The 57,671-nt window shown below is 47.9% G+C and carries 42 protein-coding genes (2 of these 42 running past the window's edge); 12 read left to right on the top strand and 30 right to left on the bottom strand.

Features of this window, described 5'->3' with window-relative positions; genetic code table 11:
* Nucleotides 1-496: the 3' portion of a carboxylesterase family protein gene (locus tag AC1DYT_RS03665; RefSeq protein ID WP_477468293.1), read on the top strand. 305 nt of this gene lie to the left of the window's left edge; 496 of the gene's 801 nt are visible here — the last part of the coding sequence; its start codon lies beyond the left edge, outside the window; the stop codon is at nucleotides 494-496.
* Between the two features lie 364 nt (nucleotides 497-860).
* On the opposite strand, the gene AC1DYT_RS03660 is transcribed toward AC1DYT_RS03665, so the two are convergent.
* From AC1DYT_RS03660 to AC1DYT_RS03650, 3 genes are all read right to left on the bottom strand, one after another.
* A complete protein-coding gene (locus tag AC1DYT_RS03660; RefSeq protein WP_477468292.1) occupies nucleotides 861-1,487 on the bottom strand; it encodes a response regulator transcription factor in 627 nt (208 codons plus the stop codon).
* Nucleotides 1,488-1,490: 3 nt separating this feature from the next.
* Nucleotides 1,491-2,303 (bottom strand): sensor histidine kinase, encoded by an 813-nt coding sequence (locus AC1DYT_RS03655; RefSeq protein WP_477468291.1) that lies wholly within the window; start codon nucleotides 2,301-2,303, stop codon nucleotides 1,491-1,493.
* Between the two features lie 130 nt (nucleotides 2,304-2,433).
* Nucleotides 2,434-2,682 (bottom strand): hypothetical protein, encoded by a 249-nt coding sequence (locus AC1DYT_RS03650; RefSeq protein WP_477468290.1) that lies wholly within the window; start codon nucleotides 2,680-2,682, stop codon nucleotides 2,434-2,436.
* A 139-nt stretch (nucleotides 2,683-2,821) separates the two neighbouring features.
* Here AC1DYT_RS03650 and AC1DYT_RS03645 point away from each other — a divergent pair, with 139 nt between their 5' ends.
* The 3 genes from AC1DYT_RS03645 (at nucleotide 2,822) to AC1DYT_RS03635 (ending at nucleotide 8,420) form a co-directional block, all read left to right on the top strand.
* Nucleotides 2,822-7,066 carry a T9SS type B sorting domain-containing protein gene (locus AC1DYT_RS03645; protein ID WP_477468289.1) on the top strand — a complete coding sequence of 1,415 codons (4,245 nt, stop codon included), beginning with the start codon at nucleotides 2,822-2,824 and terminating at the stop codon, nucleotides 7,064-7,066.
* Nucleotides 7,067-7,242: 176 nt separating this feature from the next.
* Nucleotides 7,243-7,569 carry a hypothetical protein gene (locus tag AC1DYT_RS03640; protein ID WP_477468288.1) on the top strand — a complete coding sequence of 109 codons (327 nt, stop codon included), beginning with the start codon at nucleotides 7,243-7,245 and terminating at the stop codon, nucleotides 7,567-7,569.
* Between the two features lie 11 nt (nucleotides 7,570-7,580).
* Nucleotides 7,581-8,420 carry a hypothetical protein gene (locus AC1DYT_RS03635; RefSeq protein ID WP_477468287.1) on the top strand — a complete coding sequence of 280 codons (840 nt, stop codon included), beginning with the start codon at nucleotides 7,581-7,583 and terminating at the stop codon, nucleotides 8,418-8,420.
* A gap of 126 nt (nucleotides 8,421-8,546) precedes the next feature.
* Here AC1DYT_RS03635 and AC1DYT_RS03630 read toward each other — a convergent pair whose 3' ends face one another.
* Both AC1DYT_RS03630 and AC1DYT_RS03625 read right to left on the bottom strand, forming a co-directional pair.
* On the bottom strand, nucleotides 8,547-9,305 hold the full coding sequence (locus AC1DYT_RS03630) for a phosphosulfolactate synthase (protein ID WP_477460568.1): 759 nt from the start codon (nucleotides 9,303-9,305) through the stop codon (nucleotides 8,547-8,549).
* A gap of 289 nt (nucleotides 9,306-9,594) precedes the next feature.
* A complete protein-coding gene (locus AC1DYT_RS03625; protein ID WP_477460569.1) occupies nucleotides 9,595-10,998 on the bottom strand; it encodes a tetratricopeptide repeat protein in 1,404 nt (467 codons plus the stop codon).
* Nucleotides 10,999-11,235: 237 nt separating this feature from the next.
* On the opposite strand from AC1DYT_RS03625, the gene amaB reads away from it, so the two are divergent.
* Nucleotides 11,236-12,777, top strand: coding sequence for an L-piperidine-6-carboxylate dehydrogenase (gene amaB, locus AC1DYT_RS03620; protein WP_477468286.1), 1,542 nt, complete (start codon nucleotides 11,236-11,238; stop codon nucleotides 12,775-12,777).
* A 23-nt stretch (nucleotides 12,778-12,800) separates the two neighbouring features.
* A complete protein-coding gene (locus AC1DYT_RS03615) occupies nucleotides 12,801-14,438 on the top strand; it encodes a S8 family serine peptidase (protein WP_477468285.1) in 1,638 nt (545 codons plus the stop codon).
* A gap of 102 nt (nucleotides 14,439-14,540) precedes the next feature.
* Here the strand turns inward: AC1DYT_RS03615 and AC1DYT_RS03610 are convergent, their stop codons facing one another.
* The 8 genes from AC1DYT_RS03610 to AC1DYT_RS03575 form a co-directional block, all read right to left on the bottom strand.
* Entirely contained in the window at nucleotides 14,541-15,326 is a 786-nt protein-coding gene (locus tag AC1DYT_RS03610; protein WP_477468284.1) for a mechanosensitive ion channel family protein, read from the bottom strand.
* Nucleotides 15,327-15,686: 360 nt separating this feature from the next.
* Nucleotides 15,687-17,321 carry a chaperonin GroEL gene (gene groL, locus AC1DYT_RS03605; RefSeq protein WP_477468283.1) on the bottom strand — a complete coding sequence of 545 codons (1,635 nt, stop codon included), beginning with the start codon at nucleotides 17,319-17,321 and terminating at the stop codon, nucleotides 15,687-15,689.
* Between the two features lie 188 nt (nucleotides 17,322-17,509).
* Nucleotides 17,510-17,806 carry a co-chaperone GroES gene (locus AC1DYT_RS03600; protein ID WP_133230047.1) on the bottom strand — a complete coding sequence of 99 codons (297 nt, stop codon included), beginning with the start codon at nucleotides 17,804-17,806 and terminating at the stop codon, nucleotides 17,510-17,512.
* Between the two features lie 223 nt (nucleotides 17,807-18,029).
* Nucleotides 18,030-18,386, bottom strand: coding sequence for a preprotein translocase subunit SecG (gene secG, locus AC1DYT_RS03595; protein ID WP_477468282.1), 357 nt, complete (start codon nucleotides 18,384-18,386; stop codon nucleotides 18,030-18,032).
* Nucleotides 18,387-18,398: 12 nt separating this feature from the next.
* Nucleotides 18,399-20,093, bottom strand: a complete 1,695-nt coding sequence (locus tag AC1DYT_RS03590) for a hypothetical protein (protein ID WP_477468281.1) — start codon at nucleotides 20,091-20,093, stop codon at nucleotides 18,399-18,401.
* A gap of 21 nt (nucleotides 20,094-20,114) precedes the next feature.
* Entirely contained in the window at nucleotides 20,115-20,630 is a 516-nt protein-coding gene (locus AC1DYT_RS03585; RefSeq protein WP_477468280.1) for an LptE family protein, read from the bottom strand.
* Nucleotides 20,631-20,643: 13 nt separating this feature from the next.
* Nucleotides 20,644-21,894, bottom strand: coding sequence for a sigma-54 interaction domain-containing protein (locus AC1DYT_RS03580; RefSeq protein ID WP_477468279.1), 1,251 nt, complete (start codon nucleotides 21,892-21,894; stop codon nucleotides 20,644-20,646).
* Between the two features lie 116 nt (nucleotides 21,895-22,010).
* Entirely contained in the window at nucleotides 22,011-23,534 is a 1,524-nt protein-coding gene (locus AC1DYT_RS03575) for a MiaB/RimO family radical SAM methylthiotransferase (RefSeq protein ID WP_477468278.1), read from the bottom strand.
* Between the two features lie 148 nt (nucleotides 23,535-23,682).
* Here AC1DYT_RS03575 and AC1DYT_RS03570 point away from each other — a divergent pair, with 148 nt between their 5' ends.
* Entirely contained in the window at nucleotides 23,683-25,497 is a 1,815-nt protein-coding gene (locus AC1DYT_RS03570) for an AsmA family protein (protein WP_477468277.1), read from the top strand.
* A 216-nt stretch (nucleotides 25,498-25,713) separates the two neighbouring features.
* Here the strand turns inward: AC1DYT_RS03570 and sov are convergent, their stop codons facing one another.
* The 15 genes from sov to AC1DYT_RS03495 all read right to left on the bottom strand — a co-directional run bounded on the left by sov (nucleotide 25,714) and on the right by AC1DYT_RS03495 (nucleotide 49,105).
* A complete protein-coding gene (gene sov / locus AC1DYT_RS03565; protein ID WP_477468276.1) occupies nucleotides 25,714-32,853 on the bottom strand; it encodes a T9SS outer membrane translocon Sov/SprA in 7,140 nt (2,379 codons plus the stop codon).
* A gap of 23 nt (nucleotides 32,854-32,876) precedes the next feature.
* Nucleotides 32,877-33,461 (bottom strand): Holliday junction branch migration protein RuvA, encoded by a 585-nt coding sequence (gene ruvA / locus AC1DYT_RS03560; RefSeq protein ID WP_477460582.1) that lies wholly within the window; start codon nucleotides 33,459-33,461, stop codon nucleotides 32,877-32,879.
* A 3-nt stretch (nucleotides 33,462-33,464) separates the two neighbouring features.
* Complete coding sequence (locus tag AC1DYT_RS03555; protein ID WP_477468275.1) at nucleotides 33,465-35,771, bottom strand: NADP-dependent malic enzyme; 2,307 nt, start codon at nucleotides 35,769-35,771, stop codon at nucleotides 33,465-33,467.
* 402 nt (nucleotides 35,772-36,173) lie between these two features.
* The gene (locus tag AC1DYT_RS03550; protein WP_477468274.1) at nucleotides 36,174-37,286 is read right to left on the bottom strand and encodes a hypothetical protein; all 1,113 of its coding nucleotides are present in this window, start codon (nucleotides 37,284-37,286) and stop codon (nucleotides 36,174-36,176) included.
* A 69-nt stretch (nucleotides 37,287-37,355) separates the two neighbouring features.
* The gene (locus AC1DYT_RS03545) at nucleotides 37,356-38,636 is read right to left on the bottom strand and encodes a lytic transglycosylase domain-containing protein (RefSeq protein WP_477468273.1); all 1,281 of its coding nucleotides are present in this window, start codon (nucleotides 38,634-38,636) and stop codon (nucleotides 37,356-37,358) included.
* Between the two features lie 237 nt (nucleotides 38,637-38,873).
* Nucleotides 38,874-40,298, bottom strand: coding sequence for an Asp-tRNA(Asn)/Glu-tRNA(Gln) amidotransferase subunit GatA (gatA, locus tag AC1DYT_RS03540; protein WP_477468272.1), 1,425 nt, complete (start codon nucleotides 40,296-40,298; stop codon nucleotides 38,874-38,876).
* Nucleotides 40,299-40,400: 102 nt separating this feature from the next.
* On the bottom strand, nucleotides 40,401-40,571 hold the full coding sequence (locus AC1DYT_RS03535) for a Sec-independent protein translocase subunit TatA/TatB (RefSeq protein ID WP_477468271.1): 171 nt from the start codon (nucleotides 40,569-40,571) through the stop codon (nucleotides 40,401-40,403).
* Between the two features lie 30 nt (nucleotides 40,572-40,601).
* Nucleotides 40,602-41,084 carry a Sec-independent protein translocase subunit TatA/TatB gene (locus tag AC1DYT_RS03530; RefSeq protein WP_477468270.1) on the bottom strand — a complete coding sequence of 161 codons (483 nt, stop codon included), beginning with the start codon at nucleotides 41,082-41,084 and terminating at the stop codon, nucleotides 40,602-40,604.
* A 56-nt stretch (nucleotides 41,085-41,140) separates the two neighbouring features.
* Nucleotides 41,141-42,460 carry a murein hydrolase activator EnvC family protein gene (locus AC1DYT_RS03525; RefSeq protein ID WP_477468269.1) on the bottom strand — a complete coding sequence of 440 codons (1,320 nt, stop codon included), beginning with the start codon at nucleotides 42,458-42,460 and terminating at the stop codon, nucleotides 41,141-41,143.
* Nucleotides 42,461-42,478: 18 nt separating this feature from the next.
* Entirely contained in the window at nucleotides 42,479-43,270 is a 792-nt protein-coding gene (gene lolB1 / locus AC1DYT_RS03520) for a lipoprotein insertase outer membrane protein LolB1 (RefSeq protein ID WP_477468268.1), read from the bottom strand.
* Nucleotides 43,248-44,990 (bottom strand): tetratricopeptide repeat protein, encoded by a 1,743-nt coding sequence (locus AC1DYT_RS03515; RefSeq protein ID WP_477468267.1) that lies wholly within the window; start codon nucleotides 44,988-44,990, stop codon nucleotides 43,248-43,250. Before AC1DYT_RS03515 ends, lolB1 begins: the two co-directional genes overlap by 23 nt.
* 5 nt (nucleotides 44,991-44,995) lie before the next feature.
* Entirely contained in the window at nucleotides 44,996-45,430 is a 435-nt protein-coding gene (gene dut, locus AC1DYT_RS03510) for a dUTP diphosphatase (RefSeq protein ID WP_477468266.1), read from the bottom strand.
* Complete coding sequence (locus tag AC1DYT_RS03505) at nucleotides 45,427-46,929, bottom strand: lipopolysaccharide biosynthesis protein (protein WP_477468265.1); 1,503 nt, start codon at nucleotides 46,927-46,929, stop codon at nucleotides 45,427-45,429. The genes dut and AC1DYT_RS03505 overlap by 4 nt, the downstream gene beginning before the upstream one ends.
* A gap of 26 nt (nucleotides 46,930-46,955) precedes the next feature.
* Complete coding sequence (locus tag AC1DYT_RS03500) at nucleotides 46,956-47,231, bottom strand: acylphosphatase (RefSeq protein WP_477468264.1); 276 nt, start codon at nucleotides 47,229-47,231, stop codon at nucleotides 46,956-46,958.
* Between the two features lie 224 nt (nucleotides 47,232-47,455).
* Complete coding sequence (locus AC1DYT_RS03495; RefSeq protein WP_477468263.1) at nucleotides 47,456-49,105, bottom strand: SUMF1/EgtB/PvdO family nonheme iron enzyme; 1,650 nt, start codon at nucleotides 49,103-49,105, stop codon at nucleotides 47,456-47,458.
* 217 nt (nucleotides 49,106-49,322) lie between these two features.
* Here AC1DYT_RS03495 and porV point away from each other — a divergent pair, with 217 nt between their 5' ends.
* Nucleotides 49,323-50,483 carry a type IX secretion system outer membrane channel protein PorV gene (gene porV / locus AC1DYT_RS03490; RefSeq protein ID WP_477468262.1) on the top strand — a complete coding sequence of 387 codons (1,161 nt, stop codon included), beginning with the start codon at nucleotides 49,323-49,325 and terminating at the stop codon, nucleotides 50,481-50,483.
* 2 nt (nucleotides 50,484-50,485) lie between these two features.
* Nucleotides 50,486-50,977, top strand: a complete 492-nt coding sequence (gene ispF, locus AC1DYT_RS03485; protein WP_477468261.1) for a 2-C-methyl-D-erythritol 2,4-cyclodiphosphate synthase — start codon at nucleotides 50,486-50,488, stop codon at nucleotides 50,975-50,977.
* A gap of 121 nt (nucleotides 50,978-51,098) precedes the next feature.
* Here ispF and mnmL read toward each other — a convergent pair whose 3' ends face one another.
* Complete coding sequence (gene mnmL / locus AC1DYT_RS03480; RefSeq protein ID WP_477468260.1) at nucleotides 51,099-52,061, bottom strand: tRNA modification radical SAM protein MnmL/YtqA; 963 nt, start codon at nucleotides 52,059-52,061, stop codon at nucleotides 51,099-51,101.
* Between the two features lie 129 nt (nucleotides 52,062-52,190).
* Between mnmL and AC1DYT_RS03475 the strand changes: the two genes are divergently transcribed.
* Nucleotides 52,191-52,655 carry a hypothetical protein gene (locus AC1DYT_RS03475; RefSeq protein ID WP_477468259.1) on the top strand — a complete coding sequence of 155 codons (465 nt, stop codon included), beginning with the start codon at nucleotides 52,191-52,193 and terminating at the stop codon, nucleotides 52,653-52,655.
* A gap of 77 nt (nucleotides 52,656-52,732) precedes the next feature.
* Nucleotides 52,733-53,125, top strand: a complete 393-nt coding sequence (locus AC1DYT_RS03470) for a DoxX family membrane protein (RefSeq protein WP_477468258.1) — start codon at nucleotides 52,733-52,735, stop codon at nucleotides 53,123-53,125.
* Nucleotides 53,126-53,272: 147 nt separating this feature from the next.
* Here AC1DYT_RS03470 and AC1DYT_RS03465 read toward each other — a convergent pair whose 3' ends face one another.
* Nucleotides 53,273-53,614, bottom strand: a complete 342-nt coding sequence (locus AC1DYT_RS03465) for a hypothetical protein (RefSeq protein WP_477468257.1) — start codon at nucleotides 53,612-53,614, stop codon at nucleotides 53,273-53,275.
* Nucleotides 53,615-53,779: 165 nt separating this feature from the next.
* Between AC1DYT_RS03465 and AC1DYT_RS03460 the strand changes: the two genes are divergently transcribed.
* Nucleotides 53,780-57,671, top strand: partial view of a methylmalonyl-CoA mutase family protein gene (locus AC1DYT_RS03460; protein WP_477468256.1) — the 5' portion only. The gene runs 365 nt beyond the window's last position; only the first 3,892 of its 4,257 coding nucleotides appear in the window; it begins with the start codon at nucleotides 53,780-53,782; the stop codon falls past the right edge of the window.

Here is a 57,671-nt window from a genome sequence, read left to right as displayed (position 1 = left end):
GCAATGCCCCAAAAGCAGTTTCTGGAGCAATGTAAAGGCAGATACAACCGCAACGGGCAAATGGCAGTTCCATTTTCAGGAAGGGGGCGAACCTACCGCAGCCATGAGCGCGCTGCTGGCCCTGGTAGACCAAATGCTGGAGAAGCCATACATCAATAAAAAGCAGGTGTACATTGGCGGCCTGTCTATGGGTGGCATGGGTACCTTCGAGATATTGCGGCGCAAACCCAAAACGTTCGCAGCCGCCTTTGCCATCTGCGGGGGCGATAACACCAACAACGCCAAGATATACGCCAAAAAAGTACCGATGTGGATATTCCACGGCGCGAAAGATAACGTGGTGCCGCCGGATCACTCGGAGGTAATGGTAGCAGCACTTAAAGAAGCCGGCGCAACCCCTAAATACACCGTGTACCCCAACGATGGCCACAACAGCTGGGATGATGCCTTCGCCGAGCCGGATCTGATACCCTGGCTATTCTCGCACAGTAAATAAAAGTTGCTGCATCCGGAAGGCTGGAAATTCCTGGAAATTCATAGCTGAAACAGTTGCGATTTATTGGAAAAAGCTGGAAATTTTTTTCGGTCAAAAAATGTAGTTTTTGGGTAAAAACGCCATTGCATGCAAATTTGGCCGTTTTGAGTTCCGCAGGAAAAATCGCGAAAATCACCCAAAAAAACTAAGAAAAACACCGAAAAACCTCCGAAAAACTCGGGTTTTTTACGGTTTTTTGATGGCTTAAGCCTGAGGCAAGGGCATTTTAGCGGCAAGTATCTGCTCCTTCGGCAGGCCTGATCGTATGGAAATTTTCCAACATTTCTATAAAAATAAAACTGGAAAATCATGGCGGGCATTTGCCCTAGATAATCTTGCGTTCGTACGCGTATTTAAGCAGGCCCACCACGGTTTGGGTATTGGTTTTGCGCAGGATGTTCTTGCGGTGGGTTTCTACCGTGCGCTCGCTAATGAAGAGTAGGTCGGCAATTTTCTTGTTGCCAAAATCCTGCTCTATCATCCTGATTATCTCTATCTCCCTATCCGTAAGCCGCGATTCCTCCTGGTTACGCTTGAAAGATTTCATCAGCTGCAGAGTAATATCCGGCCCGAAATAGTTTTGCCCGGCTGCCACTTTACCCAGCGCCTCAACCAGTTCCTGCTTGCCGGTGTTCTTGAGGATGTAGCCGCTTACGCCTGCATCTATCATCTCGGCCACCACCTGGCTCTCGCTGAACATGGAGAGCGCCAGCACCTTTACCTGCGGGTATTTCTTTTTCACCAGGCGGGTAAATTCTATGCCGCTCATCTCGGGCATGCTCACATCGGTAAGCAAAATATCGGGGGTAAGTTCAGCAAACCTATCCAATGCGCGCGGCGCGCTGGTGCTCTCGCCTATTACGTCAAAGCCTGGTATGGTACTGATGATGAGTTTCAACCCGTCGATAACCATCTGGTGGTCGTCTACAATAAAAATACTTTTAGCGCTCATAATTTATGGTAAAGGTATCAAAATTGCCACCAGTGTCCCCATCCCCGGCGACGATGATATATCTACGGTCCCTTTTAAATACGCAACCCTTGTAAGGATATTCTTGATGCCAATGCCGCCGATTTCTCCGCGACGGTTGCTGTCGAATCCTACCCCGTTATCTTCAATGGTTACCGATAACTCGTGTCCGTCCATCATTACCTGTATATCCAGTTGCGTTGCCTTTGCGTGCTTTAGCACATTGTTTACCGTTTCCTGTATCACCCGGTAAAGCACCATCTCTACGCTGTTATCCAGCCTGTTGTCCAATCCTGCAATTTGCAGTACAATCTTCAGCCGCTGCGAATCTATCTTATCCACAAAATCGCGCAGGGCCGTTGCCAGGCCCATCTTCAATAGCACATCGGGCATCATCTGGTGGGCAATGACGCGTACCTCGTTACAGCCTTCATCAACCATGGCCATTATTTTGGCGGCAAGGGCCAGGCTGGCCGGGTCGGTAAGCTTTATGAGCTCCAGCAGGGTATCCAAATTCATGCGCGTTGCCGATAGCAGCTGCCCCACGCCATCGTGCAGATTGCCAGCTATCCGCCGTCGCTCATTCTCTTCGGCATCGATAATGCCTTTGGTAGCCATCTCTTGCTGCTTTATTATCCCTTCCTGCAAAATGGCCGTTTGTTTTAGCTGGCGGCGGTTATAAAGCAGGTAGCCCAGTGCAACGGAAAAGATAAATATAGCGCAAACCAAGCCGATTGCACTAACGCGGTTTCCCGTTAATACCAGTGGTAAATATAATGTAGATATTGCGATATACATGGCTTAAGCTGCAAACTGCGGTGGCACCGGCATCCTCAAATGCTTTTTTTTGATAATCCACCCCAGTAGCATAAAGCTAAAGCCCGGAAAGTTTAATAGCTATACCGTATTGCAGGTATTTATTCGCGCGTTAATTCACCACCGGTTCATCGCCACTGGCTTCCTCACTATTGGTTATGTTGCGGTCGGCATTGAGGGCGGTGGATGGTTCATCCTCGCTCCGGGTAGTTTCGAGACCCTCCATATCGGCCACGGCATCATCGGTATTGACGATCTTGTTGGACTCTTCGTTATTGGTGATTACGTCCTGTTCGGCAGCATCTACTTTCGGGTCGCTGGTTGGGTGCTGTATTGGGGGTTTATCTTTGGGTTCGCTCATGGTTGCAGTTCATTTTAAAGATAACAGGTGGAGGGTGGGGTTGTTTGGCACCCGGCTAAACACTGTTTCCTCCAAAAAAGCCACTGATTTTACGCCGATAATGTTTATTATTGTGATGCTTTATAGCTATATACCCCTAATGAAACATCCTAAGCCTGCTAAATACAGCCACCTCTTCCTGCTGAAAGCATTTTTATTTGGGCTTATTGTATTGCTGCCGCACCTGGCCTCGGCGCAAACAGACAATGAATTTTGGTTTGTAGTGCCCAATGTTTACGATGCCAACCGCGATTTCAATAAACCTATTGCGCTTCGTATCACTACAGCTGCGTCGCAGGCCACGGTAACGATTTCCATGCCCGCCGACCCATCATTTATACCCATTATAAAGGATATTGGCCCAAATGCTACCGCCAGCGTAGACCTTACCCCCTGGATAAACCAATTGCAAAACGCACCCGCAAATACTACTCTAAATAAAGGCTTGCTTATTAAATCAACCGCCGATATAACAGCCTATTACGAAGTGGTGAGCGGCTTTTGCAATTGCAACCCCGAGATATTTTCGCTGAAAGGAAAAAATGCGCTCGGCACGGAATTTTTTATCTCGTCTCAGTACACGTACGATGAATCTACCGCCTACAGCGCAGCTACCAACTCTTTCGATATCGTGGCAACTAAGGATAATACCCATGTCACCATCAACCCTAAACAAAACATCGTAGGACATAACGCCGGTATCCCTTTCACCATTACGCTGAACGCCGGGCAAACTTTTTCGGCCGTAGCAACAAGCGGCGCGGCAAGCGGGCACCTGCATGGCTCGTATATATCATCAGATAATCTCATTGCCATAACCCTGAAAGATGACTTGGTGCAGGTATCCAGCTGTGCCGATCTTATTGGTGACCAGGCCGTACCAACCGACGTACTGGGCACAGAGTACATCGTTACCAGAGGATTCTTAGTACCCAACGATAATATTTATGTGATGGCGGTTGAAGATGGTACATCCATTTACATTGATGGTGGTACCGGCCCATCGGCAACGTTATCTAAAGGGCAATCGACCATATTCAATTTAACCGGCAACAGCACTTACATACGATCCGACAAGAAAATATACGTTTACCATTTAACAGGCAATGGCTGCGAAGTGGGTTCGGCAGTAATCCCCAAATTGAATTGCACGGGCTCCAAATCGGTAAGTATCGTGCGGAGCAAAGATGAGTTGTTTGCTGTTTTGATAACCACCAAAAACGGCCTTCAGAATAGCTTTAGCGTCAACGGCGACAATTCGCTGATCAAAGCCAGCGATTTTTTTGTTGTCCCGGGCACAGGCGGCGCTTATGTTACCTCCCGGATTGACCTCAGCAACGCAGTTAGCTCCGGCAGCGCGCTTAATTTTTCTAATTCCGCCGGGAATTTTTCGCTGGGCTTTATCAATGGCGGCACGAACAGCGGGACACTTTACGGTTTCTTTTCGGATTTTAAATCGAGCAACGTAAAAAATAGCGAGGTAGAAACCTGCCCTTCGTCGCCGGTACAATTAACGGCCTACGGCGGTGTCAGCTACAAATGGTCGCCTGCCACTGGGCTTGATAATCCGAACATCGCTAACCCAAAGGCATCGCCTGCGGTAAGTACTGATTACACCGTTGAGATAACGAGCGCCGATGGCTGCGTGGATGTTGCCAACGTGCATGTGGAAGTGAGCAGCAGCGTAACGCCTTCAGTTTCCATTGCAGCATCAGCAACTAACGTCTGCGCAGGTACTTTGGTAACATTTACAGCAACGCCGGTAAACGGCGGCGGTTCGCCCGCTTATCAATGGCGGGTAAATGGCGTAAACGCGGGCACCAACAGTGCCAGCTTCAGCAGCAGCACCCTTGCCGATAATGACAAGGTAACCTGCGTGCTGACGAGCAGCGCGCCATGCGCCAACCCGGCCAGCGTTACCAGCAACGCCATTACCATGACGGTTAACAGCACTGCGCCACCAACAATCAGTATCACAGCTTTAGACAACAATATCTGCCCGGGTATATTTGTCCACTTCACCGCAACGGTCACTAACGTAGGAGCAAACCCCTATTATCAATGGCAGGTTAACGGCATAAACGCAGGCGACCCCAACAGCCGCACTTTTGGCAGTGCCGGATTTGTTAATGGCGATAAAGTAACCTGTATCATTACTGTAACCGGCGTATGCTCGGCACCGCAAACCGTTACCAGCAACGTCGTTACTATGGTTGTAAACCAAAGCCCGCCTGTTTCGGTGAGTATAGCGGCTTCTCAAATTACTATTTGTACCGGCAGCAGCGTAACCTTTACGGCAACACCGGTAAACGGCGGTAACAACCCCGTTTATCAATGGCAGGTAAACGGCGTAAACGCGGGCACTAACAGCAACACTTTCAACAGCAGCACGCTGGCCAATGGCGATAATGTTACATGTATGCTTACCGGCGATGTCCCTTGCCCCACGCAAGCCACAAGCAATGCGGTTACCATGGTGGTAAACCCTTACTTAAGCCCCTCGGTAAGCATCGTAGCATCTGCAAACAACATTTGCCCGGGAGATAATATCACCTTTACAGCAACGGCTTTGAACAGCGGGGCCAACCCGGCCTACCAATGGAAGGTAAACGGCAGTAATGTGGGCAGCAACAGCGCCACATTTGCCAGCACCGCTCTGGCTAACAACGATGTAGTAACCTGCATAGTAACCAGCAATGCCCCATGCAGCGCTGCCCCAACCGCCGGTAGCAATAGCATCAGTATCATCGTAAACACGCCGGTGAGCCCTTCGGTAACCATTTCGGCCTCGGGGAACAATATCTGTGCGGGCACCTCGGTTACCTTTACGGCCACACCAACCAACGGCGGCACTACGCCCATATACCAATGGCTGGTAAATGGCGCAAATACAGGCAGTAACAGCAGCACCTTCGTGAGCAGCACGCTGGCCAATAACGATGTGGTAAGCTGCCGCATAACCAGCAACGCCAAATGTGCCCTGCCTGTAACCGCAAGCAGCAATAGCATAACCATGCTTGTAAACCCTACCCTTCCGGCATCGGTTAGCATATCAGCTTCGCAAAGCACCATTTGCACCGGCGCTAACGTTACTTTTACGGCAACGCCGGTAAACGGCGGCAGCACTCCGGCTTACCAATGGAAGGTAAACGGCATTAATGCCGGCAATAATAGCAGCACTTTCAGCAGCAGCGCGCTGGCCAATGGCGATAAGGTAAGCTGCTTATTGACAAGTAATGCGTTATGTGCCACGCCGGTACCTGCTACCAGCAACACGGTTACCATGGTAGTAAATCCCTATTTAACGCCATCGGCAATTATCGCGGCATCAGCAACGGATATTTGCCCGGGCGAGACGGTTGGCTTTACGGCCACGGCTATAAACGGTGGCACAGCACCTGCTTATCAATGGCTGCTTAACGGCAGCAGCGTGGGCGGTAACAGCGCATCATTCGCCATCAATTCGCTTATCAGCGGCGACGTGGTGCAATGCGTTATCACCAGCAACGCCACCTGTACTACCGTGCCAACAGCCACAAGCAACAGCATCACCATAAATGTGGCCAGCCCGGTTAGCCCATCGGTAACTATAGCCACCGATGCGAACAATGTGTGCTACGGTACAACAATCACCTTTGTCGCTACGCCAACGAACGGCGGCAATAGCCCAGCTTACCAATGGCAAATAAACGGCGCAAACGCAGGCACCAACCGCAACACATTTACCAGCAGTACGCTGGTAAATAATGATATAGTAACCTGTAAGGTTACCAGCAATGCGCATTGCGCCGTGCCTGGCATCGCCACCAGCAACAGCATCAGCATGGTAATAAACCCCATACCTGTTGTTAATGGCGGCGGCGATAAGGTTATAGAGAAAGGCAATAGCGTACAACTGAGCGCAAGCACTTCGGCAGGTAAGGGCACGGATATTACCTGGAGCCCATCGGTCGGGTTAGATAACACGAAAGTACTTAACCCCACCGCCACACCTGATAAGACCACTATTTACACCTTAACGGTGCGCTCGGCAAGCGGGTGCATAAACACCGTAACTGTAAAGGTAACCGTACAGGTGCATTTGGTGATACCCAACATTTTCACGCCAAATGGCGATGGTTACAATGATAAATGGGAAATTGGCAACCTGGCAGATTACCCGGATGCATACGTTAAAGTGTTTAACCGCTGGGGGGCCGAGGTATATCACTCCGCAAAAGGCGCTGCCGATACCTGGGACGGCACCCGGAAAGGCAAACGCCTGCCATTCGGCACGTACTACTATGTAATCAACCTGGATAAAAAAACGCCAGCCATAACGGGGTATGTTACGTTGATAAGATAAACAAATTCGGTAAGGCGTTGATAATCTGGATGATTTAATAATGCCCAATATCGGCCACGGCATCATCTGTGTTTACGATTTTGTTCGATTCTTCATTATCTGATTATATCTTATTCGGCGCATTCACAACATATTTAATTTACGTATCTTAGTACATTGCTTTAAAATTAAGCTACTTGCAATTAATATTTTTAATGAATCATAGAGGACGTTTTCAAGCACAAGGTAAAGTTTTGGAAGAATCAACTCATTGGGCACAAGGTTTGCCGTTATTAGCAGTCGACGGACATTTGTTATTGAATGAATTAGAAGGTAAAATATCAAGGAAAGATGCACTGGCCAGAGCAAATGGCTTCGCAAAATGCCGGAAGTTCATCGATCAGTCGTATGAAAATGGCGGCATAAATGTTTTAGATATGGGAAAACCCTTGATAAAGTCTTTTCCAAAGGGTTACTTAGAACGAGTTGATTTAGAAGTTCATTTCGGCATCGCCTTTATATAAAAGTTAATAAGATGGACGAATTAAAAAAAGTTTTTTCTATAAGGGATTTTGTTGACAACGTTGCTAATTATAGCACTTTAACAACTTTTTGGAAAAATCTTGTTAAGGAAACAATTGGTATTGAGGCGAATAGCTATGTCAACAATTACTATAGCAATGGAAAAGAGATTCTTGACGGCAATCCCATCTTTTCAACTCTTATTAAGAACAATAGGGCAATACGAATAATCCAATTGGAGGGCCACCCCGAAGAACCCATCTTCGCCTGTTGGACTGGTAACTTAGTAATTAATGGCATAGAGTTCGAGGAACTCGTAATATCACTTCAACTTAACGCTGATACGTATGTTGAGGCTAAAAATCTCATTATCCTATTTTCGGCTAACATATTAACGCCATCCATTTTACTTGGAATAAATGAAAAGTACGATGTAAAATGGAACTTAGTGAAACTTTCTAGTGCAGTCCACAAAGCGGATTATAACAGAATTTTCTACGAATTTAAATCTTTATACGAATCATCATTACAAGATAATAATTTAAAACTCACCTATTTTAAGAGCTTCCACACTAATTACAACAGATATCCGTGGCATGCGATTACTTTCATAGGTGATTCGCCGTTACATCATTCCTACAATAACTTTGTTAAGAATATAGATCTTATCAATGATTTAGTGAGCATTAACCACTCTATTAATTTGGATAATTTAAAAAATGCAACCGAGTATGTCATTTTAATAGGAGGTCAATGGAATGCGCATGATTATATTACCAGATTACATAGGTATTCAGAAGAAGCAGAAAAAGAATTCGACTTTTTAAAAGATACCGTTCCGTCCAACAGTTAAGATTAATTCGCCTTTAAATATTAGGAACTCGTAATAACTTTATACTCAGTTAGTCTACAGGATTATCAAAAGCATTTGCTCACCATTTGCCGGTTGTATAGCTTTTTTGGTATTCAATAGCCCTTCCTACTTCAAAAAGTGCTCAAACGTATCGCTCCTTATCCCCAGCCTTAGCGTTTCCAGGGGGATGATATCTGCCGGGGCGATGTTACCTAAACTAACGTTGGCGCCAATGAGTTTGATAAACCACACCTGCTGCGCTTTTTGGGGAGCTTCCCAAATAATCATTTCTTCGGGTATTTGGGTGAGTATCTCGTCTACCAACCCCTGCCTCACCTCGCCCGAATCGCGGTAGATGCCTACGTTGCCGCTCTCGCGCGCCTCGGCAATCACTTTCCAGCTGCCCGCTTCTATTTCGGCGTTCATCAGCTTTATCCATTTATAAGGAGCGAATATCTTCTGGATGTCTTTAGAACCCACTTCGGATATTACGGTAATCTGCTTACTCAATTCGCGGATGTAATTACATTTCTCGTCATGCTCTATATTGATGCTGCCATCAGATACCTCGCAATATTCCATCTGGTACTTATCCAATATGCGGCGGTAATCATCAAACTGCCCGCGCACAATCATCGCCTCGAACAGCGTTCCTCCGAAATAAACCGGCAGGCCGGCATCCTTATACAGCTTCAGCTTGGCATCCAGGTTTGGCGATACGTAGGAGGTTGCCCAGCCCAGTTTCACCAAATCAGTATAACCTGCACCCATCTCAATAAAATCTTCTGCCTGGCGCAGGCTAAGGCCCTTGTCCATCACCATGGTGAGGCCTTTGTTACGGGGTTTCGCGGTACGTTCGGGCAGGTTGTTTATATGATAGTTCATGTATAGATGTGCGTTTGGTTATAGCTTATAACTAAAAGTATTAATGGCGCAAAGGTAAGCCAAGGATGTGCAGATGTGCAAATTTCAGATGTGCAGATTTTTTAGGATGCGCAGATTTATTGAGAACTTAACAAAAGCTTTACAATGCGCAGATGCCTAGCGATGTGCAGAAAGAAATGTTAAAGGCAAAAAAAATGTGCAGATGACTTTCCTTCATCTGCACATTTGTAATCTAAAATCTGTACACCTATTTTCTCATTTGCACATTTGAAATCTGTAATCTGCACATCTATTTCGTGTACCGGTTGATGATATCGACGATGACTTTATTATCCTGCAGTTGGGGCAGGTAATCGAACAGGATGAAATGCTTCTCCGGATCCGAAGTGAGGGCCATTTCCAAAAAGTTCAATGCTTCGTTGTACTCGCCTTTGGCAAACAGGTAAGCCACCATGCGGTAGTAGAGCTCTGCAGCCTCGGGGTTATTTTTGATGGCCGATGAAATTACTTCTATCGCCGTTGCCAGCCTTTTTTGTTCGTATAGTATAGACGAGTAGTCCAACCATGCATCTACATCCAACGGGTTTAGTTCTACTACTTTTTCATAGGCCGATTCTGCTTCGGGCAAATGGCCCAGCTTGTATTCGGCATCGGCAATGGCAAACCAGTAGTCGGCATTGGCAATATCCAAATCAAGGGCCTTTTTGTAAAAGTGCAGGGCTTCAAAATAGCGTTCCTCAAAATCCAATGTTACGCCAATGCCAAACCAGGCATCAGCCAGCTTAGGATCCATCTTCACCGATTTCTTATAGAAAGAACGCGCCTCGTCCATCTGTTCCAGTTTTTCGTAGCACTCGCCAATAGCGCAATAGGTATCGGCATTGGGTTGCTCATACTCGAAAGTTTCGCGGTAAACATCTATCGCTTCGGCATATTTTTCCAGGTTCACCAGGGCATTGCCTTTGTTGAAATAGGCCGATGCAAAGCTGTCTTTGATCAGTATGGCGTAATCGTAAGCGTCTATGGCTTTCTCGAACAGGCTTAGCTTGGTATAAGCGTTGCCCAGGTTGTACCAGGCGGCGTAGCTGTATGGCTCGTTATCGATGTATTGCTGATAAAACTGCACGCTCTCCTGCTGGTTATCCAGCACGTCGTAGCAAAAGGCCAGTTCGTACAGGGCATCCTGGTTTTCCATATTCTGCTTAAGGCAAAGCTTAAGGTAAGTGATGGCGGTATCGTAATCGCCCATGTTTTGGTAAACGTAGGCAATATGCAGCAGTATCTCGTCGGTTTCTTCGGCCAGGTCCAGCGCTTTTTCGTAGTTCTCCAATGCCTCGGCGTTGCGTTCCATACTCTCGTACAGGTTGCCGCGAATAATGTATATATCAGCATCGCTGGCCTCAAGCATAGCGGCCTTATCCAGTGCGGCAAACGCCTCTGTAGATCGGTTGGTTACTACCAGTAGCTGCGCCTGTTTTATCAGGAAAACCGCCGCGAACGGGTGCTGGTTGCGTGCGTACTCTGATACCTGCAGGGCCTTAGCCGGATCGTTCTTTTCGATGTAGTAGTCGATGATGTTTTCAAAAGCCTGCGCATCAAAAAAGTACTGATCATGGTTGCGGATCATTTCCTCGTAGCGTTCTACCGAAAACTTTGGATCTTCGGTAAAACCAAATTCAAATTCTTCTTCCATTCAAGTTTATTTGCAGAACACACATCCCCTGGGAGGTTTTAATCCCGCAAGGCTTAAAACATGTGTTTAAATTACAACAATAAGCAGCTTTAAAACAAATAAGTTTTCAACATACGCACATTCTCAACAGCCGCTTATACAAGTGCCTGATAATAAATAGGAAGCATTTGAGCGGGTGGGCCGGCGGGTTGATCTGATTTGCCCTAAAGATTTTTACCTTTGACAAAAGTAACAATTATGAGCCTAATAATATCAGATGTACTTCATCATTTACATATAAACAACATAAATGAGGCATTTAGTACCGGCAGCAACTGGGGCAGCAGCCCTAACGCGGCGGTTAAAGACATCTTTTCGCCCACCGATGGCAAAAAGATAGCTTCAGTAAAGATGGCCACCGCTGCCGATTATGATGCCGTAGTGCAGTGCGCTGCCAAAGCCTTCAAAACCTGGCGAACCATACCTGCGCCAAAGCGCGGAGAGATCATAAGGCAGATAGGCGAGCAGTTGCGCGCGAACAAAAAAGAGCTGGGCACGCTGGTAAGCTACGAGATGGGCAAAAGCCTGCAGGAGGGCTACGGCGAGGTGCAGGAGATGATAGATATCTGCGATTTTGCTGTGGGGCTTAGCCGCCAGCTATATGGCCTTACCATGCACAGCGAACGCCCCGAGCACCGCATGTACGAGCAGTACCACCCGCTGGGCATCGTAGGCGTTATATCGGCATTCAACTTCCCGGTGGCGGTTTGGAGCTGGAACGCCATGCTGGCCTGGGTTTGCGGCGACGTATGCGTTTGGAAACCATCAGAAAAAACCCCATTGACAGCCATTGCCTGCCAGCACATAGCGCAAGCTGTTTTTAAAGCCAATAATATTGAAGAAGGTGTTAGCTGCCTGGTAATAGGCGACCGCGAGGTTGGCGAACTGATGGCCAACGATACCCGCGTGCCATTGGTATCGGCAACGGGCTCGACCCGTATGGGCAAGGCCGTGAGCGCAGCCGTAGGCGCGCGCCTGGGCAAAAGCCTGCTGGAGCTTGGCGGCAATAATGCCATTATTATTACCGAGAATGCCGACTTGGATATGTCGCTCATCGGGGCGGTATTCGGCGCGGTGGGCACGGCAGGGCAGCGTTGCACCAGCACGCGCAGGCTCATCATCCACGAGAATGTTTACGAGGCCTTTAAACAGAAACTGGTAAATGCCTATAAACAGATAAAAATAGGCGACCCGCTTAACGAGAATAACCACATGGGCCCGCTGATCGATCAGGACGCGGTTACCTTGTATTTAGCTTCCATTGAAAAGTGCAAAGCCGAAGGCGGCAGCTTTGTGGTAGAGGGCGGCAGGCTGGAAGGCGAAGCCTACGTATCGGGCTGTTATGTAAAGCCTTGTATTGCCGAGGTAGAGAACCATTACCAGATAGTGCAGCACGAAACCTTCGCACCTATATTGTACCTCATCAAATACAAAACCATCGAAGAAGCTATCGAATTGCAAAACGGCGTTCCGCAGGGCCTATCATCGGCCATCATGACTAATAACCTGCGCGAGGCAGAAACATTTTTATCCTACGCGGGTTCTGATTGCGGGATAGCCAACGTAAACATAGGCACATCGGGAGCAGAAATTGGAGGGGCTTTCGGCGGGGAAAAAGAAACCGGCGGCGGCCGCGAGTCGGGCTCGGATGCCTGGAAAGTGTACATGAGGCGCCAAACCAATACTATTAACTACTCAAAAACGTTGCCTTTAGCACAAGGCATCAAATTCGACCTTTAACATTTTAAACCCAGTATATATCTATGCACAAATTTGGCAGATTATTCTCCGGCGCGGTATTGTGCGGCGCACTTTTAAGCAACTTTAACGGCTTTGCCCAGGTATCCGCTCCCGAACCGCCAAAGGCCTGGCACCTAATGGACCTGAAGACCGATGGCTTTTTCGGTATCAGCGCAAAGCAGGCTTACCTCTTCGTTGCCGGCAAAAAAAGCAAGCAAGTGGTGGTTGCCACCATAGATAGCGGTATTGACACCGCGCAAGCCGACCTGAAACCTATCCTGTGGACCAACACCAAGGAAATCCCCGGCAACGGCATTGATGATGACCATAACGGTTATATAGACGACATACACGGCTGGAACTTTTTGGGGGGCCCTGGCGGCAAGTGCGATTTTACTGAAACCACCGAAGAGGTACGCGAGTACAACCGGCTGAAAGAAAAGTACGGCAACCTGGTAAGCGCACCCGCAGGTAGCGAAAAAGAATTTGCCTATTGGGAAAAAGTGAAGCTCATTTACGAAACCACGGTAAAGAAATCTAAAGACGAGATAGAGCAATTGCAGCCTGCCATGAACGCCCTGATGGCGACCAGCGGGTACATCAAACGCGCATTGGGCCTAAAAACCGACGCCTCTTTTACAGTGAAAGACCTTGCGCGCATTAAAGCCAGCAACGATACCATTAACCAAAGCAAATATGTTTGGCAATCGGTTTTCGACCAGGAGGGTGGCGGCGCTACCAACGCCAAAATTATATCCGACCTGAGCGAGTACCTGGCCAAACTGAATAACGACGTTAACCCAGATCTGGATGCCCGTAAACGCATTGTAGGCGATGACCCCAACGCACAGGATGGCAAGCCCTATGGCAGCGGCCTCCTCAAGTTTGCCGATGCATCGCACGGTACGGGCGTAGCCGGCCTGATAGCCGCCGTGCGTAACAATGGCTATGGCATCAACGGCGTGGCCGATAATGTGCGCATCATGGCCATTAAAGCCGTACCTAATGGTGACGAGTACGATAAGGATATAGCCAACGCCATCCGCTACGCGGTAGATAATGGTGCCAATATCATCAACATGAGCTTTGGCAAAAAGCTGTCGCCGCATAAAGATTGGGTTGATGCAGCCATCAAATACGCCGCATCCAAGGACGTGTTGCTGATACAGGCATCGGGCAACGATAACCTGGATATGGATGCAAGCCCCGAATACCCTAACGATATTTTTGCCGATGGCAGCGGTACCGATGCAGATAACCTAATCAGCGTGGGCGCATCGTCTGCAAAGTTCGATGAAAACCTCGCAGGCAGCTTTAGCAATTACGGCCAGCACAATGTAGATGTATTTGCGCCGGGCGTAAAAGTAACCTCGGTTGATACCGATGCAGAATTCAACACGGCCGATGGTACCAGCTTTGCCTCTCCTATTACCGCCGGCATTGCAGCATTGGTTTTAGAGTACTACCCAACCCTTAGTGCAAAGCAATTGAAACAAGTGCTGCTTGAATCGGCAACGCCGCTAACCGGCACCATGGTGCTTAAACCAGGCACAAAGGACAAAGTAGCTTTTACCAGCCTATCTAAAACGGGAGGTATCGTAAATGCTTACCGGGCACTGCTTGCGGCATCAAAACTAAAAGGCGAAAGGGTTGGGATATAACGATATCCCGGCGAACCACGAATAGCCATTAATGCAACAAAGCCGGCCCTCAACAGGCCGGCTTTGTTATTTATATGTTTCGCTAACAGATGCAAACTTACCCTACACGCCCGGCAGCTTTACCCCCGCTTCGGCCAGGGCTATTACGATGCGTTCCTGCAACTCTATTTTGGTGGCCAGGAAGTTGGTCGGCTCCACCCAAACGTTGATGGTAAATCGTACCCCATCTATCTCTAGTGCTACAACACCTACGCGGGTAGCGGGTTCGTGCAAAATAGCGGGGATGGCTTTTATCGCATCATTAATAATCTGCTTAACCTGCGTTACATTGGCGGCATAGCCCAGTTTTATTTCAAAATCAAGTCGGCGGCTGCCTTCGCGGGTAACGTTTACAATTACCTCGTTAAACAGTTTACCATTGGGGATGATAACCGTTTTATTATCGGCAGTAAGCAACACGGTGTAGAATATCTGTATAGAGGTCACTTTCCCGTCCTGCCCCTGTGCAACTATGCTGTCGTCTATCTGAAAAGGTTTCAGCATCAGTATCAATACCCCGCCTGCAAAATTTTGAAGCGTGCCCGATAATGCCAAACCCGCGGCAACACCAAACGCACCAAATATGGTGCTCATAAAAGTTAACTGAAACCCGATAAGGTTTAATACCGTGAAAATAAGGGCAGAATACAGCGCAGCAACTGTAAGGCTTAAGAAAAAAGGCTGTAAAGCGGAATGGACAGCCGTAGAACGGATGTGCCGGTTAATACGCTTGCGGAGCGTGGAAATAAACCAAAGGCCAACAAAAAACAGCAGCAAGCCGAAAACAGCCTTCGGTCCATTATGAACCGCCCAAATGTGAAATGTATTATTGAATTCTTTTAGCTCCATAGGTAGGGGCCAAAATTAAGGATTTTTTGCTGATTAGCTATATATCGCCACGAATAGCTCCGGGCCTTTGAACAGCACCCACTCTACGATGCGGCTGTGTATTTGTATTTTTTTAGATTTTAGATTTTTCATAGTACTACACCTTATTCAAATGCTGTGCCTAAAGCCCCGAATAATAATATAGTTACGAAAATTTCACATATAGTGGTTTTTGCAGCATAGAACAGCTTAAAACTAAACGCTCTATAGTAAAAGCGCAGTTTTGGGGCGTACAGAAAACTGTCCAAATAAAAACCCTGTCTGCAAAAACAGACAGGGTTTTTAATATTATGCTCCCCCTTCAGGGGGTCAGGGGGCTGATTACATCATGCCGCCCATGCCGCCGCCGCCCATTGGTGGCATGCCGCCTTTTTCGTCTTCCGGATCGTCGGCCAACACACACTCGGTGGTCAACAGCATCGATGCGATAGAAGCAGCGTTCTCTAATGCTACACGGCCAACTTTAGTTGGGTCGATAACACCGGCGCCAATTAGGTTCTCGTAAACATCGGTACGTGCATTGTAACCGAAATCGCCTGTACCTTCTTTAACCTTTTGTACTACGATAGAACCTTCAACACCTGCGTTTTGGCAGATCTGGCGAAGTGGCTCTTCTATAGCGCGACGGATGATCTGGATACCAGTGTTCTCATCGTCGTTGGCACCTTTAAGGTTTGCTAAAGCAGCTACCGCGCGGATGAAGGCAACGCCACCACCTGCTACGATACCTTCTTCTACAGCCGCACGGGTTGCATGTAAAGCATCGTCTACACGGTCTTTCTTTTCTTTCATCTCTACTTCAGAAGCAGCACCGATGTAAAGCACAGCAACACCACCGCTTAATTTAGCTAAACGCTCTTGCAATTTTTCCTTGTCGTAATCAGAAGTAGTGGTTTCTATTTGCGCACGGATTTCGTTAACTCTCGCTTTGATCAAATCCGAATCGCCGGCACCGTTTACGATAGTAGTATTGTCTTTATCTACAGAAATCCTTTCGGCCTGGCCAAGCATGCTCAGGTCAGCGCTCTCCAGTTTGTAGCCTCTTTCTTCAGAGATAACGGTACCGCCTGTCAATACGGCGATATCTTCTAACATAGCCTTACGGCGATCGCCAAAGCCTGGTGCTTTTACAGCAGCAACTTTCAGCGAGCCACGGATTTTGTTTACTACCAAAGTAGCCAATGCTTCGCCATCAAGGTCTTCGGCAATAATCAGCAATGGTTTGCCGGTTTGTACCTGTTTCTCCAGGATAGGCAGAATCTCTTTCATCGAAGAGATCTTTTTATCGTAGATAAGGATGTATGGGTTATCTAACTCAACTTCCATTTTTTCGGAGTTGGTTACGAAGTAAGGAGAAAGGTAACCACGATCGAATTGCATACCTTCTACGGTTTTCACTTCGGTTTCGGTGCCTTTTGCTTCTTCAACAGTAATAACGCCGCTTGTGCCAACTTTTTTCATCGCATCAGCTATCATCTCGCCGATAACTTCGTCGTTATTTGCAGAGATAGACGCTACTTGTTTGATTTTTTCGAAATCGTCGCCAACATCTTGTTTTTGAGCCTTCAGGTCGGCAACAACAGCTGCAACAGCTTTGTCAATACCGCGTTTCAGGTCCATTGGGTTAGCGCCGGCTGCAACGTTTTTGATACCTGCAGTTACGATAGCCTGGGCCAAAACGGTAGCTGTAGTAGTACCATCACCTGCAATATCAGCAGTTTTAGAGGCTACTTCTTTAACCATTTGCGCACCCATGTTTTCGATAGGGTCCTTCAGTTCGATTTCTTTAGCTACGGTAACACCATCTTTGGTGATAGCCGGTGAGCCGAATTTCTTGTCGATGATTACGTGACGGCCTTTAGGGCCTAATGTTACTTTAACTGCGTTAGCCAGTATATCAACGCCGCGTTTTAAAGCGTCGCGTGCCTCAACATTATATTTAACTTGTTTTGCCATTTTTTTGTTGTTTGAATGTTGTAATGTTTAAAGGTTGAAAAGTTTCAATGTGGTCTGTGATATTTCCAGCATCACATCGCTATAACCTTCGAACTGTTTGTTTTTTTGTCTTGTGAGTTTAAGGTTGAAATTTTGTTGAACGTGCAGGGCTAACCTTCCAACGTTTCAACTTTACAACCTTTCAACAATTAATTAAATACTGCGTAGATATCAGATTCGCGCATAATCAGGTACTCTTTACCGTCAACGGTAACTTCTGTACCGGCATATTTTCCGTATAGGATTTCGTCACCAACTTTAACGGACATCGGGATTAGCGTGCCAGACAAGTCGGCATATTTACCAGGGCCAACAGCCACTACAGTGCCTTTTTGTGGTTTTTCCTGCGCTGTTTCGGGTACGTAAATGCCCGAAGCAGTTTTAGTTTCGGCAGCAGCGGCTTGTACAACCACCCTGTCTGCACTTGGTTTAATGTTTAATGACATAGTAATACTATTTGTTGAAATTATAATTTTAAGTTTTCGTTATTGGTTTTCACATCAATTATGCCAAGGCGGCCTTTCCTGTTTTATTGTCAGATTTAAGTTAGCTGCCCTGCCTATGGTAACAATGGTTTAACATGGGCGTGTCATCGTGTCAGCCCCGTAATTAGCCAAAAAAGGCCCTGGAAAAAATCCAGGGCCTCCTGATAATATCGTCGTAAATAACTTACGGTTTTTTTGTGCCAGCCGGTGTAGTAGTAGGGACAAGCGGCACCTGCTGCTGCGGTGTAGAAGTAGCCGGCTTAGACATTTTTTGGATCTGCTCTTTAGTAAGGCCCTGATCCTGCGTTTTTTGAACGCCGCCTTTTACCGTTACGTTGATAACAAGCGCAAGCACCATAATGCTGATAGCCAATGCCCAGGTACCTTTCTCCAAAAAGTCGCCTGTTTTTTGCACACCCATTAATTGCGAAGAGCCTGCGAAATTTGATGACAAACCACCGCCTTTAGGGTTCTGTATCAACACGATAAGGCCCAAAAGCAAGCATATAATGATGGTGAGGATGATTAAGAATAAGTACATTTCTTTTATTTATTAATTGATTTTCTTTTCTAACTGTTCAATCTGGGCTGCAAAGTAAAGCTTTTTTTCCGGAATTTTCAACATCAATTTTTTATAAGTAGCTATGGCTTTATGGTATAACATCTGGTCGCCGTAAATGCGGGCCAGGGTTTCGGTCACCATAGCATCCTGGTCTTCGGCGCTTTTCCTGGCTTTATTCTCGTTATCCAGCTTATCGGGCGAAAGCGGCTTTATCTGTGGATCGGTATGGATGAAGCGTTCGATAATTACGTCCTCTTTCTTGGCGGGATCGAATTCAACCTTCGGTGGCTCTATTTCGCCTATGCTGCTTACCGATGTAAGGTTGAATATATTAGCAAAATACTGCTGCTGCAACTCATCTGCGCCTCCCCTGTTAGTTGAGGTATTGCCTTGTACAGCCGGTGCGTAGGGCTGATAAGCCGCGGCATGCTCTTTACGCGTTTTATCCAACCACCACATAAAACTGTAGGGTAGAGTTTCATCGTTGTATTTAGAAACCATATCCTGCTCTTTTTCTACCGATGCGGCTGCAATAGGCAACTCTGCCTGCGGTGCTTCTGTAACAGTGGTTTCTTCAATAACGGGCGGCGGCGCAGCAGGAGTTTCAGCTTCCGGTTCCGATACTGTGTCACCGGTGCGCAGCTCATCCAGTTTTTTATCGAACGACAGGTAATCTGTAGCAGCGATGTTGCCGTAAATCAGCTTCTCGGTTTCGGCATCTATAAAGCTCTGCTGGGTAGCTACGTCTTCATCCGCTGCATCCGCTATCGTATCTTCGGGTATTTCGTCTTCGGCAAATTTATTGCTGAGGCTTTCTACACCTATATCATCTATGCTTACTATCTCGTTGTAAACTTCGTCTGCAATGTAATCTTGCTTATGGAAAACGTTCTCCGGCTGATAGGTATCGAACGACGATACATCTGCCTGCTGCGTTACCGGGCTATCTGCCGGCTTATCCCCAACGGGCACCTCCGCAACAGTTGCTGGCGTAGTAATATCTTCCACCTTTGGCGTCACCGGCGCGAGGGCTACAGCTTCAGGAGCAGGCTTAATTGGCTCGGCAGCCGGTGCTTCTGCAACAGCAGGCACAGGCTCTGCCGAAGCGGCAACTTCTACAGCCTTAACATCGTCCAGTTTCGAAAAATCCCAGGGATTATCATATTCCTCCTCGTCGTCCTCATGTGCTGATGGCTGCGTAATGGCTGCTGCCGGTGCGGGTGTATAAACCGGCTCTGCCTTGCTTTCCTCAAATGCGGGAAGGTTCTCTACGGCATCTAATGGAGATGGCGCAACAACAGGCTCATCCTGATAAATTGTTGGGATGTTGATGGGACGGGTAACCGAGTCTTCTACTTCGGAAGCCGGGCCGCTGTTGAAGTAGTTTTCGGGCTCGGCAGCGTGCACGCCATTAAGGCCTTTGTTTATCCGCTCGCGTGCTACGGGCAGCAGGTCATCGGCATCGTGCAGTATTTTATATAACGTTTTAGGGCTAAAATAGGCAGATGCCCTGCGTACATCGGGTGTTTGGCCCGAACGCGCATACATTACCTGCAATAGGCCGCTCTGCGGGTTATCCTGCACCAGCCGCTCTAAATTGTGCTTATATAACTGGCCGTTCTCGGCCGGGTTAGCCAGCAGGTCCCACAAAATTTCCTTATGCCTGTTATCTATATTTTGCTCCACCTTGCTAAAACTACAAAATGCTTACCAATTATTAAACGCCTTGTTAAAAATATCGTCGGTGAGCTGTTTGTTGATATCCAATATCAGCTGCTGTTCCTGCGATGCAATATCCCCCGTAAAATCCTTCGATTTACTGAACGGCTGCTCAAAACTAAGCTTTTTATCCTTATCGTAGGTAAATTTTACGGTTACGGTTATGGTTAGGCGGCTGGCCCCGGCAATAGGTGCCGTATTGTTGTTGGTTGCCTGTATCGAAATAGGCGCATAGCTATAACCTGTTATAGCTCCCGAGATAGTAGCATCGGCCTCACCCCTTACAATACTAATGCTGGTTTGGGTGCGTATGCGATTCTTCAATGCCTCTGTAAAACTCTGGCTAAGTGTGTTTACTACCAGGGGAGCCGTATTTTCAAAATATTGTATGTTAAGGGTTTTAAGTTCCTTCGGCACGGCTGAGCCGTTGAGCGATACAGAGCAGGAGTTGAACAGCATTACCAGGCTTGCCGCAACCGACAATAAAAATAGCTTTTTAGTCATATACCTATGATAACTATAAATTTAACTCTTTTATTTTACGATACAAGGTTCTTTCTGAAATGCCCAGTTCGTTTGCCGCGAGTTTGCGTTTGCCTTTATGTTTTTTGAGGGCCTTGCGTATCAGATCCGATTCTTTATCCACCAGCGAAAGCGACTCTTCCACTTCCTCGGCATCATGCGTAATATTGTAAGCATCGGCATTGCCGCTGTTGATACCTGACGTTACCGGCTTTTGCAAAGTGAATTGTGGTTCCTGATGATTGCTTTGCGGCAATTCAATATCGCGATACAATTGCGTAAGCGTTTGCGAGTGATTTTGATGGTTAACGCTCACGCCGCCATGTTCAATGATATCGGCAACCAGCTTTTTCAGTTCTACCATATCGCGCTTCATATCAAACAATACTTTATACAGGATGTCACGTTCCGAGAAATCTTCTTTGGGTTGGTTATCCAGGCGCATAGGCAAGTTACTCCGGCCCGTTTCGTGCGGGATGTAGGTGAGCAAAGTTGCAGCGGTAATAATTCGGTCGCGTTCCAGCACGGCCAGTTGCTCGGCCATGTTTTTTAACTGACGGACGTTGCCCGGCCAGGTATAATTAATGAGCACCTGTTGTGCATCCTCATCCAGCTGGATGGGTGGCGTGCGGTATTTATCGGTAAAATCGGCCGTGAACTTGCGGAACAGCAGGAAAATATCCTCTTTCCTATCGCGCAGGGGTGGTATGCGCAGCGGTACGGTATTCAATCGATAGTACAAATCCTCGCGGAATTTACCGGCTTTCACGGCATCATAAACATCTACGTTGGTAGCAGCTATAACGCGCACGTTGGTTTTCTCTACTTTAGATGAACCCACGCGTATGTACTGGCCAGATTCCAGCACACGCAGCAAACGTGCCTGAGTGCCTAAGGGCATTTCGGCAATCTCATCCAAAAAGATGGTACCGCCATTTACGGTTTCGAAATAACCTTTACGCTCGCCAACGGCACCTGTATAGGCACCCTTCTCGTGCCCGAAGAGTTCCGAATCGATAGTACCCTCGGGTATCGCCCCGCAGTTTACGGCAATAAAGGGCCCGTGCTTGCGCGGACTCATCTGGTGGATGATGTGCGAAAACACTTCCTTACCACTACCGCTTTCGCCGGTAATCAGTACCGAAATATCCGTAGGAGATACCTGGTTAGCTATATTGATTGCCCGGTTAAGCAAAGGCGAATTGCCGATGATACCGAAGCGATTTTTAATTTCTTGTATTTCCATGAGCCCCCTAACCCCCTGAAGGGGGAACTTTGCCCCCCAAGCCCCCTAAAGGGGAGCCGAAGGATGTTTATATTTTATTACCTATTAGCCCCGTTTGCTAATCAAAAGCTCCCCCTTCAGGGGGCTGGGGGGCTAACGATCTTACCTATCAGCGTTGCCGATGTTGTCCTTTCTACCAACACATTTGCGTATTGGCCCGGCTTATATCCTTCCGTTACCGGGAATATTACCATGGCGTTCTGGTCGCTGCGGCCGCAATAGTCATTGTTCGATTTTTTGGAGAAGCCTTCTATCAGCACTTTCTCTACCCTGCCTAAACGTGCCTGCATGCGGTAGTACGAGTATTGTTGCTGCTTGGCTACAATCTCCGCCAAACGTGCTTGTTTAACGGCTTCGGGTATATCATCTGCATAACGCTTGGCGGCTAAAGTACCCGGGCGTTCGCTGTATTTAAACATATAGGCAAAATCGTACTTCACGTAATCCATCATGCTTACGCTATCATTATGCTCCTCATCTGTTTCGGTACAGAAACCGGTGATCATATCGGTAGATATCGCGCATTCCGGTATTATCCTGCGGATGGCATCAATACGGTTGATATACCAGTCACGGTCGTAAGTGCGGTTCATCAGCTCCAATATTCTGCTGTTGCCGCTTTGCACCGGCAGGTGTATGTAGTTGCAAATGTTATCGTATTTGGCAATGGTGTATAACACCTCGTCGGTAATATCTTTAGGGTGCGAGGTGGAGAAACGCACGCGCAAATCGGGGTTGATTAAAGCAACCATCTCCAGCAAGTTGGCAAAGTTGACGGTAACCTCTGCAACCGAAGCCTCACCTAAATCCTCTCCAAAGGAGAGAACTTCAGAAGTTGTGGTGCTTAGCTCCCTCTCCTTTGGAGAGGGCTGGGGTGAGGCCGGGTGAGGCTTCTTCCACTTATACGAATCCACATTCTGTCCCAACAGCGTCACCTCGCGGTAGCCCTGGTTAAACAGATCGGTACATTCCTTTACAATCGAAACCGCATCGCGGCTGCGTTCGCGACCGCGGGTAAAGGGTACTACGCAAAACGAGCACATGTTATCGCAGCCACGCATAATAGAAACAAAGGCGTTGATGCCGTTGCTGTTTAGGCGTACCGGACTTATATCGGCATAAGTTTCTTCGCGGCTTAGCAGTACGTTTACCGCACGCTGGCCGCCATCAACCTGTTCTATCAGGTTCGGCAAATCGCGGTATGCATCGGGACCCACAACTACATCTACCAGTTTTTCTTCCTCTAAAAATTTAGCTTTAAGGCGTTCGGCCATGCAGCCCAATACACCAACCACCATACCCGGGTTTTTAAACTTGGCCCCCGCAAATTCTTTGAGGCGGTTACGCACGCGTACTTCCGCATTCTCGCGGATAGAGCAGGTGTTGATGAACACCACGTCGGCATTGTTAAAATCGCCTGTGGTTTCAAACCCGCTGTCGGCCAGTATCGAAGCTACTATCTCGCTGTCAGAAAAATTCATGGCGCAGCCATAGCTCTCTATGTAAAGCTTTCGCCCGTTATTTTTGCCAACAGGCTTCAATACCAAAGCCTCGCCCTGCCTGCTCTCGTCATGTGCCTTATCCGGTATAAGCAAATCCATCGTCATCCTTAAAAATTGAAGGGCAAAAATACAAAATTTTAGTTAATGATGTGACAGTTTGTCAGCGACTAACAAAATGAATGTTTTATTGTTAGAACAAAGCCCTTTACGGGGACTCATTATTCGGCATAAATAAATTACCCTATAAATGGCGTTTAAACTACTCCGGCAACGCTGGCAAAAAATAACCCTGATAGCCGTGCTCTCTATATTGGGCATAACGCTGATAGTCGCGCTATTCGCCAATAGCTACTTTGCCCCAAAACTGGCCGATAAGATAAAAGCCCAGGTACTCAAAAGCAGCGATAGCCTCTACCGCATAGACATTGGCAATACCGAATTGCACATCCTCCGAGGGCAAGCCACTTTATATGATATCAAACTGAGCGTAGATACTGCCGTTTATAATCTTAAGAAAAAACAAGGCACCGCCCCAAATAACCTGTACGAATTGCAGGTGAAGCGCCTGGTGGTATCGCATATGCAACTGCTTACGCTGTACTTTAAAAAAAAGCTGAACATTGGCCGAATTACCCTCAACGCTCCGGACGTGGAGGTAAGCTATCACGCGAACCAAAAACCTGATACGTCAAAAAAAGATAAGCGTACGCTTTGGCAAAAGATCTCCAAATCGCTCGAGTTGATCAATGTAGGCGAGATCTATTTGAACGATGTGAAACTAAAATATAAAGACTATACCGGGCCTAAGGTTGCTGTATCAGCTTTTAAGGAATTAAACCTGAAAGCCACAGATTTGCTGATAGATTCCGCCACGCAAAAAGACACCTCGCGGTTTTTGTTTTGTAAGGATGTGAGGACAGAGCTATACAACTATAGCAGTAAGTCGGCGGATGGATTGTATACCTTCAAAGTTAGATCGGTAATGCTGTCTACCCAAACGGCGCGACTAATAGTAACCGGGCTAAACCTGCAACCGGTGGACCACACCTTGTTCTTCAATAAAGTAAAGGCCGACAGGTTTACCCTGCGGATAGATTCGACGGTGTTCAGCAACTTCGATTATATGAACTATCAAAAAAACCAGGACCTGGATGTATCTAAGCTGACCATGTACAAAGGTTTTTTTGAGGTGTACAGCAACTACAACGGCCCCTTGAAAACTACCGACAGGCTGGTTACCTTTCCGCATTGGGCCATCCGCCATGCTGTTAAGGCTAAGTTTAATTTGGATACCCTCGACCTGAAAAACTTCAACACCACATATCGGCAGCTCAATAAAGGCCCCATGAAAACGGGGATGATCTTTTTCAATAACATCAGCGCCCGGTTTTTAAACCTTACCAATAAACAGGAACAACTGAAAAAGAACAACATAGCCACGGCAAACCTTACCAGTTATTTTATGGGGAAAGGGAAATTCAGTCTGTCGTTCAATTTTAATTTAAGCGATGCGGCTTACAGCTACAGTTATAAAGGGCATCTGGGGCCGATGGATATCGCAGAGGCCAACCCGGCAATAGTACCGTTATCGTTGGTTAAGGTAACATCGGGAAGGGTAAAAAGCCTCGATTTTAATATCCATAGTACACAAAAGACCTCTACAGGTACGGTATCGTTTTTATACAGCAACCTGCAGATAGATGTACTGCGGAAAGATTATACCAAAAAATCCGTCATTACTACGCTGGCAAACGCCTTTATCATTAAGCACGATAACCCGGATGATGGCAACAACGTGCCGCGCTCGGCAAAGGTGGCGTTCATTAGGCCGGCAAATTTTCCTTTCTTTAAAACGGTATGGCAAACTATCCTCAGCGGCATAAAAGCCTGTGCCGGCGTTGGCAAGGCCCAGGAAGAAAAATTCAAAAAACAAAGCGCCGACGATGCCCGAAAAGAGCAGGAAGACTTGCTGAAAGATGCCAGGAAAAAAAAGGAGGAAGAGGATAAAAAGTTTAAAGAGGCATTGAAAAAGAAGAAAGAGGAAGCGAAGAAGAAGGGGTAAATAAAATCGTCACAAGGCACGGAGCAACCTCCCGCTAGGCAGAGCGACTTGCATATCCTTTCACTCATTGTCATTGCGAGGAGCAGCGTGGGAGTTGTGCGATAGGAGCGACGCGGCAACCTCATAGGACGCTCATACGCCTGGTTAACTTTGCACATTCGAATGTCCTATGAGGTTGCCACGCTATCGCTCGCAATGACATAGCTTTTTACTTTTCTATTGCAGCAACAACTTCAAATTAATCCCAAAATTGGTAAACGAGGTATTGAACGTTTGCGAGGTGTAGGGCTTGGTGATATTGCTATCGTAAAAGATATTGAGGTTGAACCGTTGGTTGATGACGTAATCTATCGATGGGCGCATGGTGATATTCTTTGCACCTGAAGACACCTCTGCCTCCTGCACGTCGGCGCGGTATATCAGTGTTTTGTTATCGCGGATGGATACATCCAGCTTAAAGTTGATATCGTTATTGGCCTTGCTTGCAAACCAGCCAAATGGCATCTTGAAATTCTTGGGTCGGTAGCCAAAGCCCAATACCACGATATTTTCGCTTTGTTGTGCCAGTTGACTATTGAGCAAACTTAAGGCCAATGCACGGGTTTTGCGGAACTCGAGGTTGGCTGTCATGCTGTTCTTGAAACGGACGTCGACACCTAGCAGCGGCACAAATTGCTCAAATATGCTCACCTGCGTCATTTGATAAAAAGGCAGGAAATCGGCATTGGCATCACGCGATGTTACGCCGCCATTGGCTTCGCGGTATTGTAGCAGCGTAGTGTAGCCATTTACGTTGTATGAGGAACGGTAACCGTGGCGGATATCGAAGGAATCGAAAATCTCGGTAAAAAAGGCAATCTTGCCCAGTCCATTGTAGGTTATCTGCCAGTTGGGTATAGGCGTTGAGGGGAACTGGCTCAACGAGGCGCTGGATGCATCCTTACCTAAATAGGCCGCCAAAAATGCCGGCACCAATACATTCTGCGCATTGGCTCCATAACCATCGGCGAAGCCTGTGGTACTAACGCCCGAATTAGGGTTTGTTGCACCCAGTCGCTTGGAGATTACAGCCCTGTTATCCAAAAACTGCTGGAACGTGGTGGATTTATTGCTCACCCCTGTTGATTTGGAGAAAGCGGTAGCCAGCGATAATATGGATACACTATACGTACCCGAAGTGGTAGGGCTAAGGTTTTCTATGCTATTACTACTGGCCAGGTATTTAAAGTTGGTTTGGTAGTTGCGGTCCTGCGTTTTAAAGGCAATCAATTCTATCCGTAAATCCTTAAACGGCTCAATAATGCTGCGAAGTCGCAAATCGGAATTGAAGGTGCGCACGTAGGGTTGGTTTTGCAGGGTGTCGCTGGTTATCCATCCGTTGGCAACGGCACGGCTCCGCAAATCGGACTGGCTGCCCAGCAGGAAGCCTATGCCCGGCGAATCGTACGTAAAATCCTGCCCGAAGAAGTTCGACTGCGGCAAATAGCCCGGCAAAAAGGTTCCTTCGGTACGGGTGTAGGTGCCGCTTACATTTTTGATGCCTGTTAATATCCCCAGCAGCACGCCGCCGATACCGCCCTTGTCGGCAGTTCCTTTGCGTAGCGCCTTAAACTTATTGTAAAGTGTGGTGAACGTAAGCGTAGGATTCAACTGAACGGTGCGCGAGTTCTGAATGCTGTTGCCGATGTTGTAATCGGGGTTGTTGATGGCAAATTCGGGCTGGGTTTGCCAGTTGAAGTGGGTGCTGTAGCGGGCGATCAGGGCCGTCCAATCCATCCCCGGTATCTTATTTATAGGCGTAGTATAGTTAAAGTTGATGGTGTGGTTATAGTTGGTAGTTCGGCCCAGCCTTTTTAGGTTCTCCCATAGGGTATCTCTTTTAAGCCCGTTGATGCGACCAGCGGGTTCGTCTACTACCGATAAATTGGTAGCATCTATATCCATCTGCAAGGATTTGGATAAATTCCAGCCAATTCCGTAAACCCGGGTAATATTGAAGTTTTTGTTGAAGCTGGTGGGTATGGGTATATAGTTATTAGGGTCGTTGTTTCGCAACGTGTTCTCAGAGTAATACCTGTCGAAATTAATGCTGAAGTTCAACCGCGATGGCAGTATGCTGAAGTTGAAATCCCTTGCCAGGGCCAGCAGGTTGCTTTTTATTACTTTCTCAAAAGGCGTGTAATATTTAGGCTGATTGCTGTAGTTATACGCCAGGCTTACACGATAGGTGCGGGCAAGGTCGCTCTGCACGATGAAATCGTGGTGCGTGTATTCGGTGTAAGCATAGGTGGCATTAAAGTTTTCGATATCATAAACGTGTACCGGCGCGCTGGCATCCGTTCGCTCTTTATGCACGTTGGTAAAGTTGATGCTTTTGCGCATGGTGTAATCAACAGATACGTTGCGGATAGAATCCCTGGCCTGCGAGTTGGGCGCGGCCGCAAGGGTTTTCTTCAGTTCCACATCGGGCGATTGCGGGTCGTATTGCGGGGTGGCTACCGCGTTGCTTACGTTTATATAAGCCGGTATCTTGATGCCGCTTTTGGCCGGGAAGAATTTACCCAGCTCCACGCTGCCCGATATATCGTACAACTGGTTATCGCTGCGGCTCCTGTCGCTCACACGCGAATCGAGAGAACCGAAACCGACGGTGCTCTTACTGCCCGATACTGTGATGTTGGCAAAATCGGCTAACGCAAAATCTGCCCTTGCGGTTGCCGCCCATCCGCCGCGCTGGTCAAAATCCGTCAACCGCAGCTCGTCGAACCATAGCGTTCCCGTTTTATCCAACCCATCATCCGGCCCGGCATTGCTGCCTTTATAAGGGTTACGCACGCCCACCATAATGGTCCGAAGGCGACTCAAATCCGGCTGGCCTTTTATGGTTACTTTATTGTGCCCGTCGGTATATACGAAGGGGGTGGTAAATGGCCATGGCAGGCCATTCAGCTTGGCGTTGTTACGGGCCAGCTTGGCACTGGTGAGCAGGTCCAGTTGCAGATCCAGTTCATTGCTGGCGGGCCATATGGCGCCGGGGTCGCGCGTACCGGGCTGGGTAATGGCGAGGGGTACTTCGTATTCGTAATAGTTATCCTGGTAGTCAACACCCAAACGGATAAAGGCGTTCAGGTCATTATCTACCAGTTGGTCGCCCTCGGCATGGATAAACATCTGTATCTTTTTGTACGAGCGCAAATCATTATAAAACGTGCGGAACGCAGCGCGGGAGTAGCCATCGCGCAGGTTGGTAACCTTTATGGATAAGGATTGCTCGTTAAGCTTGGTATCGGTTTGCAGGTTGTTGTAGTTGCGCTGGCGGTTTATACCCGGCGGCACCACGTAAGGTATAGGTGTGCGGTTGCCGTTTTCTTCTATGTTCACGGCCTGCACATCCAGCACCGAGTTATCGTTTGCAGGGTTTTGTATGGCAGGATCGGCAATTACGTTCAGCGGGTTGTTGGCGGCGTTGAAGCTGCGCCACTCGCCGCGCACCAGCTGCAGGGTGGCAAAGCGTAGTACCGAAGTATCGGCAAAGTTGGTCATAAACATGCGCATAAAGCGGATGGCCTTAAAATCCTGTATGTTGCCTACCTTGCTTTGGTAATCGGTTATCGGTATCCTGAACTGGTACCAGGTAACGGCTTCCGTTTGGCCGTTGGCCAGCTTTACGTTGGAGGTAACCTTATCGCTGATGTAGTTTTGGCCAACCAGCATATCCTGCGGGCGGATAGACACCCGGTACTGGAAGTACTCGTCAGTCTGGCTCATGTTGTTGTCCTTGTTGATGTCCTCACCATCGGGCAGCGATGTTGATGCCGAGGTTTGCAAGCCAAGCTCCGCCTGCGATTGCTCTGCCGTTTTTGAGTTGCCCTCGGCGCCGTTGTAGCGGCTATAACGCTCCATAATGCCGGCGCGCGACTGGTCCAAATCGGGGCCCTGGTAATAGCGGTAATCATCAGATGATGGGTCGGCTACGAAAGCGGCGGCCGCTTGCGGACTCAATACAGCTTTCACCTGGTTTACTATGCTGGAGAACTTCGTTTGCTCATCAGTACTGTTCAAGCCATCCAAACCCACATCCTGCAATGCGCGCGAATTGGGGTCGTTATCGAAGGCGTTGATAACCGGTTGTAGTTTAGATACTCTGCCCCAGTTGGTGTCGTCGGTTTTATCGGTGGCGCCGTCAATAGGCAGGCCGTTCTCCAGGCTCTTGCGGCCGTCTTTCAGCACGTCTTCAGATATACTGCCGAGGTTAAAAAATAAATCGCCGCCCTGCGATGCCGGCTTGTAGATGAATGGGTCCATTACCCAAAATTCGATATAGCCAACATTCAACGATTCGAAGTCGTTCGTCTCCAGCTTGCGGAACATGCCGCCCCAGCGTGTTTTAGGGTTCTGCAGCGTGCCATCCTGGTTGATGCCCGTAGTAGTGTAATTATATGGCCCGCGCACGGTTGGGTAAAATGCCATATTGAGCGTGGCCAAAGTAAGCGGCTGCCCGGTTACCGATTGCTTAAAGGGGAACACTTCCTGTTCTATCACCTGCCTTACATAATGGTTCGATAGGTCGGCGCGGTTAATGGGGATATTGCCGGAATTGGTATAAAATATAGGATCGATGTTGTAAAAAGCCAAACGCGCGCGGTTAAAGCCGTAGCTTAAATCGTTAAAAAGTTGCGATTCGTTAAACATCTGCGGCGTACCGGATATTTGCCAGCTCACCGCACTCTTCACATCGATAACCGAGCGGCTGTTCTCAAAATCGTCGAGGTACGAAGTACCGTTCTTGGAACCGGCAAAGTTCAATGCACCGGGGCTGCCGGGCATCAGTTTGGCAAACTCGCCACTTAGGTTTATGGTCGACGGCGCCTTGGTATTGATTAGCGGTATCTTATCTACCAGCCGGGTTAAAAAGCGCGATGTAGTAGTATAATTGGCATCGAAACCGAAGATGCTGTTAGAGATAGACTCCTCTCCCACCAGTTCGTTCTGCGTTATGGGCTGCTCGGTAAGGTGCATAAAAGTTGCGCCGAGGAGCAGTTTATCGCTTGCGCGGTAATCGAGCCGGGTGCCCCAGAGCGATTTTTGCTGTACGCCAAAAAGCTCGTTATTCTCTATCTTGATATTGATGGGCTGGCCCGAGGAAAGCAGGGCCTGGTTCAATATCCGGATACGGCCCGAGCTATAATCAACGGTGTAATCCGCACCCTCGTTCAGTTTTAAATTGCCTGCCGTAACTACCACCGAGCCCTGCGGTATATTCACGGCGTTCAATTGGTATTCAGAGCCTTGGGTTGAGGTGTAAGTTCCTTTTATCAAATACCGGTTCAGCTTGGGAAAAAGCTGCTGCGCGATGGTCTTAGTAGAATCGTACAAGGGCTGGTACACGTACCGCGCCGCAAGGTCGGCCTCACCGGGGGTGAATTGCTTCGCGAGGTCGGAGCCGAAGGGTTCCAGCACGGGGAACATAATGCGCCCGTTCTGCGAATCGATGGTTACCCCCTCCAAAAAGTCGAAAAAGCCATCGGGCCGTTTATCGCTCTGTTGGTCCAGGTTATCCACGCCCGTCAGCTGCAGCCACCGCTTGCTTTTAGTGTTCGTGCCCTCATCCATTATGGTCTTTTCGATGCCCGATTTGTCATCCAGGCGGCTGATGTTCAGCTTAAAATCATTCGGACTGATACCGTACGCGCCCAGCGAGTAGATGTTTTTCATCATCAGATCCCAGGTAGGCAGATTGGTTTTCAGCAATTCATTCTTCAATAATTTCACGAAGAGTACCTTCGGCGTGGCAGGGTCAACGGCCTGGTCGCTGCTGAACTCGCCCACCTGGTATTGCTGCCCATTGTATGAATATTGGTAGGCCACGGCCAAAACCTCGTCGTTATTCAAAGGGTAATTCAGCGATATATAACCCAGCTGCGGATGAAGGGTGTATTCCTTTTCGGTAAGTTTTCGGGCGTAGGTTAGCTTGGCATAATTATCTGTTGCGCCCGTTGCACGGAAGTAGTTGGCTACATCGTTGGAGTTGGTGGCACGGGAACCTGCCGGCAGGCTGGCCAACAAGTTATTTGATTGCTGGGTGAAACCAGGCCCGCTGAAGCCGGCAGGCAGGCCGCTGAAGCCCGGGCCGCCCTGTATAGTAGGGTTATACGGCCTGTTTTCGCCCAAATCCAAAAAGCCCAATATATCGCGGCTATCGGTGGTAACGTTGGTGCGGTTGGTTGTCCAAACCTCTATTTTGGTAATGTTGATATTGGAACTGATAATGGGGATATTGGCCAATGCACGGTTATAGTTGTTGCGGAAATATTGCGACAAAAAGTAGTGCTTATTGGCCTCGTAATCGGCCGGGGTGAGGGATATATTGCCCTGCTGCGAGCCGTTGGTAATCGTAATATTTTTCGATTGCGAACGCTGTTGCGACAGGATAGTGGTAATATCCAACCTGCCGAATTTCAGTTTCGTCTTCACACCAAAAAGCGCCTGGCTGCCGGTAATGAGCGAGGTGTTCAAGGGCATGCTTACGGTACCGGCCTCTATCTTCTGGATGATTTCATCGGGATGGCCGGTATAATCGAGTTTTATCTGATTCTCGAATTGGAACTGCGCCTCGGTATTGTAATTGGTGCTTATCTTCAGCTTATCGCCAATATCGCCGGTAACGTTCAGTTGTATCCGCTGGTCGAAATTAAAGTTGAACTGGCTGCGCTGGCGGGTATTGAAAAGTGGGTTCTCGTTCTTGTTTATCTGCCCTGCCAAAATCACCTCCGCCGAACCCTGCGGTCGTATGTTGATGTTTGAGCTGCCGAATATCTGCTCGAAGGTTTTGCTGCGCACCTTTATCTGCGGTATAAACCCCGGCTGCTGCGAATCGTAGGCATAATTATCCGCAAGTTGGCGGTAGTACTCGCGTTGCACCCCTTTTTGCTGCAGTTTTAAATACTCGGCAACGGTAAGGTACTGCGGGAAACCGTAATTTAAATTACCCAGCTTTTTGTAAACGATGTAGGTATTGGTGAGCGGATCGTACACTACGGTGCGCACCACACCCGGCGGGTCGGTATCGAAGTAGCCATCCAAAGCCAGCTGGTTGCGGGTTTTGGTGAGCTTGGGCGCGCCGGTTAAGGGCGCGGTATTCCGCGGCTTGGTGGTATCTGCCGGGTTATTGGTTTGCTGCTGCGTTTGGGGGCGTTGCTGGCCGGGCTGCTGCTGCGTACCCGGTTGCGTAGTCCCCGGGCGGGCAATGGTGGTTTGCCCCGGTATCTGCTGCTGGGCCAATAGTTCCCCGGTTCCGCAAAAAGCAGATAATAAAAGCGTACCTATAAAAATTTTACAAGTAAGTTTTCTAACCAAGGGTTATCAAAATTTTATCGTTATTATAAACTTTTCAGTGCCAGTTTAATAAGCTGTTCAACGGTTAATGTGCCGCCGTTCTTACTGATTTCGCTGTCCAGTGTTTTCTCGGCAACATTACGCACAAAACCTAACATTACAAGGGCTGAAAGCGCCTCTTCTTTTACCGTTTTTAACCCTGTAATTACCGTTAGTGTATCCGGGCCCTCTTTGCGCAGTTTATCCTGCAGCTCTAAAATAATGCGCTGGGCAGATTTTGGGCCGATGCCCTTTATCCGCTGGATGAGCGGCACATTGCCCTGCACTATGGCGTTGCGTATCTCATCGGGGGTGATAGACGACAACATCATGCGGGCAGTATTTGGCCCAATGCCCGATATAGATACCAGGTGCAGAAAGAGCTTGCGCTCTCCCTCGCTTACGAAACCATAAAGGGTGTGGGCATCTTCTTTCACGTGCAGCCAAACAAACAGCTTGCAGCGCTCCCCGGCCGGGAGCTGTGAAAAGGTATTTACCGAAATATTGATGTGGTAGCCCACTCCCCCGGCATCTATCACAACATGCGCCGGGCTTTTAAACGCCAGCTTCCCATCAATATAATCGTACATATACTATTTAACTTTTCGTGCCTTAGCTGATGACGCTTCCGCGCGGCTCTTCTCCTGCGCATCAACCACGGCAATGGTAACCATGTTCACAATTTCCCTTACGCTACTACCCAATTGCAAAACGTGCACCGGCTTTTTAAGGCCCAGCAAAATAGGGCCAACGGCTTCGGCCCCGCCAATTTCCTGCAATAATTTGTAGGCAATATTGCCCGACTCTAATGTAGGGAAAATAAGCGTATTTGCGGGCTTCCCTGTCAACGTACTGAACCCAAAATTATCTTTCAGCAATTCAGCATTCAGGGCAAAGTTGGCCTGCATCTCACCATCTACCACCATATTGGGGTATTTATCGTGCAGTATGCGCACCGCCTCGCGGGTTTTTTCGGGTATCGCACCCTCGTTAGATCCAAAGTTTGAATAGGACAGCAGTGCTACTCTAGGCTTAGGTATAAAGTAGGATACTGCTTTTTCTATCAACACCGTTATATCTACCAGTTCCTGCACGGTTGGGTTTACGTTTACGGTGGTATCGCCAAAAAACACGGGGCCTTTTGGGGTTATCATCAGGTACATGCCAGCAACGCGGTTTACGCCCTCATCCGTCCCGATGATTTGCAGGGCAGGCTTTATGGTATCTACGTAGTTTTTGGTAAGGCCGGATATCAGCGCATCAGCCTCGCCGAATTGCACCATGCAAGCCCCGTAGTAGTTACGGTCGACAACCATTTTGCGGGCTTCGTTTTTGGTGATGCCGCGGCGCTGGCGTTTCTTGAACAAGTAATCGGCAAAATCGTGCACACGGGGGCAATCGTCGCGCGTATCTATCATCTCTACATCGCCCAAGTCCAGCTCGTTCTCCCGCATGATGGCTTTTATCTTTTCGATATTGCCCAGCAAAATCGGCGTTGCAATGCCTTCGTCTTTTACTATTTGCGCTGCGCGGAGTATCTTGTAGGTATCGGCCTCGGCAAAAACAACACGTTTCGGGTTCTGCTTGGCCTTGTTGGTAATGTCGCGCATCAGCTTGTTGCTGGTGCCCAGGCGCGATAGTAGTTCTTCGTGATAAGCGTCCCAATCGGTAATAGCTTTACGGGCTACGCCGCTCTCCATGGCGGCCTTGGCTACAGCCGAGGATACCTCAGTTATCAGCCTCTGGTCCATTGGCTTGGGGATGATATAATCCCTGCCGAACTTAAGGTTGGTGATGTTGTATGCCAGGTTAACTGCCTCAGGTACCGGCTTTTTTGCCATGTTGGCTATAGCGTGTACTGCGGCAATCTTCATTTCTTCGTTAATGGCGGTTGCCCTCACATCCAGCGCCCCACGGAAAATGTAGGGGAAGCCCAGCACGTTGTTCACCTGGTTAGGGTAATCGGAGCGGCCGGTTGCCATGATGATATCTTTACGGGCGGCAACAGCCAAATCGTATTGTATCTCCGGCTCGGGGTTGGCCATGGCAAACACTACGGGGTTTTTGGCCATGCTTACCAGCATAGCCGGGGTAACCACGTTGCCCGCAGATAGGCCCACGAAAACGTCGGCGCTCTTCATGGCATCGGCAAGGGTTTTAACGTCCTTACGTTCGGTGGCAAACTCCATGCGTATATCGTCCAGATCGGTGCGGTTGGTATCCAATACCCCATTGATGTCGAACATCACCAGGTTTTCTTTCTTTACCCCAAGCGACAGGTACATTTTTGAGCAGGAAACCGCAGCGGCACCCGCGCCGTTCACTACCATTTTTATCTTATCCAACTTTTTGCCTTGTATCTCGCAGGCGTTCATCAGCGCTGCGCCGGATATAATGGCTGTGCCGTGCTGGTCATCGTGCATCACCGGGATCTTCATCTCGGCCTTCAGCCTGCGTTCTATCTCGAAACAGGTTGGTGCCGATATATCTTCGAGGTTTACACCTCCGAAGGTTGGCTCCAGTGCCTTTACTATCATCACGAATTCATCAACCGTTTTAGCGTTTACCTCCAGATCGAACACGTCGATATCGGCATAAATTTTAAACAACAGGCCTTTGCCCTCCATTACGGGTTTGCTTGCCTCGGGACCGATGTTGCCCAAACCAAGCACAGCCGTACCATTGCTGATAACCGCCACCAGATTGCCTTTTGCGGTGTATTTGTATACATCGTCAACGTTTTCTGCAATGGCGCGGCAGGGTTCTGCAACACCCGGCGAATAGGCCAGGGTTAAGTCGCGTTGAGAATTGGTAGGCTTGGTTGGTACTACCTGTATTTTACCGGGACGGCCTTTGGAGTGGTAATTAAGGGCATCCTGTTTACGATTTGGTTTATTCATCTTCTTCTCTAATTCAAGCCCTCAAAACTACGATTACTTTTTTTGAAAGCTGGTAATAAAAAAGCCCGGTAATGCAATGGACAGTACCCGGGCCGCTGAATTTTCGCGGTTATACCTATCCATATACAAGAATTTTGAGCCTTCATATAAAAAAGTCCGTGAACGGTAAAGCCCCGATTACTCGGGGCTTTACCGTTATCCATTTTAATAAGTTTAAGGGGTTTTATTTCAGGGAACCTCTTTTTAAAAAGATTCTCAACCCCCTTTTTTTCGTACAAGATTAAATCCTGCTTAAAGACCTAAGATAAAATATCTTTTGCCATTTAAAATTATCCTTTACCTACGCCCATCTATTATAATTTAAGTTGCTTTCAATACACTAAGTTAGACAAATATCGGAATTTAATGTTTAATTAAAGAAAAATTATATCCTTGGCCGGGAGTTAAGAAGGGCAGTTCATATATGGTTGTATACGCTCTTTTAGATCTTTTCTTCAACTCCTCGTTTGGAAAAGTCGGAAATAGTCGAAAATCGTATCCATTAGGCACCGTCACTTCTATTGTTGAAGGCATCATATATAAGTTAGTAAATGCATAATCATCTATTCCTCCATTGTTCGGCGTAAAAGTTGTTTTTAAAGTCATGTAAGCAGCTAAAGAACCATTTGGCTCTACCGTTTGACGGATAGCCGGCTTTAACTCGAAAAGCGACCCCGACTTTAAATCTTCAATAGGTGTTTCAATAAAGTCATCAATTGACAGTGGCTCGAATGAAGGCTTAATAAGGTTCTCGGAGATCCCTGCTTCTACAAATTCGTAAAGTTTGGTTTCCGTCTCAGTAGTAGAAAACCTCATCACGTATTCAAGTTTAACTTTTGAGAAATTCTTCACATGAAAAGCGTCCTCTTGGATAAGTTCTATTCTGCCGTCTATCAGGACCGAAAACTTTAACTTCAATTTATATTTTTGGAATAAAAAGCCCGGTTTAAAGAAATCTATTTCATTCATCTCATTAGCAATTTCAGGCGACGTGCGCTCCGAAAGAATTAATTTGAAAAAATCATTGTTAATCGTGGTGGTTAAATCTTGAGTTTGAGATACTAACGCATCAGATGCTTTCTCTAATGCTATTTTTAACTTGGCTTCCTGATCTTCAATAAGTAAAGTTAACCCACTTAAACTGCTTACTAATTTTTCTTCTTGTTTTGACACAACTTCAGTAGCACTTTTTAAGCTTACGAGAATTTTTTCTTCCTGTTCTTTAAGAGCATGCGTCAACTCTTTAACAAAAGCGTTTCTGGTTTCCCGTTCAAGAATAACGTTAATAAAGAAAAAGACGACTAACGCTTCTCCAAATATCAACATAAAGTGACTAGCGGCAGTTGCTTCTAACGAATGATTACCGTATATATCTAAACAAACGCCAGCAGCGAACAGGGCAACACCAACAGCACAATAAAGAAATTTATACCTATTTAAAAAGTCATAAAAACGGGACGATGATTTTTCAGACACGACTCAAGGTTTAAGTTGCGTTAAGATAACTACTTAAAGAATATCTTGCAAACTTTTATTGATAAAAAGTTATCCCTTGTTTAGGTTAACGGTAAGCCCGGCCACCAGGCGGATGTTCCTGTTATTGCCCAATTGCTTGTTCCATAGCATCAAATCTTCTACCCGTATGCCGTATTTAGTGGCAATATCAACCAGCGTTTCGCCCAGTTTGGTGATATGGAATGCGGGTATATTACGAGGCGCCGCGACCAAAGCCGGCGGCTGTGTGGTTGTAGTGGCTGCGGTTTGTCCGGGCTGCGTAGTTGGCTGCGTAACTGGAGGCTTTGCCTGCGCCACTACTACTGGCTTAGGTTTTGGTGGAGGCGGTACGTACACCGGGTGATACGGCGGTATAACAGCGTTGGGGTTATTGATGGCCTCGGTCAATATCGCGTAACGGTCTTTACGGCTTTGGGGTACGATAATCCTGCGTGGTTCGGCAGTAGTGCCGTTTATAATCAGTTGGCGGTACGATGGGTTAAGCACCATCATTTCTTTGATATCCAGGCCCAGCGCGGCAGAAATACGGTTCAGCGGCACGTATTTGTTCACCAGCAGTGTATCGGTTTGCAGGGCTATAGTGGTAGGCTGAGGGGTGATGCCATGCCTTTTGTAATAATTCATGATATAGGTTACCGCGATATAAGCTGGCACGTAACCGCGCGTTTCGGCAGGCAGCAACTGGCGGATTGACCAGTAATCGGTTGCGCCGGTTTTTGCAAGGGCGTTCTCTACATTGCTTTTGCCACAATTGTACGATGCAATAGCCAGCAGCCAATCGCCGAATTGCTGGTAGGCATCGCGCAGGTAGGCCGCTGCGGCTGCGCTCGATTGGATGGGGTCGCGGCGCTCGTCTACATAATCCGTCATCTTCAGCCCGTATATCTTGGCCGTTTCCGACATGAACTGCCATGGCCCGGCTGCGCCCACCCGCGATACCGCATTGGGGTTAAGTGCCGACTCCACGATGGAAAGGTACTTTATCTCATCGGGCACGCCCGCAGCGGCAAAAGCGCTTTCGTAAATGGGGAAGTAGTATTTAGACAGGCCAAGCAAACGGCTCATTTCGTCGCGACGGCTCAGGTAATTGTCTATGTAGCCTTGTACGTACACATTGTAATCCATGGGTACATCGCGCTGGATAGAATCGAGCCGGCGTTTGAAAATAACATCCTGGTATTTAGATGAAGTGACTTCTTTTATAGGCAGCAAAGCAGAGGTATCCGCATTGAAAGATTGCGCGTGAGTGCCATCAACCTTAATTACCTGCAATACCGCCACGCAAATCAAAAACGTAAAGAATTTCTTCATAAAGCAGGTTATGCCGGGCTTTACGAGCAGGGAAATCGCTTTTTTGTTTTCCTTTCCCCTCTTGAGAGGCTGGGCGGGGTTGAGCGTAAGCGGGGTGTGTTAATCGATATTTTTAACGGCTACACACCCCTCCACCCCTCTCAAGAGGGGAATCGCACAGGCCCCTGCGCACTATTTAAAAACGATTTTCCGGGCTTTAGGCTCGCCGGAGGATTTATTTACTAAAGTATAAACTTTCTATAATTGCAGGAAATATTCGGAGAAATTCAACAATTGTTCCTCGGCAAACCCGCTGGCTAACAGTTGCAAACCTAACGGCAAACCCTTGCTGTTATTGCCCGCCGGCAGCGAGATAGCAGGCAGGCCCGCCAACGACGCTTGCACGGTAAAAATATCGTGCAGATAGGTTACCACCGGGTCTTTCTCCTTTTTTCCTATCGGGAAGGCAGGCTCCGGCGCTGTTGGCGTGAGCAGGAAATCGTACTCCTGCAGTATCTTGCGGGTTTGTTCCCTGATCAGCTTGCGCACTTTTTGGGCTTTGGCGTAGTAGGCGTCGTAGTAGCCCGCGCTCAGCACGAATGTGCCCAGCATAATGCGGCGTTTTACTTCCTTGCCGAAACCTTCCGAGCGGGATAACTTGTAGGTGCTGGTAAGGTCGGTAGCGTTGGGGCTGCGGTAGCCGTAATGCACGCCATCGTACCTGGCAAGGTTGCTCGAGGCCTCGGCCATGGCCAAAATATAGTAAGTAGGTACCAGGTACTCCAGGTACTCAAAAGATATCGCCTTAACGGTGTGCCCATCGGCACGCAGTTTTTCTATAGCGTTGATGAGCGTATTCTTCACCTCGGCATCTACGCCGGGGCTTGATAATGCTTCCTGCAAATAAGCAATCTTCTTTTTGCCCGTATCGGTGGTGTGGTCTGCCGCAGCAGGCACGGGTTTGTGCGATAGGGTACTATCGAATTCATCAGGGCCGGCCATTACCTCGAAAAGCAGGGCCGCATCGCTGATGGACTTGGTTAACGTACCTACCTGATCGAACGAGGAAGCGTAGGAAATAATGCCATGCCTGGATATGCGCCCGTAGCTTGGCTTAAAGCCCACCACGCCACAAAACGACGCAGGCTGCCTTACCGAGCCGCCGGTATCTGTACCGATGGCTGCATGGCACATGCCTGCCTGCACCGCCACAGCAGAGCCGCCCGATGAACCGCCCGATACGCGGGTTTCGTCGGCAGCGTTTTTTACCGGGCCGTAAAAGGAGTTCTCGTTAGATGCGCCCATAGCAAACTCATCGCAATTGCAGCGGCCTATAATAATGGCGTCCTGCGCAAGCAAACGTTCTACAATGGTTGATGAATAAATAGAAGTGAAATTATCAAGGATACGCGAGGATGCGCTCACTTTATGCCCTTTGTAGCAAATATTATCTTTAATGGCTATAACCATACCGGCCAGTTTGCCGGCGGTGCCGCTTTTGATGCGGGCATCTATACTTTTTGCAGATGCCAGCGCATCCTGCTCAAATACTTCGTTGAAAACATTTAAACGGCTGTTTGCTTTTATCTTTTTAAGATAACTTTTTACCAGGCCTTCGGCCGTAAGCTTACCGATTTGCAAACCTCTCTTAACATCTGCGTAAGAGGAATAATTTTTAGACATGGGGCCTAAAATAAAAAACTTATCCGTTGAAGCATAACAATTTCAACAGATAAGTTTATAAGTTTAAACAGCTATTAAGCTGCCCACAAGGATATCGGAATATTATAACTTTGGTTTCTCTTCGGTTGAAGTGTTGCTTTCGCCGTTTTGAGCGTCTTTAAATTCCTTTACGCCTTTACCTAAACCTTTCATCAGTTCAGGAATTTTCTTACCTCCAAACAATATCAGTATCGCGATAATGATCAGAATGATTTCCGGTGCGCCTAATCCCATTTTTTTAAGTTTTTATGTACGTTAATTTTTTTATTTATATTCTTCTTCGATAGTCTTTTTAGCGGGCTCTTCGGCCTTCGTAAGGTTTATTGATGAGCCATTATCATGAGCAGTAACAGTAGTATGTTCTGCTTCCTGCGCGCCTTCATAAACGGGGTGTACATACTCCGGCGTTTCGTCTGCCAGCACATCGGTAGCAGAGTGGCCCTCAAAAGCCGGCAGGGTACCTTCTATGGGTACATACGCAGGCTGGGCGGGGTCCGGTTGTTTTTCTTCGTTTTTTTCTTCCAGCGATTTCTTAAGGTCGGTTTTTTTGTCCTCGTAATTGTTTATCTGGTTGTTTATCTCTCGCTTAACATCGTCTGAGGCGTCTTTAAAATCGCGGATACCTTTGCCAAGGCCGCGTGCTATTTCGGGCAGTTTTTCGCCACCAAACAGCATCAGCGCCGCAAAAACGATCAAAATCATCTCGCCGGAGCCAATATTCAGGAATAAAAAAACTGTGCTCAACATCTTATCTCACAATTAAGGTTACAAATATATATAATTACAACGCTATCGCGTGCATTTTAGTTTGGGGTCAGCCATACTTTGGGGTCCACGAACGTCTTACCTTTATTCAAGGTGAAGTTTATAGATGATTCCCCGCTAAGCTGATCGGTAGCCACCGTGCCTATAGTTTGCTTGGTAGTTACTTTCTGCCCCGCCGAAACGCTTACGGTACGAAGGTTCGAATATGAGGTAAAATATTCACCATGGTTAATGATAACCAAATATGTCCCGCTTATGTCCATCACCCTTTTCACTTCGCCATCAAATACTGCTCTAACAGGCGCCCCTGCACCGGCCCTAATTTCCCAGCCATTGTTCTCATTTCGGATACCGTCTTCCGTATATATGCCAAAATAGTGTATCGGCTGCCCGTTCGCCACCGGCCATGGCAAGCGGCCCTTATTGCCCAAAAAGTCGTTCGATAGTTTGGCTGCCTCTGGCGTTGAGTTTAAGGCCTCGCTATCGGTGGTCCGTCTTACCGGTAGCGGCTTCTTTGGTGCGGGTGCCGGCGCATTGTCGGCTTTGGCTTTAGCAGCGGCTATACGCGCGGCATCTTCGGCCCGGCGCCTGGCATCTTCTTCGGCTTTACGCCTAAGCTCCTCTATTTCGCGGGCAATGGCCCTGTTTATTTCGCGGGTGGTTTTCGCAATTTTTACCTGTACATCTTTTTGCTGCTGCTTAAGTTCGCTCTGGTGCTGGCTTAAGCCCGATATTACCTTTACCTGCGTTTGCTTCGCCCTGCCAAGCTCTATTTTTTCTTTCTCCTGCTCGGTAAGCAGGTTATTCTTCTCTTTTTTATCCTTATCCAGCCCTATTATTTTTATGCCCAGCTCTTTTTGCGTGCCTTGTATGTACCCTGCCTGCCGCTCGCGGTAGGTGCCAAACTGCTGCAGATACTTCAAGCGCCGGTAAGCCTGGTTAAAATCTTTCGCCGCGAAAATAAACATCAGCTTATTATAGGCGCTTTGATTGCGGTAGGCAAAAAGCACCATGCCTGCATACTCTTTCTTAAGCTGATCTAACTGACTCTGTAAGTTATGTACGGTATTATTGCTCTCAGAGATTTGGTTATCCAAATTGCGCACCTCGGCATTGATATTCTGTATTTTTTCTTGCCGCAGGTTTATTTGTATCTTGAGGTTATTGAGCTGTTTTAACGAAACCTTTTTATTGTTGGCGGTTGCTTCGTACTCCTGGTTAAGCTGCTGCAACTCCTCGGTCAATTTATCTTTACGCTTTTTTAGCTCGGCACTGGTTTGCGCAAATGCGCTTTGCCCAAAAATGCCCGACAGGATAAATACGGCGACAATAACAGAGGCTACTTTAAAAAATTTCATCTACCAAAAATATGATTTTTAATTAGCTGGTTCGTAACTTTTTGGAATACTGAACGGATACTCTAAAACGCGATCGAACTCAACCTGCGTATAACGTAAATTCACCAATACTTTATTGCCCGGCGCAGCAGAAGTAATATCTATCTGCGAAGGCACTATTCGGTTATCTGCCTGTATGAATACTCTGTTGGTCACCTCCAAAGTTTGCCCGGCCGCCGGGTTGGCCAGGTTGGTTTGAGTGGCCTTAAGATCTGGCCCCAACAGCAGTTTATATACCATGCCCTGCAGGTTGCCGGTAATAATGGTATTGTTGCCATCGGGCGCAAGCAGGGCATCCTGGTTAAGCAACCCATCTATCGCGTTGCCTACCAATAAGGCTTGCAGCGCTTTAAAACTTATCTGCTTGCCGGCAAACCGGTATATGTAGCTGAAAGGTTTGCTGAGGTAAATGCTCTGAAAACGGTTTACCACCTGTATGCTATCGGGCGTTATCAATGCACGGGCAACTTCCAGCCCTGCAATAGCGGTTATGGAAACCCATATCTTTTGATCGCGGCTTACGCGGATGTTGAGGGTACAATCGTTATCGTTGCCGTTGATATCCAGTTTGGTTTTGGCCTTGCCGCTAAAAGTATTGAAGGTAGATTGCCTGGATCGTATATCAGCCAGTTTTTCGGCTTTGCCGTTGGGTATTACCGTTGCGGTATCTTTTGTGGGGCGGCTTACCACTACCAGCTTTTTCGATTTACAGCTTGCCGCCACAACCAGCAAAAGCAACAGGGCTATCTTAGTCAGTGTATTTTTTGTCATTTATCTTTTTATCTAATGCCGGCGAGGCCCCTCCCTGCGTTTTGGCTTTTTGCCAGTTTTGCAGCGCACCAGCCTCATCGCCGGTGAAATATAAAATGTCGCCATAATGCTCAGTTTTCACCGCGCTGTCGTCCTTATCGTGCTTCAGCGATTTCTCTATCCACGTTTTGGCGTCGCTGTATTTTTTTTGCCTGAACAATATCCAGGCGTAGGTATCTTCGAACGAAGCCGTATTGGGCTGCAGGGTGTTGCTGCGGGCAGACATTGCTTCGGCTTTATCCAGCTGCTCGTTCCTTAACGACAAATAGTACGCATAATTGTTCAGCGTAAAAGCATTATCCGGGTTATAGCTCAATGCTTTTTCGTACGCATCGTCGGACAGCTTGTTGTTGCTTATAGAATGATAGCAATCGCCTATTACCGAATAGCATTGCGAAAGCATATCCCTATCGCTGGATTCCAGGCTCGCAGCGTTCTTTAAGTAGCCCAGTGCCTTGTTATAATTTTTGTTTTGCTGCCATGCCACGCCCACCAGGTAATTCATCCAGGCCTGGTTGGGGAAATAGCTAAGGGCGTATTCGCCGTCTTTTATGGCCCCTTCGAAATCGCTCTCGGCCATTTCTATGCGCACCAATTGCTCGTGCACCTGGTACGATTGCGCATTTATAGCCACCGATTTTTTATAAACAGGTTTAGCTTCGCGGTACTGCGCATCCTGCACCAGCATATCGCCATATATGGCGTAGGCCTTATCGCTATCGGGGTGCGCCACGGTAAGCAAGCGCGCAAGTTCTAACACGGCTTGCTTTATCTTGGGGTCTGTTAAACGTGTCACGTAATATTGCACCACGCGTATCTTTTGCTCAATGTCCACATCGGGGTTGGCAAAGGCTATGCGGCGCTCGGCAAAGCTCTGCTCCTGGTTTTTGTTATCGCGGTAAACGTCGGCCAGGGCCATATGCAGCATGCCGCCTGTTGCTCCGGTGGTGGTTTGGGGCAGGGCTGCTGCTTTGTTCAATATAGCTATGGCCTTATCATTTAAACCGTTGGAGTTATAAAGTTCGGCCAGCAGCAGGTAATAGCGCAGCTGGTTAGGGTCTGTGGCAATCAATTTAAGCAGTTCGTCGGCAGCTTTATCAATTTTGCCCTGTGCCAGGTAAATGCGTTGGCGGGTCATCTGTAATTCATCTGTAAGGCCGGTTATCGCCTCCACCTTTGCTAATTGTTGCAGTGCTTCGGGATAATCTTTTTGCAGGAAATAGGCATTGGCTTTTTCCAGGTAATAGGCCGGCTTATCGGGGCTGAGGCGTATCAGCTGATCCATGGTAGCTTGCAGCTTGGGGATGTTGTTTGTCTTTTCGTAACTATCGGCCAGAGCCAGCCAATACCATTCATTATCGGGGCTTAAGCTGGTTGCCTGTTCAAGCAAAGGCTCGGCGGCCTGGTAGTTATTCTGGCCCTTTTGCAGGTTGGCCAGCTCATACAACGATGCATCGTTGTTGGGATCTATGGCCAGCACCTGGCTAAACAACTCGGATGCCAGCCTTGTATTATCGATCGTTTTTTGGCGGATGGCCGAGAAAAAGAGGTCCTTCACCCTTAGGCTGTCCATAGCACTGAGGCGTTTGCCGGGCACGCTGTTGCTTTTGCTATCTTTTTGAGCATACAGGGCGGGCATTGTGCCAGCCAGTAATAATATAATCAGCGCTGCCTTTTTCATTTAGTTTAGCTTTTACCGGTATGGCCATAGCCGCCGGCGCCACGGCTTGTTTCGTTCAACTCATCTGCCTCTTGCCATTGTACCCGCTCGTGCCTGGCAACCACCATCTGGGCAATACGGTCGCCGGTGTTTATCAGGAAAGCAGTATCGGAGAGGTTTACCAGCAATACTTTTATCTCGCCGCGGTAATCGGCATCTATAGTACCCGGCGAATTTACAATGCCAATACCATGCTTATAAGCCAGGCCGCTTCGCGGGCGTATCTGGGCCTCGTAGCCTATAGGTAGTTCTATATAAAGCCCGGTGGGTATCAGGCGGCGCTCAAGCGGTTTCAGGGTGATGCTCTCCTCCAGATCGGCGCGCAGATCCATACCTGCCGCATGCAGGGTTTCGTAGGCGGGCAGGGTATTGGCCGATTTGTTGATTACTTTGATGTTCATTTGCTAAATATAGCTTTTAGTTCTTTCCGTTCGATGTATAAAGTGCCCAGGCCGAACAAAATAAGCAGTCCATTCCCGATAAACAGGTTGCGCTTAAATAGGCTGAATGATATGTAAACGACCACAACCGACACGATGATATACGCCAGGTTCTTTTTTAGTAGGTATGGGATAGGATAATGAATTTGACCCCATATGTAGGATAACACCATCATGGTAGTATATGCGGCCAGCGATATCCAGGCCGACGCGATATAGCCGTACGATGGGATGAATATGACGTTGAGCACAATGGTTACCAGCGCGCCGATGCCCGATATGTAAAGGCCGTATTTGGTTTGATCAGTAAGCTTGTACCATACCGAAAGATTCATATAGATGCCCAGGCTTACATAGCCGAACAACAGCACCGGTATTACCCCAATGCCCGACCAGTTCAAGGCAGTTTGCGTGGCATCCTTGCCTTTGATGAAATACTTCAGCAGTTCGATATTGGCTACCAGGGCCACGAATATCATGCAAACCGCGATTACGAAATAATGCATGATGCGCGCATAGGTTTGCGTAGCATTTTTGTTTTTGGCATGGCTGAAGAAGAACGGCTCGGCCCCCAGCCTGAACGCATTTACGAAGATGCTTAAGAAGATAGATATTTTGGCGCATGCGGTATAAATGCCCACCTGCGTTGCGCTTTGCTTTATAGGCAATAGCTTGCCCAGGAGTATCTTATCGAGGTTTTCATTTACCAGGTACGAAAAGTTGGCGATGAGTATGGGCCAGCTATATAGGAGCATCTCCGCAAAAAGCGCCTTGTTGAACTTTGGCCGCAATTGGGCAAACTCGGGCATTAGCATAAGGGCCGTGATGGAGTTGGCGATGAAGTTCGACAGGAAAACGTACCCTATCCAGCCCGGCTTAAACCAGGGTGCAATTATGCCCGCCCCCAGCCAGTTATGCTTAACAATGGCAGGCAGCACGTATATAAAGGTGAGGTTAAGCCCCACAAACATCAGCACGTTGACAAGTTTAAGCATGCCATAGCGGCCAGGGCGGCCATCGGCACGTATTTTGGCGAAGGGTATAACGCTGAGCGCATCAACGACCAGCGTACCTATGAAAAACTTGATGAACGATACGTACTCGGGTAGCGGCGTTGAGGCATCAATACGTATCCAGCCGGCAATAAGGCTGGCCAGCGGGAAGGTAAGCACCAAAAACGTGAGCGATACCATCAATATAGCGCCGAACGCGTTGTTGTAAACAACCTGCTTATCCTCGGGCCGCTTGTTTACGTACCTCATGAAGGTGGTTTCCATACCGAAAGCCAGCAGGGCGTTTAGCATGGATGCGTAGCTGTACAGGTTACCGAATATGCCGTAAACCCTGGTAGGGAAAGTGCGGGTATATATTGGGGTGAGGAAAAAACTGAGTACCCGGCCTGCAATGGTGCTTAAACCATAAACGAAGGTTTGCCCGGCGAATTTTTTTGCGGTTGACAATAGGGTGCTTGCTTAATATTGCGTAATTATCTTTTTACTACCTCAAAATTACGATAGTTTTTTAATTCGCCATCATGGGTTTCAACGCTGGCAACCAGGGCATGCTCGGCACCCTCGTGGCACCACTCCAAAAACATTTCCATCAACATATCATCGGCTTCAGCTTCTATAAACACATCGCCGTTGGGCATATTTCGCACAATTCCCTTTACGCCAAGCTGGTCGGCAACTGCCTTAGCCCCCGCCCTGAAGGATACGCCTTGCACTTTGCCTTTTATTGTTATATCAAGATGTTTTTTCATGTATAATTGTTTGCGATACCGATTCAGCCAGGGCGCAAATGCCCGGCCTAACCACCCATGCAAAATAACTTAATATAGCCGGGAATAAAAAACGAGGGGCCTGCAAAATAATTTGTTTTAGGCCACTATTGCCTTACTTAAGCCGCCTGTGCCGCTGCTGTACAAATAACGAAGCCGCTCCTTTGTTAGGGAACGGCTTCGTTAAGCTTGTTATCAGTGATTACTTATCTCGCTTTGTAAGGCTTTGCTTTTTTAACCGGCAGGTGCGGTTTTCCTTCGGGGTGTATCTCAGGTGCGCCTACCATGGTCATGGCACAACGGAAACCAACTTCGGCACTACTTTCGTCCTCGTCCATAAAACGGCGGGTGGCGGGGTTCATCCAAAAAGCCAAATCGTTCCAAGATCCACCTTTGAATATCTTAGAGTGGTCGTTAACCAAAGTGGTTGTACCGTACAAAGCAACATTCACCGAGTCGGCCGCACCACGGAAATCGGGGTTATAAGCTTTGCCACTGTATTTGATAGTGTTCGGCGTGGTCAATGGCACGGTAGCTCCTGTTCCGGGGGCGGGGGTACCACCTGCAACCGCACCTGCATTAAGGCCCTGCTGCTGCGCTATCATGTCGCTGTATTTTTGTTTTTTATTCGATCGCGCCGGGTCTTTTATCGGGCGGCCATATTTGTCTTTAGCATAAAGGCCCTTAGCCGGGTCGGCAAGGCGCTTGTTGGTAAATTCGTTACCGCGGAAGGGGTTGAAATCTTCCACCTCGTCAAACGAGGTTTGGCGGTAAGTATCGGCCACCCACTCGTTTACGTTGCCGGCCATGTTGTACAAACCAAAATCGTTAGGCTCGTATGAACGTACAGGTGCGGTAATATCGGCCTTATCGTTCAAGCCACCACCAACACCCGCGTTATCGCCGGCACCGCGTTTAAAGTTGGCCAGTATCAAACCACGTGTTTTACGGCTCGGAGAGCGCACGCCCAGGCCGTTCCATGGGTAAACTTTGCCATCGTTGATGTTTTCGAATTCGGTATTGCCTGCAAGCGATAATGCTGCGTACTCCCACTCGGCTTCAGATGGCAGACGGTAGCCTTGTTTCAAAACACCATCCTCAATGCGTACGGGCCTGCGCGGGCCCCCTTTACCGTTACCGGCTGCTGCGTTGGGGTTTTGGTCTTTAGGCATATTCTTGCCGTCTATGCCTGCACCGCGTATCTGGCCGTTCAGATAGATATCGGTATTGAAAGGATCTTTTAAGCCTGGGCCACCGGCAGTTGCGCCTTTTTTGCCTGCAGCTTGTTTCCAGCTGGTCATGTACTGGTTCTCGCGCAGTATGTTCTCGTTGGTACGGTCGGTGCGCCAAACGCAATAATCCTGTGCCTGATCCCAGCTAACACCTACTACAGGGTAATCCTGAAAGGCGGGATGGCGCAAGTAATTTTCCACGTAAGGCTCGTTGTATGACAATGGTTTGCGCCAAACCAGGGTATCCGGCAGGGCGTTGTAGTATAATTCGCCATCGTTGGGGAAGGTAATGTTTATCCAGTGCAGGTAATCAAGCCAATCCTGGTTGCTCACCTCGGTCTCGTCCATATAAAACGATGGCACGGTAACCCTGCGGCGTATGTTGTTGTAATCGTAGGTAACGTCCTGATCGGCACTGCCGCCCAAAACAAAAGTACCGCCTTCTATGGGTACCAGGCCAGGGCCTGGGGTAGGATGCGTTTGCTTAAAACGCAGGTAACCACCGTTGCTACGGTCGTTATAGGTCATCCCCGTTTTCTGAGATTGTGGTTTATTACCGCAGCTGCTTAGCAATGTGCCTAAACCCAACAACACTAAAGCAGTACTAGTAAAAAGTGCTTTCATACTTTGCAAAATATCTATTTGGAGGTAAATCTAATAAAAATCAATAATAAAACAGCGCAATAAATAGCAATTTTAAAAATCGCAGCCTAACTACTAATCATTTAAACGGATTATTTATTACATGAGTTACAATAATTTAGTACAATAGTGGTTTAAACCCAAAAACTTAACGAAAGCTTAGTTTTATTATTTTAAATATAAGAACTAAATTGCACCGATGAAGTATCTGTACACTAAGAGATTTGCTATATACGTATCATTGATGCTTCCGGCGGTGGCTTCGGCACAAACAGGTACTGATGGCAGCATCAACAGGTCTACGGCCGTGCCCTTCCTTAATATTGCTCCGGATTCGCGCTCGGGGGCTATGGGTGAGGCTGGCGTGGCCCTTTCGCCCGATGTGAATGCCAATTACTGGAACCCCGCCAAGCTGGCCTTTATGGAAACCGGCAACGATATCGCCTTATCGTACAGCCCCTGGCTGCGCCATTTAGTGCCCGATATCAACCTGGCTTATTTAAGCTTTGCCCACAAAATTGATGAACGCAACACCTTCGGCGCATCGTTAAGGTATTTTAACCTTGGCAGTATAGAGAATATTGATAACGATCAAAATAACCTTGGTACTTATAAACCCAGCGAATTTTCCCTCGATGCATCCTTTGCGCGCAAATTCGGCAACAATTTCTCGCTGGGCTTAACTATGCGGTATATCAATTCCAACTTCGATAACGCTGCATTCGTATCGGGCGGCAGCACGGTGCAAAACAAGGCGGGCAATGCCATATCTGCAGGGGTGTCCTTATACTATAAAAAAGATTACGGCGATAGCTCTACCTTCGCCTTCGGTGCAAATATATCCAACATAGGCTCAAAAATTGCTTACAGCGATGCCGGCGCCAAATACTTTCTGCCCGCCAATTTAAAGCTTGGCGTTGCCAATACCTGGCGGCTGGATGGTGCGAGCACAATTACCGCAACGCTTGATTTTAATAAGCTTTTGATACCTACACCGCCTTTGCGCGATGGCGACGGCAATATCACTTCGGGTAAGGACGATAATGTTTCGGTACCTGCAGGGATATTTCAATCCTTTGGCGATGCGCCCGGCGGCTTTAGCGAAGAACTTAAAGAAATCTCCCTCTCGCCCGGGCTGGAGTATTGGTATAACAACTTGATTGCTTTGCGCGCCGGCTATTTTTACGGCAACCCAAGCAAGGGCACCCAGCGCTATGCCACCTTTGGGGTGGGGCTTAAGTACCAGGTATTTACTTTCGATTTTGCTTACCTGGCAGCAAGCCAGCAAAGCAGCCCACTGGCCAATACCCTCCGTTTCACTTTATCGGCCAGCTTTGGCGGTACCGGCTCTTTTAAATAATAATGGCTAAAATAAAAGTAGGTTTTGGTTTTGATGTGCACCAACTAAAAGCACAGCACCCCTTTATTTTGGGCGGCGTAAATTTGGAGCATACCAGCGGCGCATATGGCCACTCGGATGCGGATGTACTGCTGCACGCCATTTGCGATGCCCTTTTAGGTGCCGCCAACCTGCGCGATATAGGCTTTCATTTCTCTAATAAAGACGACCGCTGGAAAGGCATCAGCAGCCTGATACTATTGCAGCACGTAGTAGCTTTATTAGCCGAAAAAAACTGGCAGATAGGCAACATAGATGCCATGGTATGCCTGGAAGCACCCAAAATAAACCCGCATATACCCACCATGCAGGCCAACATAGCCAAAGCGGCGGGCATAGATATCGATGACATATCCATTAAAGCAACCACCAACGAAACCCTTGGCTTTATAGGCCGCGAAGAAGGGGTTGTGGCATATGCGGTGTGTTTGATAGAGAAGGTGCAATCTCTATAAACAACAAAAGGGAATTAATATCGAATAATGAATTTCGAATTTCCAACACCGAAGTTTTTTACTTCGTGATTGGAAATTGGGTGTTGGGTGTTCGCAATTCTTAAAGGCAGTATAATACACATCAAAGTTTACTTCCTTGTATTACCCCGCGGCTTAGTATCTTTTGATCGATATAATATTGGATTTCCGATTTTTTGAGGCCCCAGTTGGGTGCAATGAGAAGCTCTCGGTCGCTCAGGCCAAAGAGGCGCTGGATGATGATATCCGGGCGTACCAGGGGCAGCAGCTCGCATAAAAATTCAGCATATTCATCAAGCCCAAAAAGCTTGAATGGCTCGCGTTTGTACTTTACACCCATTACGCTCCCCTCTACGATATGCAGGTGATGGAACTTCACGAACTTTATTTGTGCGTGGCGGTTTATCTCGTCGGCATATTTCAGCATCATCTCCTTAGTTTCCCAGGGGAAACCGAAGATGGTGTGTACGCAAACATCCAGTTTGGTGTTCTCGGTAAGCTTCAGTGCCTTCAGCAATTCGTCGTGGCTGCAGCCTCGGTTTATCTGGTTAAGGGTTTCGTCGTAAATGCTTTCCATACCCATTTCCAGGTCTACGTCGAAACGGTCGGTGTAGCTTTCAAGTAAGGCAATCTTTTCAGCATCGATACAATCGGGTCGGGTGCCTACGCTCAGGCCTACAATGTCTTCGGTACCGTAACTCAAAGCCTCATCGTACATCATTTTAAGGTAATGCGTGGGGGCATAAGTATTTGTGTTCGGCTGGAAATAAATGATAAATTTATCGGCCTTATTGCCATTACGGGCACGCTCCATGCCCTGCATCACCTGCTCGCGCACGGTTGGGGCATTGCGGCTAACCGAGGGGGTGAACGAATCTACATTGCAATAGGTGCAGCCGCCGTAACCTTTGCTGCCATCGCGGTTGGGGCAGGTAAAGCCGCCATCAACAATAACCTTAAATACGCGGTGCCCCTTGTACTTCTCCTTTAGCCATGGGCCATAGTTGTTGTAGCCCTTTTCCCAGGGAGATTCCGTTTGTGGTATTTGCTGTATTGCCGCTTGCATTGCCGCAAAGGTAACAATTTATGCCGATACGCTATTTCGCCGCTTGCGCGTGGAGCTTTTTTGCACAGATATTTGCTTGGTTTCCCTATAAATACCTATTTTAGGGCTTGGAAACCAACCTTATCATCCATGAAGAAAATATTACTTTTCGCCTTACTCTGCATATTTTTATCCGCTTGTAAAAAAAGCGCCGCGCCTGAGCCCGATACCGGCCCCGCATCTATAGTAGGCAATTGGGTAATGATTAGCCACCAAGCCAGCGTTTACGATAACTCCAATAAATTCCTGGGCCTGGAGAGCCTTTACCTGGAAAAACTAACCTTCACTGCCGATGGCAAAATGCAGGAGACTACCATAACGGGCAGCACATATACATCTACATATATCACAAAGGCGGTAGGCGGTAAAAATTACCTGGTGCTTACCTCTAAAGACCCTGATACGGGCTACACTTATACCGACCAATACGAGATAACCGAACTTAGCGCTAACCGGCTGGATTTTACCACCGGCGAATTGTACAGCAGCGAGCCCTTCCCCTACCGGGATGGCATATTGGCCAAAGTAAAAATACGAATCGTAGCTACCCGGTAAAACTACTTCCAAAATACGCTGGCTGGTGTGCGTATCGAAACCACAACTGTGCGATTAAATTGGCTATTTTTACCATCATGAAAATTACCGTATTGATCTCTCGCCTGTTGCTGGGCGCTTTATATCTCGTGTTCGGCCTTGATTATTTCCTGCATTTTATACCCTACCAGCCGCCATTGCATCCGGGCGCGGCCGGCGTGTTCAAAGCCGGCTTGGTGGCCGCGGGTTATTTTTATCCGATGCAAAAAACCATTCAGGTACTTGGCGGGCTGTCGTTACTCGTTAATCGCTACGCGCCGCTTTCTGCGGTGGTGCTGTTCCCTATCAGTTTGAATGTATTGCTGTTCCACACATTGTTAGCCCCCGAGGGCTGGCTGATGGGCGTATTTTTGATAGTACCGAACCTGCTTTTGGGCTGGGGGTATTGGAAATATTATAAAAGCATGTTCATACAAAAGGCAGCGGCCTAATGGCCACTGCCTTTTTGCGTTTTGTTGCTTTTGCACCTGCTATTCTTTGTCGGTCAAAGTAATCGAATCATCTTCACTGGAAAAGCTTTTGCAATAGTAACGGGGCATTCATGTTGTGATATAGATATTTAGGATGTAGGATTGAATTTATCGGGCTGCGCTGCGGCGTAACAGGTAATGCTGTCCGTGACTGTCGCTATAAACGTTTACGAACAGCCAGCCTTGCAAGGCCATATAATTAAGCGCCTCTACCATTGAGCCAAAGGTTAGGGGGCGGCCGCGTTCATCAGTAATTTTATTATCTATACTAACGCCAGGTTTGCCATAATCGGCCTCCAGTTCGATGCGGCTGCTGAACACCTTACCAACAGGCATTACGGCGCAATAAGCTTCGGAGGTTCTAGCAGTATCGGTGTGTACGGTATCGGCTTGTGCAATGGCAAAGAAAGGCAACAAGGCCATCGCCGGTAAAAGCAACAGGTTTTTCATAGGCGCAACAGTAGTTGTTTTGTTGTTAGAAGGATTGCTATGGTCGAGGTTTAACGGCTACCGAAAATAAATTTAGGCTTGCAATACCATGCTTTTTATTATGCAAGCATAGTTTTTGCCTCTGCAAAATTTGACTAATTTTACCTGCAAACCAATTTGCCCTGCATGGAAAGCATCGCGCCATATAAATCTCAGCATAAGATCCGTTTTGTAACCGCCGCCTCACTTTTTGATGGGCATGATGCTACCATCAATATTATGCGCCGCATTTTGCAAAGCACCGGTGCCGAGGTGATACACCTGGGCCATAACCGTAGTGTGGATGAGGTAGTAAACTGCGCGATACAGGAAGATGTGCAGGGCATTGCCCTAACCAGCTACCAGGGCGGCCACGTAGAGTACTTTAAATACATGCGCGATCTGCTTAACGAGCGCGGAGCGCAGCATATTAAAATTTTTGGCGGCGGTGGCGGGGTTTTCCTGCCGCATGAGATTGCCGAACTGCAGGCCTACGGCATTACCCGCATTTACTCGCCCGATGATGGCCGCACCATGGGCCTGCAAGGCATGATAAACGATATGATGCAGGCTTGCGATTTTGACCTTGGCGAAAAAGTTGCAGGTGAAGAAGTTGCAGTAGCAGGGGCAGTGGCGAGGAATTCAAAATCTATTGCGCAACTGATAACCGCTGCCGAACTTGGTAAACCTTCAAACCTACCACCTGCTACCGCTATTGCAACTGCCGCTAATATTACTACTGCTACTACTACCCCCGTCCTCGGCATCACGGGTACGGGCGGTTCGGGTAAATCATCATTAGTGGATGAATTTGTGCGCCGTTTTTTAATGGAGACGGATAAGACGCTGGCCATTATCTCAGTAGACCCTAGCAAACGCAAAACGGGCGGCGCCCTACTTGGCGACAGGATAAGGATGAACGCCATCAACAGCCCGCGTATTTATATGCGTTCGCTGGCCACGCGGCAGGCCAACCTTGCTTTGAGCAAGCACGTGCAGGAAGCTATTGATATTTGCAAAGCCGCCGGTTATGATATGGTTATTGTAGAAACCAGTGGCATCGGCCAGTCGGACACCATGATAACGGATTACTGCGACGTTTCGCTCTATGTTATGACCCCCGAATTTGGCGCGGCTACCCAGCTGGAAAAAATTGACATGCTGGATTTTGCCGACCTGGTGGCCCTCAATAAATTTGATAAACGCGGCGCTTTAGATGCCATACGCGATGTGCGTAAGCAATACAAACGCAACCATATGTTGTTTAATGCCAAGGACGAAGACCTGCCCGTGTACGGCACCATGGCTTCACAGTTTAACGATCCCGGGATGAACACCCTCTTTGCCGCCATCATGAAAACGGTGAAAGATAAAACAGGCGTTGATCTGCTGGACGGAAAGGCATTAAAGGTAAAAGGCGACGAATCGGAGAAGATCTACATCATCCCACCCGACAGAATACGCTATCTCGCTGAAATAGCCGAAAGCAGTGCAGCTTACACCGAATGGGTGAATGAGCAATGCAAGATAGCCCAGCAGCTGTTTCAAATTAAGGGTAGCCTTACCCTGCTTGAAGGAGGCGGTACGCAGAAGCCTCACCCTGCCCTCTCCAAAGGAGAGGGTTCAAAAAAAGAGGATTCAAAAAAAGTCCTCTCCTTTGGAGAGGATTTAGGTGAGGCCCTGCGGGATATTTACACCCACCTCGAAAGCCACCTGCACCCCGATTGTAAGCGCCTTTTAAAAGAATGGCCCGAAACCATTGCCAAATACCAGGCGGAGAATTTTATTTATAAAGTACGCGATAAGGAGATAAAACAGCCTTTATATTATACCTCACTCTCGCAATTAAGCATCCCCAAGATCTCCCTGCCCAAATACGAGGCATGGGGCGATATTTTGCGATGGCTGCTTACTGAGAACCTACCCGGCGAGTTCCCCTACGCGGCTGGGGTATTCCCGCTAAAGCGCGAAGGGGAAGACCCTACCCGTATGTTTGCCGGAGAGGGCGGCCCCGAGCGTACCAACAAGCGTTTCCATTATGTATCACTTGAGCAACCGGCGCACAGGCTGTCTACTGCATTTGATTCGGTTACGCTGTACGGAGAAGACCCGCATATCCGCCCGGATATCTACGGCAAAATTGGCAACTCCGGCGTAAGCATCGCCACGCTTGACGATGCCAAAAAGCTTTACTCCGGCTTCGACCTGTGCCATGCCAGCACATCCGTAAGCATGACCATCAACGGCCCCGCGCCGATGCTCCTCGGCTTTTTTATGAATGCTGCCATCGACCAGCAATGCGAGAAGTACATCACCGAAAACAAGCTGGAGCATTTAGTAGAGGCGAAGTTTAAGGAATTGTATGATGATAAGGGGTTGCTGAGGCCGGAGTATCAGGGCCTTGAGAAGCCTCACCCTGCCCTCTCCAAAGGAGAGGGTTCAAAAAAAGAAGATTTTAAAAAAGTCCTCTCCTTTGGAGAGGATTTAGGTGAGGCTTCTTCAAGCAAAAAAAGCCTCACCCCAGCCCTCTCCAAAGGAGAGGGAGTTGTTGACGAGGACAAAAAAGTCCTCTCCTTTGGAGAGGATTTAGGTGAGGCTTCGAAGGCACTTCATATTCCCGGATTTTATACCGCAGACACCAAAATATGGAAAGCATTAAAAGAGAATTCAATAGCTAACAGGCAAAATCCCACTGAAGCTGAAAATAAGTTGTGGCAGCTTTTGAGAAATAATCAGGTCGGGCATAAAATAAGGCGCCAGCATGCAATTGACGGCTACATTGCCGACTTTGTTTGTTTACCGAAAGGATTGGTAATTGAAATTGACGGAGGCTATCATAAGTTTACAAGTGAAGAAGATAACGTACGAACAAGGGTTTTAAATCGGGAAGGGTTCGATGTTATCCGGTTTACAAATGAGGAAGTACTTAATGAAACACATCAGGTAATAAGTGAAATAAGAAATGCTTTAGATAAACAACCGTATCGTAGCCTCACCCCTGCCCTCTCCAAAGGAGAGGGAGTTGTTGACGAGGACAAGAAAGCCCTCTCCTTTGGAGAGGATTTAGGTGAGGCTTCTTCAAGCAAAAAAAGCCTCACCCCAGCCCTCTCCAAAGGAGAGGGAGTTGTTGACGAGGACAAAAAAGTCCTCTCCTTTGGAGAGGATTTAGGTGAGGCTTCGGAAGCTCCAATACTTCCCCCCGGCAACAACGGCCTCGGCCTTATGCTCCTCGGCCTAACCGGCGACCAAATCCTCCCTCCCGATGTCTACGAAAAGATCCGCGCCTATGCCATCGCCACCGTCCGCGGCACCGTGCAGGCAGATATTTTAAAGGAAGATCAGGCACAGAACACCTGCATCTTCAGCACCGAGTTTGCGCTGCGAATGATGGGCGACATACAGCAGTATTTTATTAAGGAGAAGGTGCGGAATTTTTATTCGGTATCAATCTCCGGCTATCACATTGCCGAGGCGGGTGCCAACCCGATAACGCAACTCGCGTTTACGCTGAGCAATGGCTTTACTTATGTAGAGTACTATCTCAGTCGTGGGATGCATATTGATGATTTTGCACCAAACCTTTCCTTCTTCTTCAGCAATGGTATCGATCCGGAATATTCGGTGATTGGCCGTGTGGCACGCCGCATCTGGGCAAAGGCCATTAAAAATAAATACAAGGGTAACGATAGGTCGCAAAAGCTGAAGTACCATATCCAAACCAGTGGGCGGTCGCTGCATGCGCAGGAGATAGATTTTAACGATATCCGTACCACTTTGCAGGCCTTGTATGCTATTTATGATAACTGCAATTCCCTGCATACCAATGCCTATGATGAGGCCATCACCACGCCAACGGAAGAATCTGTCCGTCGGGCAATGGCCATCCAACTTATCATCAACCGCGAACTGGGCCTCGCCAAAAACGAGAATCCGATACAAGGAGCTTTCATCATCGAAGAACTAACCGACCTGGTGGAGCAAGCTGTACTTACAGAATTCAAGGCCATTAACGACCGTGGCGGCGTGCTCGGCGCTATGG

The sequence above is a fragment of the Mucilaginibacter sp. P1_D10 genome, assembly GCF_056406215.1.
The sequence above is the reverse complement of the archived record's forward strand: the minus strand, read 5'-3'. Positions and strand labels throughout refer to the sequence as shown.

What these genes read in the sequence shown, in the direction of transcription:
- AC1DYT_RS03660 (WP_477468292.1), bottom strand. Translation starts at nt 1,487, where the DNA reads ATGAGCGCTAAAAGTATTTTTATTGTAGACGACCACCAGATGGTTATC.
- AC1DYT_RS03655 (WP_477468291.1), bottom strand. Translation starts at nt 2,303, where the DNA reads ATGTATATCGCAATATCTACATTATATTTACCACTGGTATTAACGGGA.
- AC1DYT_RS03650 (WP_477468290.1), bottom strand. Translation starts at nt 2,682, where the DNA reads ATGAGCGAACCCAAAGATAAACCCCCAATACAGCACCCAACCAGCGAC.
- AC1DYT_RS03645 (WP_477468289.1), top strand. Translation starts at nt 2,822, where the DNA reads ATGAAACATCCTAAGCCTGCTAAATACAGCCACCTCTTCCTGCTGAAA.
- AC1DYT_RS03635 (WP_477468287.1), top strand. Translation starts at nt 7,581, where the DNA reads ATGGACGAATTAAAAAAAGTTTTTTCTATAAGGGATTTTGTTGACAAC.
- AC1DYT_RS03630 (WP_477460568.1), bottom strand. Translation starts at nt 9,305, where the DNA reads ATGAACTATCATATAAACAACCTGCCCGAACGTACCGCGAAACCCCGT.
- AC1DYT_RS03625 (WP_477460569.1), bottom strand. Translation starts at nt 10,998, where the DNA reads ATGGAAGAAGAATTTGAATTTGGTTTTACCGAAGATCCAAAGTTTTCG.
- amaB (WP_477468286.1), top strand. Translation starts at nt 11,236, where the DNA reads ATGAGCCTAATAATATCAGATGTACTTCATCATTTACATATAAACAAC.
- AC1DYT_RS03615 (WP_477468285.1), top strand. Translation starts at nt 12,801, where the DNA reads ATGCACAAATTTGGCAGATTATTCTCCGGCGCGGTATTGTGCGGCGCA.
- AC1DYT_RS03610 (WP_477468284.1), bottom strand. Translation starts at nt 15,326, where the DNA reads ATGGAGCTAAAAGAATTCAATAATACATTTCACATTTGGGCGGTTCAT.
- groL (WP_477468283.1), bottom strand. Translation starts at nt 17,321, where the DNA reads ATGGCAAAACAAGTTAAATATAATGTTGAGGCACGCGACGCTTTAAAA.
- AC1DYT_RS03600 (WP_133230047.1), bottom strand. Translation starts at nt 17,806, where the DNA reads ATGTCATTAAACATTAAACCAAGTGCAGACAGGGTGGTTGTACAAGCC.
- secG (WP_477468282.1), bottom strand. Translation starts at nt 18,386, where the DNA reads ATGTACTTATTCTTAATCATCCTCACCATCATTATATGCTTGCTTTTG.
- AC1DYT_RS03585 (WP_477468280.1), bottom strand. Translation starts at nt 20,630, where the DNA reads ATGACTAAAAAGCTATTTTTATTGTCGGTTGCGGCAAGCCTGGTAATG.
- AC1DYT_RS03580 (WP_477468279.1), bottom strand. Translation starts at nt 21,894, where the DNA reads ATGGAAATACAAGAAATTAAAAATCGCTTCGGTATCATCGGCAATTCG.
- AC1DYT_RS03575 (WP_477468278.1), bottom strand. Translation starts at nt 23,534, where the DNA reads ATGGATTTGCTTATACCGGATAAGGCACATGACGAGAGCAGGCAGGGC.
- AC1DYT_RS03570 (WP_477468277.1), top strand. Translation starts at nt 23,683, where the DNA reads ATGGCGTTTAAACTACTCCGGCAACGCTGGCAAAAAATAACCCTGATA.
- ruvA (WP_477460582.1), bottom strand. Translation starts at nt 33,461, where the DNA reads ATGTACGATTATATTGATGGGAAGCTGGCGTTTAAAAGCCCGGCGCAT.
- AC1DYT_RS03555 (WP_477468275.1), bottom strand. Translation starts at nt 35,771, where the DNA reads ATGAATAAACCAAATCGTAAACAGGATGCCCTTAATTACCACTCCAAA.
- AC1DYT_RS03545 (WP_477468273.1), bottom strand. Translation starts at nt 38,636, where the DNA reads ATGAAGAAATTCTTTACGTTTTTGATTTGCGTGGCGGTATTGCAGGTA.
- gatA (WP_477468272.1), bottom strand. Translation starts at nt 40,298, where the DNA reads ATGTCTAAAAATTATTCCTCTTACGCAGATGTTAAGAGAGGTTTGCAA.
- AC1DYT_RS03535 (WP_477468271.1), bottom strand. Translation starts at nt 40,571, where the DNA reads ATGGGATTAGGCGCACCGGAAATCATTCTGATCATTATCGCGATACTG.
- AC1DYT_RS03530 (WP_477468270.1), bottom strand. Translation starts at nt 41,084, where the DNA reads ATGTTGAGCACAGTTTTTTTATTCCTGAATATTGGCTCCGGCGAGATG.
- AC1DYT_RS03525 (WP_477468269.1), bottom strand. Translation starts at nt 42,460, where the DNA reads ATGAAATTTTTTAAAGTAGCCTCTGTTATTGTCGCCGTATTTATCCTG.
- lolB1 (WP_477468268.1), bottom strand. Translation starts at nt 43,270, where the DNA reads ATGACAAAAAATACACTGACTAAGATAGCCCTGTTGCTTTTGCTGGTT.
- AC1DYT_RS03515 (WP_477468267.1), bottom strand. Translation starts at nt 44,990, where the DNA reads ATGAAAAAGGCAGCGCTGATTATATTATTACTGGCTGGCACAATGCCC.
- dut (WP_477468266.1), bottom strand. Translation starts at nt 45,430, where the DNA reads ATGAACATCAAAGTAATCAACAAATCGGCCAATACCCTGCCCGCCTAC.
- AC1DYT_RS03500 (WP_477468264.1), bottom strand. Translation starts at nt 47,231, where the DNA reads ATGAAAAAACATCTTGATATAACAATAAAAGGCAAAGTGCAAGGCGTA.
- AC1DYT_RS03495 (WP_477468263.1), bottom strand. Translation starts at nt 49,105, where the DNA reads ATGAAAGCACTTTTTACTAGTACTGCTTTAGTGTTGTTGGGTTTAGGC.
- porV (WP_477468262.1), top strand. Translation starts at nt 49,323, where the DNA reads ATGAAGTATCTGTACACTAAGAGATTTGCTATATACGTATCATTGATG.
- ispF (WP_477468261.1), top strand. Translation starts at nt 50,486, where the DNA reads ATGGCTAAAATAAAAGTAGGTTTTGGTTTTGATGTGCACCAACTAAAA.
- mnmL (WP_477468260.1), bottom strand. Translation starts at nt 52,061, where the DNA reads ATGCAAGCGGCAATACAGCAAATACCACAAACGGAATCTCCCTGGGAA.
- AC1DYT_RS03475 (WP_477468259.1), top strand. Translation starts at nt 52,191, where the DNA reads ATGAAGAAAATATTACTTTTCGCCTTACTCTGCATATTTTTATCCGCT.
- AC1DYT_RS03470 (WP_477468258.1), top strand. Translation starts at nt 52,733, where the DNA reads ATGAAAATTACCGTATTGATCTCTCGCCTGTTGCTGGGCGCTTTATAT.
- AC1DYT_RS03465 (WP_477468257.1), bottom strand. Translation starts at nt 53,614, where the DNA reads ATGAAAAACCTGTTGCTTTTACCGGCGATGGCCTTGTTGCCTTTCTTT.